Here is a 57,671-nt window from a genome sequence, read left to right on the forward strand (position 1 = left end):
CATCGGCTATTTTATCGTAGGAGGATCGATGTGTAATCATTAAAATAAGTTTTTTTGTCTTTAGCTCGGATAAAAGAGAGCTTAATGCAAGGCTTGTTTCCGAATCGAGGGCATTTTCCACCTCATCAAATAAAATAACTTCGCCGGTTTGCAAGAGGCAGCGGCTTAAGGCAAGACGCTGAATTTGCCCTTGCGAAAGAATGTGCTCTTTTCCACCTAATTGCGTATCAAGCCCCTTTTCCAAAGAATCTATAACCTTATCAAGTTTTGTTTCTGTCAAAATATCATTTATTGTAACCTCATCTACTTCTTTACCGAATAATAGATTTTCTTTTATCGACCCTGAAAAAATAAAAGGATTTTGACTTATATACGAAAGTCTTGCCGCAAGATTTAAAAAAATGATTTTACCTTCTAATACCGATTCACCTTTAAGACTAATATTCCCGGAAATAATATTAAAAAGGCTTGTTTTACCGGAACCGTTCTCTCCTTTGACAAGATAAAGACCGGGGAATGTACATTCAACATTTAATTTTTCAAAAAGAAAATTGTTTTTTTTATAAGCAAAACTTAGATTTTCTATTTTGATTTTTTTTATGTTTGAAATATCTTTTTCTTCTTTTATAAGTGAAAAACGGTTTTGCCTTTCATCAAAAATAGTTTTTAAACGTTCCACGGAAACAAAGGAGACTATAATTCCCTTATAAGTTTCGGCACAGGAAGAAACAAGGCTTCTAAACTTTTGAGAATACATGAGGGCGGCGGTAATAGTGCCGACGGTGTTTTTCCCTTCAAGGACGGTTAACCCGATAATGGCAAATAAAGAAATATTTATGGTAAAGTTAGTAAAAAAAGAAGCTGTAGATGACTGCATTCCGATAATCGTAGATTCTTTTACGTGTATAAAAATATACTTTAAAATATTTTTAAACTTATAAATAAAAAACTTTTGTGAAGAATGGTTTTTTATTTCCTGTAAACCCCTTATTGTTTCATTTATATATGCAGTATATTCATCCTGCCTTTTACGCTGAACTTCATTTACGGCAGCCTGTTTTGTTCCGAAATATTTTGCCAAAAAAACGGGAACAACCGAAACTATGAGCGTAAGACAAAAAATAAAAATATCTATTTTAAAAAGTCTAAAACCTATTATACCCATCATAATAAGCGAAGTTATTATAGAAGGAATTTGAGAAGTATAGATACCCGTCATCACTCCTAAATCGGATAAAAAAAGATTTAAAAGTTTACCCGAATCTTGCTCGGAACTTCCCTTAGGCGGTAAATGTAAGAGGTTTAAATAAAGGCGGCTTTCGGTGTAAACGGTCATTTTACGCTGGAGTAAAAACTGCAACCAAGAACTTAAAAGCGAAAAGCCAAGACCTGCAATTTGAAAAAGAATAATGATTTTTAAAAAGGCAAAAAAAGCCGTCCTATCCTTTAAGGTCAACGCATCGATTATTTTACCCGTAAACAGAGGTTCAAATGTAGATGCGTAATTACCTAAAAGAGAAAAACAAAGAAGAAAAAACAAAACCGGAAAAAACGGCTTTAAAACTGAGGCAGCCCAGCGGTTTAATTTTTTTTTATTTAACATATAAGCACTCCTTATGAATTTACGGAAAAGGAATATAGGTGCATCGTCTATCCAAAGTTTTACCTGTAACCGATTCTATAAAATCATAAGTTTTTTTATCAAAAGTCTTAGGTAAAAGCGACGGAAACCAATTTAAATCAAAAATTTTACACACCTTAATATTGTTTATTTTTGTTTCATTAAGAGGCAAAAAAGAAACAAGAGGATTCATTTTGTATTTTTGATTTAATATTTTTACCTCATTATTTATAGAAACATATTTTTTTTCAATACGGTTGCTATAAGCTTCGGCATTTTCATTTATAAACTCAAAAGCTTTTTTTATTCTTTCAGGTGCTATTGATAAATAGGTTTCGGAATAATCCTTGGGTTTACTATCATCTATTTTTATGCCGTTGAGGAGACTTAAATACATTTGATGTAATTCATTTAAGGCTGAAATAATCGCTGCGTTTAGATTTTTACCTGAACCTAAAGAAACCGCTATTTTACCTTTTAATTCTCCTATAAAAAAGACAACATAACATGATTCCGATAAACTTATTTCATAACATTCAAAATTGTTAAAATAAATATTATAGCTATTATATTTGTACAAAATATTTTTATCTATCTTATAACTTTTACCTTTTGAAAGATACAAAAAAATAAAACTTTGCCTTTCCAAAAACTCAAAAAAAGCATTTTCAAGACAACTATTTGAATTTACATGAGCTGCACATCCGCAAGAATCAAAAAAAATATTCTTTTGTTTTAGCTCATCAAGTGAAAAAATATGAATAGTATTATCAAGCAAGGAAAAAGAATAAATATTCTTATTTGAAATATTATTATATTCTATTAGCCCGTTTCTTTCATAGGCTTCGCCTATTGCACAAAGCGCAGCTTCATATTTAGCATTTCTTACGGCACCGCCTCCGGCAGCTGCATAATCAAGGTTTTTATAACAAGTTATATTTTTTAAATCATTTTTAAATGCTGTTGCACCTATATTAAATGAAAAGCCGTACATATTGAACTCCCTATATTACAGCACATTCTACGGCATTTTTTAACTCTTTTTCAATACCGTAAAGAACGGAAATAACTCTTGTTTTATTTTTCCTTATATTTGAAATTGTAGGAATACAATTAAACATAGTTTTTGATATAGCTTTTATGGTAATTTCTCTTCTACAACCTGCAATATTTAATAAACCTATTTCAATATCATCAAAAGGAGGATTTATGATTATTTTTTGTACAGACTTTAAATTCTCAATACTTATTTGTTTTACATTACAAAGAGTAAAAAAATAATCGTCAAATTTTTTATTATTTTTAAGATACATAGACTTAGGCGAAAGCTCGTCCATCCATTTTTGCATTAAAGCTTCTTCAATGGCAGAAACAAGGGTGTGCATAACATCTTTATCGCCTGAAATACCCGAACCGATTATCTGTAAATTATCATTTAAAATAAAAACAATTATAGTATGAATATTGCTTATATTTTGAGCATAAAATATTTTTATATTTTTTTCATTGATTCCGTATTGCAGTAAAACGGCTTTTACGGCAGGAGTAATTTTTACAAGGCTGCATAATTTTTTATACCACATAAGCATGAGTTCATTTTTTTCTAAGAGTTCGCAAATTGCTTTTTCTATTAAGATATTGGAATTCAAACCCGATGCTGTTCCTGTGGTATCCTTATGACCGTATTTTAAATCATAACCGTAAGTAAGTGCATTCCGTTTTACAAGAGTTTTCTTTAATCCGTTAATTAAAACAATTTCAGTTTTTTTATTACTCCTATAATTATTTACCATTTTAAAGCGTTCTAAAAATTCATTATGCAGTTTTCCGAAAATTTCGATTTTATTTTTACCCGATGAGGTGTTAGAATATGGGAAAATTTTCTTTTTATTTTTTGTTTTTTCAACTTTAAAAACGCCTAAACCAATTATAGGATCATCATTAAAAACCGTTTTATTCATAAAAAAAGATTTTTGATAATAATCAAACATAGGGCATACCCTTTATATTGATTGTGGTAATATAAAGCTGTTTTAATGAATCAATATTAAGATCAAAAGAAGTTTTATTAAAATTCTCTATATTCTCCGTGAATACAAAATCATATTTGCTGCAAAATGATTTTATCTTTCCGGCTGCTTCACCTATTGAAAGGATAGATTTTATAAAAGATGAAGCTCCGTATTTATATAAGGAGTTATACAAAGAAGCAAAAAACGAAACGGATATTTGGTATTCGGCATTAAGATTTTTTATTTCGGAATATTTTATAAACTTTTTAACACTACTGTCATAAGCATAATTTCCCGCTTCTACAAAATCGGTATTATAAAAAGAAACAACGGGGAAATATGAACAATCTTTATTTTGCATATTATTTATAAGGGAGTCTAATTCAATAATTAGTTTAGGTAATTTTTCAATGGAATACTCTTTTAAATTAATTTTAGAATAATTTTCGGAATTATTTTTTAATAAATTTACATCAATCGTCCTATCGGCTGATAAGGGTTTTAAAGGATTACTTAATTGATAAAATTTTAATATGGAATTTAATATAAAATTATTATTCATGGCAAGGACAAACCTCCCAAGGAATTGCAATATCATAATCGGTTTTGCCTGTTTTCATATTCAGTTGTTTTATAAGTTTTACGGTATAATCATTTAAATCCGTTATATCGTCTATAATCTCATTTATCAGCCGGATAATTTTAAAATTATCGAGAATACTTTCGGTATTAAAATATACAGTTTTTGTGTATATGAGGTCGATAATTGTTTGAAATGAAACATTGCCCGTAAGTTTTGATTGGGAGCGTAAAGAGCCTTCCAAATGACTGAAATAACACAAGGGACAAGGGTTATGCCAATCGGCTTTATGATAATTTGTAAAATAAAAGCTATAATTATAATAAAAAGCTAATTTGTGGATAACATTATTTTCTTTTAAGCAGTTTGCAAGTTCTGTATATAGTTTATAATTAAAGGGATTTAAAACAATATAATATACGGCATCCTTATCAAGGTTTAAAAATAATTCGGCACTTACCAGATTTATATCGAAGGTGATAACATCATAGGGAATATTTAATCCCGATAAATTGAATTTTAATGAAGAAGCAATTTCTTTTGAATTGGTAAAAAAATAAAGCCGATTTATCGGATGAGACGTAAATTCATCTTTAATCGCCAATAAATTTTTTAATAAAAAATCCAAACAGAACTCACCTTCTTCGCCGTATCGTTCTTTAAGGTCTTCAAGGGTAAAGGTAAGATTATAATCATCGTCATTACTTGTAAAAAAATCAATTAAATTTGTATCGGTTATAATGCAGGTAGTTTTTTCATTTTGAATGACGGTAATCTCATCATTCTTGTACATGAGGTAAGGTATCAGTTTATACTTCACTTAAAATTTGTCTCCTTTTTAAGTATTTTTTTATTTCTTGTATAGCTATTATTATACCAATAATAAAAATTATAAAATAAATAATTATTAAAAAATAAAAATATACATAGTTAAATAAAAATATAAAAAAATTATTAATTGAATGAACAAGAATAGGAACATAAATATTATTGGTTTTTTCATAACAATAAGTCAATAAAATTCCTGCTAGAAATAAAAAAAACATATTTATTCCAAAACCGTATTTTGGTATGTGTAAAAGAGCAAAAAGTATTGAAGAAATAAGTACACCAATAAAGGCATTACTTATTTCTTTTAATTTATTATACATAAGCCCTCTATATAGTATTTCTTCAAAAATAGGACCAAAAATTACTGAACCTATAAGCATAAAAGGTTCAAAACGAGGTTTTAGAGATTTTTCTAAAATCAAAATATCATATATAGTAATATTCTTTTTACCCGTTAAAACATCATTAAAATATTTAAAAAAATTAAAAAGAAAAGCATTATCAAAGATAAAGTATATTATGTAATAGATCATTCTGGTTGATAATATATAAATCAAAATTTTTACAATAAAAGAAAAATTTATTTTTTTATAAGTAAATATTATCTTTAGATCTTTTAAATAAAATAAATAGAAAATAATTATAAATAGTAAAAATAATAAAATGCCAAAAATTCCATTATATTTAACAAATAAAATATAATAGTAATTATAAAAATTTTTAAAAAGGAATTTACCGACATAAGAAAGCATAAAAAAAACAAGAATATACAATATAAAAAGAAACCACAGTTCTTTTATTATTTTTTTATTCATAATCCATACCCTATAATAAGAACATCGAAGAAAAAATATTATCGTTATAAAATAATTTCCTTAAGTTTATATTTCCCTTCGATGTCTAACTTAAGACTATCATATAAAATTTCACCAGTCAAGCATAAATTTACGAAATTTATAAAAATTTCAATTTTATTTAACAAATTTCAATTTGTTCACGTTTAAATATGCCGGTTGCATTATTTTTCACTCTCCGGTAGAGAAGCCTATTGTACAAGATTAAAAGTTTTTTGCACTTTTAGGTATTTTTTTATTTCTTGTATAGCTATTATTATACCGATAATAAAAATTATAAAATAAATAACTATTAAAAAATAAAAATATACATACTTAAATAAAAATATAAAAAAATTATTAATTGAATGAACAAGAATAGGAACATAAATATTATCTGTTTTTTCATAACAATAAGCCAATAAAATTCCTACTAAAAATAAAAAGAATGTATTTATTCCAAAACCGTACTTTGGTATGTGTAAAAGAGCAAAAAGTATTGAAGAAATAAGTATAGCAATAGAGGCATTACTTATTTCTTTTAATTTATTATACATAAGCCCTCTATATAGTATTTCTTCAAAAATAGGACTGATAATTACTGAACCTATAAGCATAAAAGGTTCAAAACAAGGCCTTAGCGATTTTTCTAAAATCAGAATATCATATATAGTAATATTTTTTTTGCCACTTAAAATATCATTAAAGTATTTAAAAAAATTAAAAAGAAAAGCATTATCAAAGATAAAGTATATTATATAATATATCATTCCAATTGATAATATATAAATCAAACTTTTTACAATAAAAAAGAAATTTAATTTTTTATAAGTAAATATTATCTTCATTTCTTTTAGATACAATAAATATAAAACAATTATAAATAGTAAAGATATTAGAAGGTCAACAATTTTATTATATTTACCGAATAAAGCATAATAGCAATTATAAAAATTATTTAATAAAAACTTATGAATATACGAATTTATATAAAAAACAAGAATATACAATATAAAAAGAATGCACAGATCTTTTATTACTTTTTTATTCATAATCCATACCCTATAATAAGAACATCGAAGGAAAAATAATATCGCTACAAAATAATTTCCTTTTCTGTAATTATATTTCCTGAACCTCCGCCTGCACAGCAACCAGGGCCATGATCACCACCACGCCATCTAGGGTCTCTTCTTTCCATAACACCTCCCATAGGCTTAATACCATCATCCCAAGCTTTTTCATCGTTCAATGAATCACTTATTCCATCAAGAATAAGACCGTCATTTAAAATAATACCGTCATCTTTTGTTATACCTTTCATTTTAAGTAATGGTGTGTTTTTCATATAAATCCTCCATAAGTTTATATTTTCCTTCGATGTCTAACTTAAGCCTATCATATAAAATTTCACCCGTCAAGCGTAAATTTACGAAATTTATAAAAATTTCAATTTTATTTAACAAATTTTAATGTTTTTTGAATTTAAATTTGCCGATTACATTATTTTTCACTCTCCGATAGAGAAGCCGATTGTACAAGATTAAAAGTTTTCCGCGCTTTTAAATGTTTTTTTATTTCTTGTATAGCTATCATTATACCGGCAATAAAAATTATAAAATAAATAACTATTAAAAAATAAAAATATACATACTTAAATAAAAATATAAAAAAATTATTAATTGAATGAACAAGAATAGGAACATAAATATTATCGGTTTTTTCATAACAATAAGTCAATAAAATTCCGTCAAGCACAAGAGAAAACATTTTTATATTAAATCCGTAACCGGGGATATGTAAAAAAGCAAAAAGTATTGAAGAAATAAATACAGCAATAAATACATTGCTTATTTCTTTTAATTTATTATATAGAAGTCCTCTATATAGTATTTCTTCAAAAATAGGACTGATAATTACTGTAGCTATAAGCATAAAAGGTTCAAATCGAGGTCTTTGCAATTTTTCTAAAATCAAAATGTCATATATAGTAATATTCTTTTTATCCGTTAAAACATCATTAAAATATTTAAAAAAATTAAAAAGAAAAGCATTATCAAAGATAAAGTATATTATATAATATATCATCATAATTGATGACAAATAAATCAACCCTTTTACAACAAAAGAAAAATTTAATTTTTTATAAGTAAATATTATCTTTAAATCTTTTGAATAAAATAAATAGAAAATGATTATAAACAGTAAAAATAATAAAATACCAAAAATTCCATTATATTTAACAAATAAAATATAATAGTAATTATAAAAATTTTTAAAAAGGAATTTACCGACATAAGAAAGCATAAAAAAAACAAGAATATACAATATAAAAAGAATACATAGATCTTTTATTATTTTTTTATTCATAATCCATACCCTATAATAAGAACATCGAAGGAAAAATATTATCGTTATAAAATAATTTCCTTTTCTGTAATTATGCTTCCTGAACCTCCTCCGCCGCAACCGCAACCTCCAGGACCAGGGCCAAAATCATGATTGCGCCTAGGATCTCCTTCCATAACACCTCCCATAGGCATCATACCATCATCCCAAGCTTTTTCATCGTTCAATGAATCACTTATTCCATCAAGAAAAAGACCATCATTTAAAATAATACCGTCATCTTTTGTTATACCTTTCATTTTAAGTAATGGTGTGTTTTTCATATAAATCCTCCATAAGTTTATATTTTCCTTCGATGTCTAACTTAAGCCTATCATATAAAATTTCACCCGTCAAGCGTAAATTTACGAAATTTATAAAAATTTCAATTTTATTTAACAAATTTTAATGTTTTTTGAATTTAAATTTGCCGATTACATTATTTTTCACTCTCCGATAGAGAAGCCGATTGTACAAGATTAAAAGTTTTTCGCACTTTTAGGTGTTTTTTTATTTCTTGTATAGCTATCATTATACCGGCAATAAAAATTATAAAATAAATAATTAAAGCAATATATTCATGGAAATATTTATTAATAGGTTTTAATACCAATTCAATAAAAGCATTATAGCACATATGCACAATAATGGGCATCCAAATAGTTTTTGACATTTCATAGCTATAAACAAGCAAGATGCCTATTATAAATATAGTAAAAATATCAATATTTAGCCCATAGAACGGCACATGAAAAAACGCAAATAAAAGAGATGAAATAAGAGCAGCAAAAATTATCGAACTTATGTATTTTAGTCTATTATAAATCACTCCCCTAAAAATAATTTCTTCTGCTATCGGTCCAATCAATATCATTCTAGTTAAAACAATCCGGTCTAGTTTAAAAGGTAAAAGATTTCTACTATCAAAAATTTTATTATATGAAAAGTTAATTCCTCCGATTAGAAGTTTAATAAAATCTTTTAACATTTTTAGAATATATACATAATTTAAAAGTAAAATTACGGCAGAACTTATAGATAACATTATAAAAATTATTTTTATAAACTCTATCATATTAAATGCTTTAAATTTAAATAGAGTAATAATTTTATAGGGATAAAAAAACAAAGAAAAAAAGCTAAGAATAATATAGATAAAAGATTGCAACAATACGGCCTTGTGCCGCAAAACCAATATAGAATAAATCTTGTTATAATAACGGCATAAAAACGCCGAAATATTTTTAAAACCGATAGTCATAGATATCATTACCAGAGTATACAATACACCTAATATAAATATTTCTTTTATTATTTGCTTATATGCTTTATTCATAAATTATCCTTATATAAATTAAAGCAATACGGACAAGGTTTTAAAATTATCCGTATTGCTTATACCGCCAAGCACATCACCGGCATTGTCAAAATCTTTATTAGGCATTGAAGCCTTTCCATAGCTATTACCCATTAGTTTAATCCTACATAAAATTTTAGAATTTATGTTCCTTAGGTATCTAAAGTAATTATAATATACAAAATTTCACCCGTCAAGCGTAAATTTATAAAAATTTCAATTTTATTTAACAAATTTTAATTTTTTTCACGTTTAAATTTGCCGATTACATTATTTTTCACTTTCCGATAGAGAAGCCGATTGTACAAGATTAAAACTTTTCCGCGCTTTTACATATTTGATAACATCAATTGTAATGATTATGAGAGCAGTAACAAAAAAAGTTAAATAAATTAATATACGTAAATCTAGTTTAGTTATAGGTATGAATGTAACATAAGCATTATATGCAGAATGAATAATTATTGATGTCCAGACCGTATTTGTTTTTTCATAGCAATAGGTAGTTAAAAGACCAAGAAAAAGTAAACTTAATATATTTATTTTTAGTTCATAATAAGGCATATGCCCGCAAAAAAACAATAATCCGGTTATCATGGCAGCAATTCTGAAAGATGTAACAGTTTTTAGTTTATCATAAATAACATGCTTATAGAATATTTCTTCGACTATAGGTCCAACAATAATAATATACATAAGCATAAAAGAATTTAAATCAATTTGCGATTTAAATAGCGTTTGATATATTACAAGTCTTTTACCCTGTAATGCTTCAAACCAAAATTTAATACTGTTAAAAATTAAACTTATATCTTTTGAAGAATTAATATTCAATATAAAAGGCATTGACAGTTGAATAAAAACTAATCTTATAACAAAACCAAAATTAAATTTAGAAAATTTTATAATATCTTTTAGTTTTAACTTATAAAGATATAAAATAAAAAGCAACATAAAACACAAAGATACACTCATAATAAGGTATGCATAAGATTTATATGTTTCACTACGGTTTGATGGATCCGCAAAAACATAATAAGCAATATAAGAAGCATATTTGCCCATAAAATATATAAAAAACATAACTACAGTGTACAAACATGCAATCTCAAAAATAGCTTTTATCTTCTTTTTGTCCATAAATAATCTCCTTTTTAAGAATATACTACCTGAGGAATTCTTTATCTTATAAAACTATCTCCGATTCTTCAATAATGGAACCGGAACCGCCTCCGCTGCAACATCCAGGAGCAGGTCGATCATCAATAGGATAACCAATAGGCCAACCACCAGGATGGTTTATATCATCCTCCAAATTAAATACTGAAGCATCACCTGCATTCCAACTATTTTCATCTCTTAAACTATCACTAATACCTTTTATCGGATTATCAAGTGAAAAAGTACCACTATCTTCATTAGAATCTTTGTTTCTCATATTTACCCTCCATAATATTTATCCCTCAGGTAGTATATACTATGAGTAACATACAAAATACGATTTGTCAAGTGTAAATTTATGAATTCTCAATTTTTTTAATAAATTTTAATGTTTTTCGCATTTAAATTTGGCGATTACATTATTTTTCACTTTCCGATAGAGAAGCCGATTGTACAAGATTAAAACTTTTCCGCGCTTTTAGATGTTTTTATCATTATTATACATCCTATAATAACAATTAAAATTGAAATAGAAATATCCGCATATTTATGAAAGTATTTACCTATCGGCGTAAAAAACAAGTTTACAAAACAATTATAAATAAAATGTAGGAATATAGGGCACCAAAGAGTCTGTGTTTTTTCATAGCTGTATGCATAAAAAATTCCATGTATCATTATATTTACAACGGTTATATTTAGGCCATATTTAGGCACATGAAAAAATGCAAATAAAAGGGAAGAAATTATAATAGAAGCAAAAACTGATGTAACTATTTTTAATCTATTATATACAACTCCTCTAAATACAATTTCCTCAACTATTGGAGCAAGCATTAAACTTATCACTAAGCTAAATACATTTATCTTAAAAGGTAAAAGATTTTTACTTTCAAAAATAGCGGTATATGAAAATTTTATGTTTCCATTTAAAAGGCTAATAAAATCTTTTACCATGCTGATTATATTTGATATCTCTGTAAAGATATAAAGAGCCGAAGATATGGCAATAATGCAAAAAATCATACCTATTAGCAGTTTAATATTTATTTTGTGATATTTAAATAAGATAGTTATTTTATAAGGAGAAAATGGTAAAAATATAAGAATATTTATAATAAATATAAAAATATAGATTAAGGAACCTTGATATTTATATAATAATATATAATATAATTTATTATGATAACGGCGAAGAAAAGGTATAATAAGACGATTAAGTCCTATATGAATAAATAAAAACATAATTACAAGAAGAGTACAAATGATAAGAAGTTCTTTTATTACCCGCTTATATGCTTTATTCATAAATTATCCTTAGGTATCTAAAGTAATTATAATATATAAAATTTCACCCATCAAACGTAAATTTATGAAGATTTCAATTTTTTTAATAAATTTTAATGTTTTTCGCATTTAAATTTGGCGATTACCAGGTTTCAGTTACCTATCTTCGATTTTAAATTTTCAAGTTCTTTTTCTTTTGTCTGAGTTTCGGCATCAAGGGTTTTATTGCTATCTTCAAGTTCTAAGCGTTTTGTTTGGATTTCTTTTAATTCGGTTTCGATATACTCTTCCAATGACATAGTATCTCCGCCAAGGCCGGAATCGAACCTGATTTCTTTTTTTAGAGGGCTTAAAATAAGTTTTATAAAATTTTCGGCCAGTTTTAAAACGGCATCATTCATAAAATTTGTTTCAATGCCCTGACTTAAACGGGTTTGATATTCTTGTTCACATAGATCTGCATATTGATTTGCCTTTTTTACCTCGGATTGGCCGTTTAAAATATTATATGTTTTAATATTATTTTTTATATCGACCCGCCTTATTTCGGCAACTTCTTTTATGTGCTTGTTTTTACTTGCTCCTAAAAATTTAGGCTGAATATCCTTTATCCAAAGAATATTCGGAAAATCCTTTGATACGGTAATTTTAATCTTTTTTAAATCGACGCCGAATTTTGCATCGATATCGTGGGTTAAAATAACAAGTCCTTCATCATAGTATTGATCGGCCTTTAAACCCATTCCTGTTGAAATACCGCTTAACTGTTTTCGATACAAGGTAGTCTGTTTTAAATTCGCTTCCAGTAATCCGAGCTCCAATATTTCCTTAAAGCTCTGCATATTCAATTGAGTATTTTGTAAAACCCTTAAACTGTCTTCTAAACCGCTTATTTCGATTGATTGCTTTTGCATGTTTATTTTATTGTCAAGAATTTCTTTTTCCTTTTCTTTTAATTCTTGATTTGCTGCAAGAAGTTTTATTTGAGCTTTGCGCGCCTCAATTTCGGCAAGTTGACTGTCAGTTACCTCGTTAACTACCTTTTTATTTACAAAAGAATTAAATGCCGTCATCAGCGGAATCATTAGAATACAGGATAAGGCAGTTGACAATACTATTGCAAGCACAGCATTTATTTTTCTTAATTTTGTACTTGCAAAAAAGAGCACAAGAACAATGCCGATGATACATGCCGCCATGACAAAAAAAGACATAGTCATGCTGACCTTATCCTGCACCCTATAAAAAAACATCGATACACTCATTAAAAAGTTTTCCATAAAGGTTACCCTTTTCTAAACAGTCTATAAAATAAGAGCAAAATATTATACCAAATATAACCGAAAAAAGTAAATATTCTAAAAGGATTTTTAAGCACGGGAATTATAAAATCCCACCCGGAATTAAAAAGTTTTTCGGAGGGGCGTTTTTTAAATTTGGAAAAAATATCGATTAGGTTTGCATAGCGGATAAAGATTCCGGAATTAAAATGCTCCTTGTTGCGGTAAATCCATTTTCTTCCGCCGGGGACACCCTTTCCTATAATGACTACGGAAGGGGCTGCCTTTGAAATAGCTGAAATAATGTGGGGTTCCATCGATTTATGATAGTAACCAGCAAAGCGGCCAACCAAGCGCAGCCCGGGAAATGTGCTTCTAACGTTTTTTTCGGCGATAAGAAGACTTTCCTGCCGGCCTCCGAAAAGATAGAGAGTTTTATAATGAGAATCTATTACATTTAGAAAATCTATAACTACCGAAAACTGCTGCCTTCTTACAGGGACATCTTTTTTTAAAAAGCGGGCTCCGCGTATCAAACTTTTTGAAACCGGCAAACAAAGAGCCGCTTTCTCAACCATGTTCCTAAACTCTCCGTTGTGACGAGCTCTAAGAACATCCCACAAAGTCATAAAGATAATCTGCTGCGGTCCTTCTTTATTTAAAAGAGACATCACGGTTTCTTCCATATCTTCTTCATGCAAAACATCAAGCGGAACATTTAAAAAATTAATTCTTTTTACAGCCACCTTTTTCCTCCATTATAACCTGAGCAGCCGCAATCGAATAAATTGCAGCCGTTTCGGCACGAAGCACATTTGTATTAAAATGCACTTCTTCAAATTTATGTTCTTTTAAAAATTCAATTTCTTTAGAACCGATACCGCCCTCACAGCCTATAGCAAGCACTACCGCCTCGGTCTCGGCCGATAAGCAGTCAAAAAAGCTATACAAGCCTATTTTTTTTTCGCTCAGCATTATAAAAGCGGTTTTTCTGTTTGCCGTATACTCCAAAACCGAATCCAAAGCCGCCTTCAATTCTTGGGCAGGAAGAATCTTGGTATTTATAAGGGAACCTGACTGTTGCCTTGCCTCCCTGATAATACGCTCGCGCCTTTCTGTTTGATTTATATTTTCTTTTTTTATAACAGAAAATTCTCCCAAAACAGGAACAATGAGCGAACAGCCGGCTTCTGCAGCCTGCCTCACTGCAATATCCATGTGATTCCCCTTTATAAGCCATTGCATTAAAATAATTTCTGCACGGGGTTTATAAGGTTCGGCATCTAAGTCAACTTCTTCCTTTAAAGGCTTAAGCTCTATATATTTTTTTTCGGTATTAATTTTAAAAACTTCAGCCGAGGCAGGCTTAACTCCATTTAAAGAAACTTTTAAGACCTGCCCTTCTTTAACTCTCCGCACGGAAACAAGATAGTTATAATCTTTTTTATCGAGCCGGATTATATCCTTATCCGGCCCTGCGGAAACAATCAGCTGCTTCATTATTTTTTATCTTCGGTTTTTGCCTTTTCTTCAGTTTGAGCTTTTTCTTCTTCCTGCATCTCAAAAAGAGTTTTTGTAGTTTTACAAAGAGCATTTACGTCCTTTGTTTTTAAAAGTTCTATTGCAGCTTGCAGCTGTTCATCATCTTCATTTATTACAGGACTTTCGTGAGAGCGGTAGTATTCAACCTTTACAAGACTTAAAATCAGCTCATGTCTTACATTGTATTCTTTACCGAGCTTTTTGGAAAAATCTATCATCTCATTTTTTGAAAGAGAAGGCTTGCTCCGTGTAAAGTTTGCAATCTTAGAAGTCTTTAAAAGTTCAAGGACGCTTTTTTCTTCATCGGGCGTAAAACTAGGCCTTGTAACTTCCAAGTCGGGAAGGATTCCCTGCTTATTTATATTTGCCCCGCTCGGAGAATAGTATCTTGCTATAGTAAGCTTCACAAGCTCCTTTTCACTAAGCTGAACTACACTTTGCACCAAGCCCTTGCCGTAAGAGCGGGTTCCTACAAGATAGGCTCTCTTATGGTCCTTTAAAGCACCTGCCACAATTTCGGAAGCGCTTGCAGAGCCTTCATTTATGAGAACAACTACGGGCATATCTTTAGGTAATCTTTTTGCAAATCGGCGGACATTATAAGTTTCGTTTGTGTTGCGGGCTCTTCCTTTTGTCGAAACCACAACTCCCGATTCTAAAAAGATACTCGCTACATCAATAGAGCTTGTAATCAAACCTCCCGGATTATTCTTTAAATCAAAAATCAACTTTGTACAGCCTTCTTTTTGTAATTTTTCTATAGCCTCGGTTATTCGCTTTGCCGAATTAGGGTTAAATTCTATCAAACGTATATAGGCAATATCCTTTCCGATTTTTGTATACTTTATGGTAGGAACTTCGATTATGGCACGAGTCAGAGTAAGATCAAACTTTAGATTTTTTCCTCTAAGAATTTTTATCGTTACCTGAGTACCTTCTTTTCCCCGAAGCATATTTAAAACTTCATCTTGGGTAATCTCTTCGGTTTTTACTCCGTCAATTTCGATAATATAGTCCCCCGGTTGAAGTCCGGCCTTCCAACCCGGAGTTCCTTCTATAGGGCTTGCAACCTCGACATAGGCAGGCCTCTCAGGAGTAGATACGTTCGGTTTTGTAATATGAACACCTATACCCCCGAAAACACCGGTTGTAGTATCCTCCAAATCATGGCCGGCCGTTGTATCCTTAAAAATATAAGAGGTATAAGGGTCTTCAAGAGAATTAAGCATTCCTTCCATAGCTCCCTTATATAAAACGGCGGGGTCTATCTCATCTACATAATTTTCTTGAAGAAGTTTGTACACGGACTCAAGATATCTTAAATTTACATCGGCATTACCTGCATCTGATTCGGAATTCGATGTTGCAGGAGCCCTTTGAGGCATAAAAAAAATAGCCGCTAACAGAAGAGTTAAAAAGATAATAGTATTTATCCAAGTTATTCTTTTATTCATCTTTCTATTTTGAACTATATTGTAAATTTGTCAATAGGGTAAAGAATTTTAACCTTCGATCAGTTCTATCAGCTCGTCCCAATCATTTATTTTGGTAAATTCAAAATCGGGGGAAATACGGCTTTCGTTGTCATAGGGACAGGCAAAACTGCTTGTATATAAGACAGGTTTTATTCCGAGAGCGGCGGAGCCTATAACATCGGCCCGCGGGTTGTCTCCGCAATACCAAACCTCATCGGCGGAAAGGCAGGCTTTTTTTAAGGCAGCTTCAAAAAGAAGGCAATCGGGCTTTCTAAACCCGTACTCACTCGAAGCTATTATAAATTCGAATTTGTTTTGCGGAAGATATTTATTTATTCTTGCAGTCAATGCTTTTTCCGAAAAAGCAATATTGCTTATGACGGCAGTTCTGATATTTTTGCCTTCCAAAAAGAGCAGAAGTTTTTCGATATTAGGCATCGCCCTGCACGGTGCCAGAGCTTCCCAAAAAAGAAGTTCCAGCTCCGTGTAGGATAGGTTAAATTCTACATTAAGGATTTGAAAAAGACAATTATAAAAATTATGAGTGTGTATTTCTACATCGTTTTGTAAAGCCCGCGATTTTACCTTCTCAAAAATAGCCATTCCCTTTTTATAAAAGGTAATAAAATCTATTTTTTCGGGATTTTTATAAATTTGAGCATAAAGGGCCTTATAGGCTCTTTCCAAATCAAGCTCTTTTTCATAAATAAGAGTATTCCCATAATCGAAGATAATCATCGCAGGGCTTTTCATAGGGTTAAGCCGGCTACCTTTCAAGTTTTCTGTAGACGCCTCTGTGTGGAGTATCGGCATCCTTACCGTACTTTTCGCGTCTCCATTCGGCATATTCCGTCCAGTTGCCGTCAAACCAGACAACTTCGCCGTCAGCTTCAAAGGCCAAGATGTGGGAGCAAACCCTGTCCAAGAACCAGCGGTCATGGCTTATGACGAGGACTGAACCTGCAAAACTTTCAAGGGCTTCTTCCAAAGCTCGAAGAGTGGTAACATCCAAATCGTTTGTAGGCTCGTCGAGCATTAAAACATTTCCGCCTTCTTTTAGCATCATAGCCAAATTAAGCCTGTTCCTCTCTCCGCCTGAAAGCACGCCTACCTTGCGGGACTGGTCTTGCCCCGAAAAGTTAAACCAAGAACAATAAGCCCTTGAGTTTACCTCGCGTACACCGGAAGAACCGTCTGAGGCTCCCAGCTTTATAATATCAAGCCCGTCTGAAAGCTGCTCCCAAACGGTCTTGTTAGGATCAAGTTTTTCTCTTGTTTGATCTACATAACAAAGTTTTACCGAGTCCCCTATTTTGATTTCACCCTCATCGGGTTTTACGATCTGCCTTTTTTGATCGGCTCCTTCAGGAGTTTCAAAACCAGCAGCCCCGACTATCATCTTAAAGAGGGTTGTCTTACCGGCACCGTTCGGACCTATAATACCTACTATGGCTCCCGCAGGAACCGAAAAATTAAGTTTATCGAAGAGAATTCTGTCGCCGTAATGCTTTGCGGCGTTTTTAACATCTATAACCAAGTTCCCCAGTCTCGGTCCCGGCGGAATGGTAATCTGAGAATCCTTTATTTTTTCTTTTGAGCCTTGGGCTAAAAGTTTTTCGTACTCGTTGATACGGGCCTTGCTCTTGGCATGTCTTCCCTTGGGGCTCATACCAATCCATTCAAGCTCCCGTTTTAAAGCCTTTTGGCGTTCCGTTTCTCCCTTTTCTTCAAGGGCAAGTCTTTTTTGTTTTTGATCGAGCCAACTTGAATAATTGCCCTTCCACGGAATGCCCTCTCCGCGGTCAAGCTCCAATATCCAGCCTGCAACATTATCTAAAAAATAGCGGTCGTGGGTTACGCAGATAATTGTTCCTGCATATTGATGAAGATGCCTCTCAAGCCATGCTACCGTTTCTGCATCCAAGTGGTTGGTAGGTTCGTCCAATAAAAGAATATCGGGCTTTTGAAGAAGGAGCCTGCAAAGAGCAACCCGTCTTTTTTCTCCCCCTGAAAGCACATCGATTACCTGATCGGCGGGCGGACATCGCAAGGCTTCCATAGCAAGGTCGAGGCGGCTGTCCAAATTCCAAGCATCTGTTGCATCCAGCTTTTCTTGCACCTTAGCCTGTTTTTCCATCAGTTTATCCATATCGGCATCGGGATCGCCGAATGCCTCGTTTATCTTGTCGAATTCTGCAAGAAGGTCTACCAATTCCTGAACCCCCTCCGAAACAACCTCGCGAACGGTCTTGCCGCTTTGAAGCTGGGGTTCCTGTTCAAGATAACCTATAGTATAGCCGGGCGCCGAAGAAACTTCGCCCGTATAATCCCCGTCAATCCCTGCCATAATACGCAAGAGACTTGACTTACCGGATCCGTTAGAACCTATAACGCCTATTTTTGCACCGTAAAAATAAGAAAGGCTTATATCCTTTAAAACCTGTTTTGTCCCATGGGTTCTTGAAACCCTATCCATTGTGTAAATAATCTTTTTATCGTCTACTGTCTTTGCCATGCGGTAAGTCTATCAAAGAAGCGTTAAAAAAGCAAGGGGACGCACCAAAAGAAAAAAAACAGCTTGCTATTATCAGCTTAGAGTGTATTAAATTTTTACTACTCCGATGGAGGATTACACACCTTGCAAGGTGTCAGGCCTTTATCTCTTGCCGTCTTTATAGTTACCTCTTGAATTTTTTTTGACTTTTTTAAAGTACGGCAATCTTTATAGTGGTACTTTTTTCCGCTTGAAGTTATATAGACCTTTGTATCCGCGGCCTTACCTGCTGCGAAAATTACCGTTAGAGCTGTAAATAAAAATGTAAATATTATTGCTTTCCGTTTATTCATAATAGTTTACCTCATTGCTATGGCGTTATCAATATATAAAATAGGCAGCCGCTAAATCCTTCTTTACCCCTTCTCTATCAGCTTTGCCAAGTTTTCTGACGTAAAGCCTAGGTGTTCTGCAACCTTGGCTCCGGGGGCTGAGGTGCCGAAGCGCTCAATCGAAAAATTATCACACTTGCAGCCTGTCCAGCCTTCCCAGCCTTGGGCGACTCCGGCCTCTGCGGTAATAACACGGATATGCTTTTTACATCCGCCCAAAACTCCATGTTTAAAATCCTTTGGCGAGTTTTCAAATCTTTCTTTCGACATAACGGAGACAACTCTGACCTTTTTATCCTTTACAAGACTTGCAGCCTTTACTACCATACTTACCTCGGAGCCCGTAGCCAAGACCGTTACGTCAGGAGTTCTATCCTGCTTGCCTACCGTACAGCCTGAGGCCGAAGCCTCTACATCCTTTACAATGTATGCACCGTTTTTAATCGATTCCCTCCAAAAAAGATCGCTCTTTTCCAAGACAGGTAAATTTTGGCGGCTCAAGATTAAACATACGGGGCCGTCCTTGTGTAAGAGAGCCTGCTTCCACGCCTCCCCTGTTTCCTCCGCATCGGCAGGGCGTAAAACAAGCACATTCGGAATTGCCCGCAATGAGGCTAAAAGTTCTATGGGCTGATGGGTGGGGCCGTCTTCCCCTACAAAGATTGAATCATGGGTAAAAACATAGATTGAAGGAAGCTTCATCAGAGCTGCAAGGCGGAGAGCCGGGCGTAAATAATCGGCAAAGACCAAGAAGGTTGCACAAAATGCCCTAAAACCTCCGTGAAGCTGAATACCGTTTGTGATTGTCCCCATTGCAAATTCCCTGATACCGAAATAAATATATCTTCCCGAAGGATTTTGATGAGAAAAGGCTGGAATTCCGTCCAAGCCTACGGCATTGGGGCCTTCCAGGTCGGCAGAACCGCCTACAAGATTGGGAAGAACTTTTGCAAATTCGTTTAAGGCCTTTTTTGAGGCGGCACGGGTTGCAAGACTTTCATCCTTTTTGAATTCGGGCAGCTTTACCGATTTTACAAGGGCTTCATCAACTCCGCCTTTGGCAAAGGAAAGATCCCACTCTTTTCTTTTTTCGGGATTGGCCTTTGACCAGACTTCAAAGGTTTTATTCCATTCGGCTTCGGCAAGAGCGAGTTCTTCTTTCCTCTTTTTAAAGAAAGCATAAGCCTCTTCTGCAACATAAAAATCGCCTTTTCCTTCGAGTAAAAGATTTTTCTTGGCTTCGGCAATGCCGTCTTTTCCTAAGGGTGCGCCGTGTGCCTTGTTTTTGCCTGCAACTGTCGGAGCCCCCTGCCCTATAACGGACTTTAAGATAATAAGAGTAGGCCTTTCATCTTTTTTAGATTCAAGAGTCAGGCGTTCAATATCTTCAAAAGAGTACATTGAACCGCGCAATACCTGCCAGCCGTATGCCTTGTACCTTTCTTCGATGTTTTCGGTAAATGTTAAGTCGGTTGAACCGTCGATAGTAATCTTATTTTCATCATAATAAACTATGAGCTTTCCTAATTTTAAGTGGCCTGCCAAACTGGAGCTTTCGGAGGAAACGCCCTCCATCAAACAGCCCTCCCCTACAAGGGCATAAGTATAGTGGTCTACTATTTTATGCTCGGCTGTGTTAAAGCGGGCTTCAAGCATTTTTTCGGCAATAGCCATACCTACGGCTGTAGAAATTCCCTGACCCAAGGGCCCTGTGGTAGTTTCAACACCCGGGGTGTCGCCGTATTCGGGATGCCCCGGACATTTGGAGCCAAGCTGCCTAAAACTTTTTATATCTTCTATTGAAACATCGTAGCCTGAAATATGCAAGGCGGAATACAAAAGCATCGAACCGTGGCCTGCAGAAAGCACAAAGCGGTCCCTGTCTTTCCAATCCGGATTTTTAGGATTGTGTTTTAAGATTTTAGCATACAGGGCAGCACCCAATTCGGCTGCTCCCAAAGGGAGCCCCGGATGCCCTGAATTGGCTTTTTCGATTGCGTCCATCGAAAGACTTCTGATTGAAAGAGCAATAGCTTCCAGTTCGTTTTTCATAAAAAACCTCCAAGATTATTTTTAGGTGAGAGCCGATATTTTATTTCTGATTTCGACCTTCAAATCCGTATATACATAGTATAAATTGTCAAGCGACATAGACATTACTTCAATAAAATTAGAATCTTCCGGAGACATAGAAGCAACAAATTCACTCCATTGGAATATCTTATCAAAAATTTGATAAATCATTAAGGCTGATTGACCATCAAAGTCCGATGTTTTTAATTTACGCTCATCAAGCTCATTAAAAAATAAAACAAGATTTTTATAAAAGTCTACCAAGTCTGCGCGTAAATCTTTTGAACCATCGTCCTTAAATGGATTATATAGGTTAACCCAATAATCGTAATGCATCTCTAAATAAGTTTTACACTTTGAAGATACGGTTTTATAGTTATTTATAAACTCCGGAATAAAGAAATCTAAAGATTCTTTTATAAAAAGCCCTTTTACCTCATCATCAAAGCGGGCCGCATAATGTGAAGATAAAAAATCCAAAACAAAGCAGTCTATAACGGCTTCCGTAACAGGCCTATTTATAGAATTAAAAAAATGACCTTCTTTACTTTCATCATAAGGATAATAAAACCAGCTGTCGGGACAGGCTATCGGTTCATCTAACACTCCAAATTTTTCCTCGATTCCGTAAGGCATAACACCGAATACATCCTTACGTTCAAAAAACAATTCCATCGGTGCTGCATTTTCATTAAAAAGAGCATCTTCAGCCAAAAAGAAAGCAAAGGAAAGAATCTCTTGAGTTGTCGAGTCCATAGGTAATATCTTTAAGGAGGAGCGGACAGCCGTTTCAAAGAGACTAAACCAATTCGAAATATCATCTTCCAAAAGTTCATGGCTTTCTTTTAAGATTTCAAATTCCGCATTTGCCCAGTCCTTGATATGCACAAAAAAACGCATAGGATAATCGAAATTACATTCATCAAAAACGGCCGAAAAATCCCAAGCAGTTACGGCAAAACGGGCTTCGGGATTAAAACTATCATGTAAACGGGAAAAGGTCTCTACATTTTCTTCATAGTCTTCACATAAAATATTGGAAAGATCGCTTTCGGTATATAAAAAATAAAAGGAAAAAATTCTATCAAAGCTCAAATACACCCTTCGTTTAGGGATTTCTTTTCCTTCATAAAAAAGCTTTGCCTCATGAGCATATTTATCTGCCGGCAAAAAGGGTAAAAACCGCGAGCCGGGGATAAAAATTTTCATTTTATTTTCCGTATCCGAAATTTGCACACAAAATTTTTTGCCGGTAAAAAATCCGTGCTTGCTAATCCATACACCGTCATCCGAATCGGGATCAGGAAAAAAATACGCGAGCGACAAGGAAATTAAAAAAACGCCCAAAGTATAATCATCAAAATTCTTTAGACCGATAAAATTTTTAAGATCTTCAAGAATAAAGGCCTCTCCAACATTTTTTAAAAATAAGTTAATTTTAGGCAATAAGGGTTCTAATCGGTCAAACATTGTCCGGCATTTTAACATATTAATCGTTTTTTTTCAAGATCGAGGAAAAAAGGTGTTGAAACTTGAATAAATGACAAAATATGGGAAAACTCGCAATAGCTAGGACACAAGACAAGAGTTAGGGCTATAAAACAAAGCAGAAATATAGTACAATACTATGGATATTGAGTAAGGCAAATTAGTATTATGGGAGATGGAAATGGATTTTATACATGATAGAAGCAGTAATATTCCTTTTAGCCTCCATGATAGCAAAATAAAAAAAATCATCTTTAATGACGACATATTGACATTAAAGATAGATAAATTATTTCGGTATACCAAAAATGGAGAAAAAATATATCCCGGAGATGTCGTATTTTATGGCAGCGACTTAGATGAATGTAGTGTTTGGATATTTGACAAAATTGTTTATGAGGGAGATTTTTCAGGGAAAGCCATCGGGTTAAAAGAATATATTGAAAAATTTTCCGGCATGGAGTTTGAAATTTTAACGGAAGGATACTTCGGATATACCGCAACATATACAGGATGGCTTTGGGAAGAAGGAAAAGAGCCTGTGTCAGCCGCTATGTATATTTGGAATACCGGCGATATGGTTTATAGGATTGATGAATAAAAAGGAGTTTGTAATGAATAATCAGATGGATTTTGTACTGCCCACTTTATATGATAAGTTTTTATCAGAAATGGGAGAGACAGGGGAATTTGTAATAGCCAATAGTGGCATAATTTTTTATTCGAGGGCGGATTTGGTGGAAAGGAACACCACCTACCAGATAGAAGAATGGGAGCCGGATTTTTTTATGATTGGGCAGGATGGTGACTCGGCTTTCTTTATAAAAAAGAATTCTGATGACACCATTTATATGAATGATTTAGGCGCCTTGGGTTCCATTGAAATGAACCGCATATCCTCAGATGTGTATGGATTTATTCAATATGCAGAAGAAAATTATGCGCAGTTAAATAGATAAAATTTGGAATTGATGATTAATAGATTAGAAAAGCTAATTAGTAGATGAAAAATACTATGGTTTTGAAGATGAAACAATCCGGTATGAGGATAGTCTTTGATAATAGATGAAAATGCTAATTTTCAAAAGGGAAAGGATAAAAGAGACAGGAGAAAATATGGAATTAGAATTTTTACAAGAGGAACCAAAACTTATCTTGACATATCCTCATAAGTCTAAATTTAATAGGATAGGCTGTTCATCCATGGTAGTATTATCTTTTATTGTTATGTGGATACTGAATCATCTTATGAGTGATCATACTGATTTTTCAGATAAAATGATTATGGCAATTGTGCTGATTGTCGCTCCGCTCCTTGTATGGTTTATGGGATATTATCTCTTCATAAATGGAGTGAAATTAGAAATTTATGAAAACAATGTTGTTAAATACTATACTTATGGAAGTAGAGGACGGAGTGTATTACATTTTAAATTTAAACTTGAAGATATAGAACAAATAAAAATGAAGAATTGTCCGTTTCATTGTCTGAAGATGACCATAAAAATTAGGAATCCCATTTTTTGTGGTTTACATGAGAAGAAACTAAATAAGCTTGTAAATGTAAGTATCATCATAGATAGAAAAAAAACGAATTTTTTTATGGAACAGATGCAATAATTACAAAGGAATTGATGAATAAATTATAATCTTTATCAATAACGGAGGATCGTAGACAAATATGTTATTTGAAAGAATTATTGCGGCGCATGGTGAAAACAAAATCATCAGCCTCTGCAAGAAATTAATCAAAAGCTCTTCATTTACAAGCAGTGCTGATGCTTCTAACTTATGTGAGTTGGCATATTGGCTATATGTTATAGGTGATAGAGAAAACTCTTTAAATGTTTGTGAACATACCAACATAGAAATCCCTAAGGAGATTAATTACAATGTATGGGACTTCATACTATGGATTTGGGGCTTAGAGGCATATATTTATAATGAAGAGGGGAGAAGTAATGATAAGGCTTTTAGAATAGAACAGATGAAAAGAGTCTGGTCAACTCCTAAAAACAGTAACGACACAGAAGAAAAAACTTGGTCATTTGTTCAGAAAATAATGAGCAGGCAAACTTTTGAAACTATATGTAAGCTAAAGAATATAGAAGAAGCTGAAAATTCCGGAAATAAGAAAACTGCAAATGATTATCGATTTATTGCTCTTTATAGTATGATAGGATATGGAGTCACTGCTTTCTATCCGGATTTAGAGAAAAATAAGTATGAGTTAAATGAGAAAATTAAAGAATATATTAAGTGTTTAAGACAAATTGAATAAATAGTAAAATTTTAAATATGATATCTATAACACGCTCCCTCCCTTGACTTTTTTTGATAATTAGCTAAAATAGTCTTATGAGTGAAATTAGATATTTTGAATGGGAAGACTCATTAAGCGTAGGGTATAATACAATAGATTTACATCATAAAAAACTTTTAACCATCATGGGACAGTTTAAAAATTTATTTGACTTACCTCAAGAAGAATACAAACTAAAAATAGGTAAAATACTAAAAAGTTTATCCGATTACACCTATTATCATTTTGAAGAAGAAGAAAAAATAATGAATGAATACGGTTATCCCGATTTAAAAAAACATGCAGAAATACATAAATCGTTTATAAAAAAGATAAGAGAAGCAATTATTCCTTTAGCTTCCGGAAATATCGAAACGGGTCTTAAATTTTACGATTTTTTGGGCAGGTGGCTTGTTGAACATATAGCCGGCGCCGATCACGAATGGTCGGAATATATCCATAAAGAACATCCCGAAGCCCAATTTTAAGCATTTACACTTCGTCATTTGTACTTTTTTACGCCTACTTGAAATTTGCTGCATTTTGGTTTATACTTTAAGATGTTGGAATTTAAGGAAAGTAAATGCTTGAAAATATATCGGTAAAAAACATAGCTTTAATAGACAACCTCTTTGTAGAATTCGAAAACGGTTTAAATGTTTTAAGCGGTGAAACAGGCGCCGGAAAGTCGATATTAATCGGCTCCTTAACTCTTTTACTTGGAGGAAAAACATCTACCGACCTTATACGCTCAGGTACTGATGAAGCCGTAGTATCGGGAAGCTTTTTTATCGGAACTGAACACAGCGAGGCCTTAAAATGGCTTGCAGAACATGGAATCGAACCTGAAGATAACCGCATTCTTCTCCGCCGCAATTTAAAACAAAACGGCCGATCCAATGCTTGGATACAGAGTACACCGGTAACAAGGAACGAACTTGAAGACTTCACCTCTCTTTTGGTGGATATCCACGGCCAGCACGATCATCAGTCTCTTTTTAGAATTGCAGAACACCGCCGTTTTTTGGACAGCTTTGCAGGCATAAACAACGAAGTGAAAATGTTTACCTCTCTTTATGCCGAACTTGCTGAAAAAAGAACAGAGCTTGAAAACTTAAACCTTTCCGAAAAAGAACTTGCCGAAAAACAAGAGCTTTTGCAGTTTGCCATCGATGAAATAACAAAGGCAAAATTGAAAGAAGACGAAAAAGAAGAACTTGAAGCTGAAGAAAAAAGATTAAACCAATTCGAAAAACTCTTTGAAGCCTTAAACACGGCTTCTCAGCTTTTTTCCGATGAATCGGGTATCATCAGCCTTACAAAAAAAGCAATGCATAACCTTGAAACTGCAAAAAATTGCGATGAAGAACTTGAAGACCTTTCAAAAAGGCTTGAAACCGGCTACTACGAATTGGACGATATAAGTTCTTCTATAGATTCCTATCTTTCAAAACTGACATTTAATCCTGAAAGGGTGGAACAAGTACAAGAAAGGCTTTCTTTAATATATAAGTTGACAAAAAAATACGGGGCAACAATACACGATGTCTTAAACTATGCCAAAAATGCCGAAGAACAGCTTGAAAGTCTTTCCAAACGGGAGGCCGGAAAATCGGAGCTCGAACAGAAAATAGGAATTTTGCAGTCAAAGCTTTTAAAACTGGGAAGAATCCTATCCGAAAAACGCAAGGAGGCATCTTCAAAACTTCAAAAGGAGGTTGAAGAAGTTCTTTCCAATTTAGGTATGCCCAAAACAAAATTCCAAGTGCGGGTTGACACTCGGCTCCCTGAAGGGAACAAGCTATCGGCAAATCCTTACGGTTTTGACGATATCGAGTTTATGATAAGCCCCAATGCGGGGGAACCTTTGCGGCCTCTTGCCAAAATTGCATCAGGGGGAGAGCTTTCTCGCGTTATGCTTGCCTTAAAAACGGTACTTGCGGAAGGAGATGAAGCGGACACCCTAATATTTGATGAAATCGATACCGGCATCGGCGGAGAAGTTGCGGTAAATGTAGCCTCCCATATGAAAAAGCTGTCGAAAAAAAAGCAAATTCTTTGTATTACTCACCTTGCGGTAATCGCATCTCATGCCGATAATCACATTAAGATAGAAAAGAATACGATAGGGCAAACTACCAAAACCTCGGCAGCAGCTGTTTCAGGCAAGGCAAGGCTTGAAGAAATAGCAAGAATGCTGGCGGGCGACGAATTAAGTGAGGCATCTCTCAGACATGCTGAAGAGCTTCTGTTAAAATATGTCCGATAGAGGAGATTATTGTGGACGGGGAAAAAAGCGGAAACAGAGAACTTTATACAAAACGGGTTTATGAATATGATCAGGTAATAAACCAAGTTTTAAAACATGAAGAAAATATTCTTTCGCTTATAAAAAAAGACACATTCGGTGCCGCTTATAAAAAGCTTGTACTTGCCGATGAGATGATTTACTTGGCAACCCTTTATCTGGCCAAATTCAGGCTATCGGTAGCCCTCCTCGGCGGGAAAAACGAAAACATTCTAAATGAAGCGCGAAAAACCCTGTATAAGCCCATAATCTACCTTGAGGAAATTGTAACCGACCTTATAGATGCTCCTTTTTCGGAATATGAAGAAAGCGTCGGCCGGATTTCAAAGATTACCGAAAAACAAAGATATTATCTTATACGAAAACTGGGCCTGGTGATAAACCTGGTAATAGATGCATACGGGGAAAATACCAAATGGCGTTGGTCCTTTATCGACATAGAAGCCCGTTTTGCAGTAGTTGCAAAAAACATAATGGACCTAAAAGAAATAAGCCAAACAGGCTTAAACCCTCATGCTGAAGATTATGATACGGTCATCTATCACCTCCGCCTTGTAAAAAAGCTTTTTACAAAGGCAGCCGACAAATACCGCGAAAAATATGAAATTGTTACAAACAACATAAGCGACTTCCGCACTGCAATCCTCTTTTTGGAAGGCTTAAGAAGGGTGCACATGGTTTTAAATGAGCACAGGGAAGTTGAAGAAATTAAACGTAAAATCGAAATCTGGAAAGATAAAATGGAAAAAGATCTAAAACAAAAGGATAAACCTAAAAAATGATTTTTACGACAAAAACCGTTTTAAAATTATTTGAGGCTTTCTCAATCCAGCGTTGGAACGATCTTATCCGGCCCTTTGAAATAGTCGAAATGGATAAAACAGCCGAAAAGACCTTTTTAGCCTATATAATCGGAAAATATGAAGAAAAAAAAGGTAAAAAAATCGATTGGGATAAGATAATCGACGGTTCCGTTTTTGATATTTTAAGAAAAATAGCCCTTTGCGATATAAAGGCGCCGGTGCAAAGAAAAATCCGAAAAGAATACCCTGAAGAATATAAAAAAATTAACGAATGGATATTCGAAAAATATAATGATATTTTTCCCGACGGAGAATTTAAGGCTAAATTTCATTCATATCTTTTTGAAGAACCCGATAAAGATGATATAACATGGAAGGTTTCACGGGCCGCACATAAATATTCTACAATAAGAGAATTTGAAATGCTTAAACCGGTAAACGAAGCATTCCGTTTAACCGAAATTGACGGCTTTTTAAAGGAAGAAATCTGCGAGTTTATGGATTTAACCGGCATTCAGCTTCTCCTTGCAAACCAAAACCCTCATAAACTTATAACCGAAATAGAAAAATTAAGATTTCAAGTAAGATGGAACCAGACGCCGCGTGTTCCTCCGACAACGGTATTGGGGCACTCCTTTTATGTTGCAGCCCTAACCCTTTTAATGTGTTACGATTTAAACATTAATAAGGAAAGAAGATATAACAATTTTTTTTCGGCCCTATTTCATGATCTTCCTGAAGCGGTTACAAGGGATATTATTTCGCCCGTAAAACAGGCAACGGATCACTTGCCCGCCGTAGTAAAAGAAATTGAAGAGCGCATAGTAAAGGACGAGCTTTTACCCTTGATGGACGAATCTTTTATAGATGAGGTTATGTATTATATATCCGATGAATTTGAAAACAGGGTTATTGTAAACAAACAGGTAAAAATTGTAAGTTTTGAAGAGTTATCGCAAAAATATGCCGATAAGGAATTTAAGGGTACGGATGGACGCTTGGTAAGGGTTGCCGACCAGATAGCAGCCTTTGTTGAGGCCGAAAGCTCAATCAAATACGGAATTACATCCAAGCATTTGGAAGAAGGCCGCAAAAACATACTGGGAGCTTATCCCGTAGGAACAAAGATAAATAATTTAAGCACGGATGTATTTTTTAATGCATACCGATAATTGGGAGTAGACATGAACAAGGTAGAAATGGATAGAGACATTTTTTTTCAAGAAGTAAAACAAACAGCTATTTTTTCGTGCATTGAAGATGCGGATTTAATGCAGATAATAGATTTTTCTGAAATTCTTTCCTATGAACGAGGCGAAAGTATTATTACCGAAGGTACCGAAAACAATGGCTTTTTTGTATTATTAAGCGGAAAACTTGAAATAGTAAAAAGCGGAAAATGGGGAGATGTAAAAATAGGTATTTTACAAAACAATGCAAGCTTTGGTGAAACTTCTCTCTTTAAAGATCAGCCTGCAACGGCCACCGTAAACGCCTTGGATCCTTCGACAATCCTCCTAATATCTAAAGAGCAATTTACGGCATATATAAAAGCTCACCCAAAAGCAGGAAATGTTATCCTAACCTATATAGTTTTTAGTCTGCTGCAAAAACTCAATACCACGAATGAAGAAAGGGTACAGGAAAAAAACATTGAATTCTCTCCGGAAGATTTAGCCTTTATGGTTGATATGTTTACCACTCAGGACTCGCAATCCTAAGGAATTTCCCTAGATAATCAAAGGGTCTAAAGAGGCTTAATGTATAAAAAAAACATTTTAAGGCTTTTATTTTTTGTTCTGTTCTCATTTGCCGGATTTGCGGAAGATGTTATCCACATAATCGAAAAAGGAGACACCCTCTATTCTATCAGTAAAAAATATAACACGCCTGTAGATTCTATTCTCAAAAAAAATAATTTAAGCGATCCTTCAAAAATAAAAATAGGACAAAAACTCATAATTCCCGTAGCAAGTTCTGCAAAAAATGATAAAAAAACTAATGTCAAGACCGGTTCGGAGGAACTTACTCATGTGATACAAAAAGGAGACACCCTTTATGCCTTGGCAAAAAAATTCGGTGTCAAATTTTCCGATATTCTTAAACTAAACGGCCTTAGCGAAAAAACACCCCTAAAAATAGGCCAAATTTTAAAAATCCCTAAAGGTAAATCCCAAGGCTCGGCCAAAGAGCAGAAGAGCAATTCAGCCCAAACCGATAAGCAAGACAAGACCTCAATTACAAAGGCGGGCTCCGATAAGGAAACACAATCCGTAAAACCAAGCACTTCTACAAAGCAGGCCGATTCCAAGCTACTTTGGCCCGTTCCGGCCTCAAAGGTTTCTTATCTTTCAGGGAAAATTACAGGAGTCGTTATAGACTCGGTAAAAGGACAGTCCGTAAAGGCTGTAAGCTCGGGGAAGGTCGTATCTACAGGCCCGCACCGTGGCTTCGGGCAGGTCGTATTTGTTCAATCTAAGACAAAACACATCTATGTTTACGGCGGAATGGAGAAAATCGTCGTAAAAAAAGGCGATACAATCGCCGTAGGTCAAAAGCTGGGAGAGCTGGGAGTAGAATTACTTACCGGTAAGGCAAGACTTTACTTTATGGTTTACGATAAAAATAAGCCCATCGACCCTGCAAAGGCCCCAAGAGGCCTATAGTTTTTACTAAAAGCCTATTTTCCTCTCAATTTCATTTTTTTACCATTTATTTGTATTTTACGCTCGACTTTTCGGTAAAAGTGTAGTATGCTATAAGTACAATGAAATTGTGTGGAGGAAATTATGAACATTAACATTCAAGCAGTAAAATTTACGATGGACGAGGATCAGAAAAAATATCTCGATCAAAAGTTTAAAAGAATTGAATATGCGGATAATCTTATTACCGATATTCAGTGCTTTATCAAACTGGATAAAAAGTTTATCTACGACACAACAATTAACTTCAGGTGGGGGGGCACGGCCCATGTTTCAACCGAAAACTATGAGTTTGAGGCCGGCGTCAATAAAATGATGGATATAGCCGACCAAAAAGTCAAAAAAGAGAAGGACAAAATTCAAGAAAAGAAATAAACTTAACTTAAGTTTTTAATTTTAAGGGAGCTCGAAAAAAGCTCCCTTTTTTCATTTTAAACCGGTAAATTTTAAATTATGAAAACAACCGAAAATCAGGCAAAGTCTGTTTACAAAAAGACCTTAAATGTGTATAGTAAAGACATGGCTAACATAAGCTTTTCGGTGCTCAACCTTTTGGAATTAGACCTTAAAAAACATGACTCCCTTGAATTAACCTGTGTATCGGGGAGAATGGGGCTTTCCAATAAGATTCTGGAACCTAATATCAACCGTCCGGGACTTGCCCTTTCAGGCTTTTTCGATTCATTTGCAAATGAAAGAGTGCAGCTTTTCGGCCGAGGAGAATATGCCTATCTTGCCACCCTTACGGAAAAAAAAGACCTGTCCACAATCGAAAAAATGTTTTCTTTTAAAATTCCGTGCTGTTTATTTTCAAACGATTTAAAACCTCCAAAAGAATTTTTAGAAATAAGCGATAAGCATAATTGCCCTATTTTGACTTCAACTCTTTCTTCAAATGAACTGGCCTTACGCCTCTTAAGAATCCTATCGAATACCTTTGCACCTAAAATTTCTTTACATGGAGTCTTGGTTGAAGTTTTCGGCCTAGGCATTCTCATAATGGGCAGCTCAGGAGTCGGAAAAAGCGAAACAGCCCTTGAGCTCATCGAAAGAGGACACCGCCTCGTAGCCGACGATGTGGTCGAAATCTCCTGCATAAACGGAAATACCCTTGTAGGACGGGGAGCCAATAAGATTATAGGACACCACATGGAAATAAGAGGTTTGGGTATAATAAACATACGACAGCTTTACGGTATAGGAGCTATACGGGAAGTAAAGCAGATTCAGCTGGTTGCAAAACTTGAAGAATGGGATGCCGAAAAGGTTTATGATAGATTGGGAACTGAAGAACTTACAACGGAAATTCTTGATGTTAAAATTCCTCTGTTGGAAATACCGGTTAAACCCGGAAGGAATGTGCCGATTATTTTAGAAACGGCAGCTAAAAATGAAAGACTAAAGAGTATGGGGTATTTTTCTGCAAGAGAATTCAGCAGAAATGTTCTTAGATGGATCGAAACCGATTCTGCAAGGACACCCTACTACACTGATGACGACACATATTAAAAGGATTAAATTATGATTTCAAAAACTATTAAGGTTCAAAATCGGGCCGGAATACATGCCCGTCCGGCAGCTCTTATTGCACAAAAATCGAATAATTTTTCTTCGGAGATTTTTTTATGCAAGGAAGATGCAAAAATCAATGCCAAATCGGTAATAGGAATTATAACTATGGCCGCAGCCTACGGCACGGAGCTCACTCTTACCTGCGATGGGCCTGATGAAAAGGAAGCATGCGAAGCAATCGAAACTATTTTTAACAATAAATTTGAAGAAGAATAAAATTTTTCGGAAATTAATATTTCCTACAAAAACTTTTTATGGAGGTATGTCATGAGATTTGATGATTTAAAGAGCCATGCGAGGCTTTTTTCGGAGTACACCGAACTTAGGGTTCAAGAAAATACGGCTATGTCGGTTGCAGCCCTAAACGGTGATCTTGTAAACAATGTTCAAGCCCGAAAAGCCGGAGTTTGTGCCCGCTCTTTTAAGGACGGGGTATGGGGCTTTGCCTCATCACCCGAACAAACGGACGAGGCCATAGCCTCATCTATAAAATCGGCAAGCGAAAACGTTAAGTTTTTAGCTAAAAAAACGGGAAGCGGTCAAGCAGAACTTCCTGCCTTTACGGGACAGGGCACCTACGGAAAATACGATCCTTCCAAGGATGCCGATCAAAAGGAAGCTATAGACTTTATAAAAGACCTTGAAAACTACACGGCAAAAAAATATCCCGAACTTCAATCAAGAATTTTTAGAATCTCGGCCAATGGAACCGAAAGGCATCTTATTACCTCGGACAAGGCTGATGCCCATACCTATATTTCAAGGGCAAATTTAATGGTGAGCTTTAAGCTCCTTTCGGAAGGCCAACCCATAGGCCTCTACGATGTATTCGGAGGCTACGGTCAATTTAAAAACCTCTTCGATAAGCCTAATCTTTACTATTCTAAAATAGACGAAATGGTTGAAAACCTAAAACAAAAGGCGGCCGGAGTCTATGCTAAGCCCGGTATTCACGATGTTGTACTCGGCCCCGACCTTGCAGGTATCCTTGCCCATGAAGCAATAGGACATACCACAGAATCGGACTTCGTAATGTCCGGTTCCATTGCAGCAGACTTTATGAATAAGGAAGTTGCGACTCCATTGGTAACACTCGTAGACTTTGCCTACGAGTGTAACGGTAAAATATGCCCAGTTCCGATTTGGATAGACGATGAGGGAGTTGCTGCAAAGGATGCCGTTATAATAAAGGACGGAATCTTACGATCCTATATGCATAACAAACAGTCGGCAGCCATCTTCAAGGTAGATCCTACAGGAAACGCCCGTGCAAACGAGTTTTCGGATGAGCCTTTGGTGCGTATGCGGAACACCGCCATTCTCCCCGGAAAGGATAAGCTCAAGGACATGATAGCGAGCATCGATAACGGCTACTATTTTGTACGCTCATCGAATGGGCAGGCCGACTCTACAAGCGAATTTATGTTCGGCGTAGTGCTCGGTTATGAAATTAAAAACGGAAAAATCGGCAGGGCCGTAAAGGATTGCACTATAGCGGGAGTAGCCTTCGACATGCTTAAAACCGTAACAATGGTAAGCGACGATATGAGTTGGAGCAATGCCGGCATGTGCGGAAAAAAGCAGCTCATCAATGTAGGAATGGGCGGGCCTGCAATCAAGTGTAAAATCGGAGTAGGAGGACGGGAATAATGAGCGGATTTGACGGAATAAAACATACGGAATTTATCTTGGATGCCCTTAAAAAAGAGGGAGCCGATAAGGCTACGGCAAGGGTTTCAAAAAGCGTAAAAAGTGAAATGAATATTGATGCAGGCCGTTTAAGCCTTTACAGGAGCACGACGGATATTTCAGTTTCGATGACCTCCCTTGTAGAAAGCAAAAAGGGCTATATTGCAGGAAACGATTTAAGCGAAAAGGTCTTAAAAGAAAATGCAGCAAAGGCTGTTTCCCTTTCTCGTTCTTCCGAAAAAGATGACGGGAACGATATTTCACCTATGCAAAAGGGAGAAACTCTTTCCTACGGCGATACGGAACCCAATAACGAAAAAATGTATGAGAGGCTAAAAGAATTTTTAGATTATACAAAATCGGCCTACCCTAGCCTGCAATTAAACCAATGTGTTTTGGACTTTACACGAAGCGAACAAAACTTTGCAAACTCAAACGGAGTGCGCTTTACACAAAGCTCAAGCATATACAATTTTGCTGCAATGTTCTTTGCAAAAGACGGCAAGGGTACGAGCAGCTTTAACTATAGCGAAGCCGCTCACCTTAACTTGGATAAGCCCTTAAAGGACTGGGGAAACCTCGATGAGATAATGAGGGAAAACTGCGGGCAAACGGTTACAGCCCCTCTTTCAGGTTCCTTTACAGGGGATATAGTTATAACTCCTATGAGTATGATAGATTTTGTAGGTACTATGCTGGGGCTTTTTATGGGAGATATGCCCCTCATTACAGGCACATCTATTTGGAAGGATAAATTAAACCAAAAAGTACTATCGGATTTATTTACCCTCCATTCGTTTCCCCGAAAACCGGCGGGCACTGAACTTGAAAGCCTTTACACCGGAGACGGCTTTAAAACCGAAAACAAAACACTTATCGAAAAGGGCGTTTTAAAAGACTTTGTTTTAGGGCTTTACGGTTCTAAAAAAACAGGACTACCGCGCTGTGTTTCGGGAGGAGAAGGCTTAATCATCGAAAGCGGAAATACGGCAAAGGCCGATATGATTAAGAATGTCAAAAAAGGAATTTTACTCGGCCGTTTTTCAGGCGGAAACCCTGCCGCAAACGGAGACTTTTCGGGCGTTGCAAAAAACTCCTACCTCATCGAAAACGGCGAAATTACAAAACCTCTTTCCGAAACGATGATAGCAGGAAACATCGTAAAGATGTTCAACGATATAATTTCCGTTTCAAAAGAAAAAGTAGACTACGGAAACGCAATAGTTCCGTGGATGCATTCTACAGGCATTACAATTTCCGGAAAGTAAACTCTTAAATTTTTAATAAAACCGCCTTAATGTGCCGAGCTTACAAGTTCTATAAAAAGCTAGGGCTTGAGCACCGGGCGGTTTTTTTGAGGAAAAAATGTTACCTTCTAAAGAAGAAGCAGAAAGATTACTTGAAGAATCCTATTTAAAAAATCCCGGTCCTTGGAGGGAACACTCCATTGTTGCAGCCAAGTGTGCGCAAAAAATCGCTTCCGCATGCAAGGACTTGAACCCTGACAAGGCTTATATTTTGGGACTCCTCCACGATATAGGACGGAGGGAAGGCGTAACAGCCCTTGCCCATGTAATAGACGGTTATGAGTATCTTATGAAATTAGGCTATGATGAGGCTGCCCGAGTATGTATAACTCATTCTTTTTCTATAAAAAAAATAGAAACCTATATCGGCAAAAACGATGTCAGCCCTGAAGCGTATAAAAAAATAAAAAAGCTTATCGACGAATACGAATATGACGATTACGACAGGCTCATTCAGCTATGCGACAGCATTGCTCTCCCTCAAGGTTCTGCAAAAATCGAAGAGAGAATGAGCGATGTAAAAAAACGCCACGGCTATTATCCCCAAGACAAATGGAACAAACATATCGAACTAAAAAAATACTTTGAACAAAAATCCGGCTTGGATATAGATAACCTAGGAATCAGGGTGTAGAGATCGTTTTAATATGTTCTTATTTATACAAGTCCTTTACTGCTTCAATAACGCTTTTAAGATGATGCCGCTTTATTTGTGCATCGGAAGCGTTACCTTCATTCATTTGGTTAATAGAATGTTGGTTAAACGGATAGCCTAAATGTTCTTTTGCATATTCAATATTATCCTCGTTAATAAAATCTTTAATCGGTGTTACTCCTTCATATTCGGTAAAAGGGCCTTGGCAAATATAACCGTCACAAAAATTCTTTAACATAAAAGGTTCATAACCGTATTTATAATAACTTGTTTGCGACTTCAGTAAACCGAAAAGTGAAGAAGCCATATCTACACCGAAGTGACGGTTTTCTTTAGGAAGGAGTGCCATAGCATAATCAATTACGCCGTCAACCGGCAAAACGTAGGGAGCATCATAGCCTTGTACAGATACCCAGGGACAATGCAGCGAAATAGTAAATACCTTATCTTTAATTTTTTCATATAAAGCATTTCCAAATCTAAGATCACCAAAGCGAATAAACTTACCTGTTTTTACATCTGCAATAGGCTGACGGTATTTGGAAAAAGCATGGTGCATACCGCAATAACAAAGCACCTTTTCTCCCCTATCGAGCACTTCGGTTTTTACTCTATCCGCCCAATTTTTTTCAGAAAAATTACGGAAAATTTTTTTACGTATTTCAGGATTATTCCTATCAGCTTCCGTTTTTTGAAGAGACCAATCGAGAACATCGTTTATTCCGAGTATGCGCATTTTTTTTGAATCGGGAGGAAGTGAGGCATTTAATTTCCATGCAGCTTTAAAAATATCGCAGTATTCATGATAACCTCCAAGCCCTATACTCACATATGCATTTAAATTTATCTTTTGAGCCAGTTTTTCATCATATTGCGGTGCAGTAACAAGGACATCGATAAGAGGCTGATCTTCATATAAGGCAAATTCAATTGCTACAGTGTAAATTCCGTTTTCATACAACAAGGGAATTAGTTTTTGTACAAGAAGCGGATCATGTTTTATTCTATGGTATTCACCTAAAATAACGGCATCATGATCTTTAAATTTTTCTATAACATAGGATTCAGGTGTCATATAGTTTTGTAAAACATAATCAGCACAATCCTTAGCCTCTTTCGGAAATTCTTGTTTTGTATTATCCGAAAAACAAGAAATAAATAAACACACACATATTGCCGCTATTCCGAATAAATAGATTTTCTTTTGTAAGTTTTTCATATTTTCCTCCAAAAATGTTTATATAAAATTCACAAGATATATAATAGCATATAAATTTTAATCTGTAAAGGGTAAAAAAATATTGTAAAAAAATATTGTAAAAAAATATTGTAAAAAAATATTGACAAAAAAATATTGACAAAAAAATATTCGATTTTTATCTTACTAAAGAAAACAAAATAGAATCTTCTAAATTTTCACTATAAAATGTAAGGACATTATATATGTTTTCGATTTCAAGTAAACTGTTATCTAAAAAAGCAAAACTATAGGGTAAAAAACGCTTTATTACATCCCCCTCTTTTATTTTAGGTTCAGGTTCGGATATGGTAATTTTAAAGCCGTTATAATCGATCTCACCCATACAAGGTAAAAATTCAACAGCTTCATTGGTCAAAGGATCTTTTTTGCAAGAAACAGATTCTTTGTTATTGCAACTTTGTATAATAGAATCTAGCATTTCTAAAAAAAGCGTGTCTGTCGGTGTACCAAAAGCATATCCAATTGCTTCCCATCCTGTATATTCAGAGTTAATTAATTCTTTTAAAAAGCTTATACCGCCCTTATCAATTAGGTTTACTTTATTATCGACATCCCAATCCATTCCGCCTTTTTTCCAAAAACACCATGATAAAAAAAGAGTCATCGCTCCCCGCTGCCCAGCGGAATCGCTTAAACCGGCTGCACTATTTTTACAGAAAGAATAAGCTGTCGTGTCTTTTAAGAATTTATTAAAAAATTTTATATTTCCTCCGCTAAACCCGTATCCAATTAAATTTTCAGATAAATGACTTAATCCTTCATCTAGAAACACATCCATTCGGCCAGCTTCTAAATTTCCTTCGATTATGCGAGAATATGTTTTTGCCGTAAAACTAACAGCATGAGTAAGTTCATGTCCGATTGTTGCTGCTATGGCTTTATAATAATAATTATCAGAAGGATTTCCAGAAGGAATTGCTGCATATATAATATCCGCCTCATTACTTGACGGATTATATAAAACAGAATTTTTATCCTTGTTATTTTTAAAGAAATCTGCAGGATTAAAAAAACCTAAAGCTTTTTTTTCATCATTTATAGTTTGAGTAAAAATAATAGTTATCTTGCCGTTTTTATCAATATCGGCGGCTTTTCCAAAAATTTTTAAAACTCGATCCAAAATAATATTTTCAACCTCATTGATACAAAGATCTAAAAAAACTGTATCGATTAAAGTTTTTTTTGGAATCCAAACATCAATATTATCTGAACTATAATATTTTTTAAAGGAAATATAATGAGGTTCCGCAATCTGATTTTTTGTATTAACAATATAAAATTTTTTTTCACTTTTATTTTCAATTGTATTTTTAAAATATCTAAGAATAGGAACATCCGGTATAGGAGAGACTGAGTTAATATTATCATAACATCTAAATAGTTTTAAACCATCCTCATCTTCCAAATTTGTATCTTTGCAGTTCAAATAATTTAAGTTTTTCTTTTTGATAAAAAAATTATCAGCACTACCGTTTAATGAAGCAATATAGGCTTTATATTTTTGATTTTTAAATATACAATCAAATGGTGTTTGAAGAATACGGAATTTTGACTTCATCAAGTTTTTATTAAAGCGTTCTAATACGGTTATGGAAATTACTTTTTCACACCCCATAGCTATTACTTTTATTTTGTGCTTTCCCGGTAAAAGGTTAACAGAAATCTGAGAACCTTTACCTAAATCACCGTTAATAGAGGATGTCCAATAAACGGAGTCAATATCCTTATTAATAGACAATACAACAGGTAAATCATCATAGTATACATTGCTTTCTATAGGAGAAATAATATGAAAGATAAAATCATTTGTACTGTATTTATTTTTACATGAAATCAATAAAATACAAAAAAGAAAAAATAAAGATTTATTCCGTAACAAAATTAATACCCCCTGTCTGTATCGATGAAACAGAACAATAATTATATTTTTCAAATAAAGGGTCTCCAAAATATTTTTGAGCAGTTACAACCAATCGATAATTATTATTTTTTTTAAGTGTATTAGCAGGAATTATAATATTACACGCATTACTCGCATAGCTATAAACAGTATCAAAGGTATTTTTTACTTCTACTGTATAAATACAATTTTTGCCGCACGACTTCCAAGCAATTTGTATATTATCGGTATTTGAAACAGATTCACCTTTTAAAATAGACTTACCCGAACTATCTTGAAAAACAATTAATTGAGCCGGTTCTAATATTTTTTCATGCGGAATAGTTAATTTTTTTTCTTGAGTCGCAGCATTGGTTTTAATATATATTATAATATTTCCGGAAGCAGGAAGATAAGTTTTTTTCCAATAGTAATATTTTGAAGAATCAAATTCCAAAAACTCTGCACGATTAGATTTATCGATACAAATAATACGGGCAGCAGTTACGGCATTACCGTTTTTATCTTCCAAAAAAACTTTTACCGTACTTTCATCGGATTTATCGGATTCAATTAAAACTCTTATACCTATTTCATTGGATTTGTCTTGAAATTGCTTACATCCTAATATAATCAACATAAAAACACACACTATAGACAGTTTTTTCATAAGTTTTTCTCCTATCTTCTTAAACTCTTATTGCACAAAGTTTAGCCCTATTTGTATCAAAGTCGGTATTAAAAAAGATATAGTAATTTTTATATAAAAAAGTTACTTCATCGCCCCAGCCCAAGACTGTTTTATCTACACCTATAAGTTGTCCGGTTTTTATGTCAAAAACACGCAATCCGTCTAAATGGGTTACAATATATGCCCTGTCATTTGCAATAATAGGAAAAGTACTGCTCGTTCCTCCCACAGGATGAAAACCCCATTCCAATCTAAAATCTTCCGCATTTACACAGACAAGTGAATATACATGCTCTTTTGCTATGTTTATCTGTAAATGAGCATCCCTTGATGCAACAGTAGTATAATAAAATTTCCCTTCATGATACTGAATACCGCATATATACTCTGAAGGTGTTATTAGGGGCTTTGTAAAAACAGGGCCTTCTTCTTCATCATACCTAAAAATTATCTCTCCCGTATTTTTGTTTACTTTTAAAAGGCTGCTGTCCAAAACATATAAAATATCGTCATGCACATACAGGGAATTGGCAACCGAACCGCAAAGTTTTTCAATCTCCGTTTCCCATAACACGGTCTTTGTAGTTAAATCTATAGCTACAAGAATACACTTTCCTTTATCTATGGGCGTATATGTATTCATTGTTATAAAATATAAAATACGGTTTTCGATTATCGGAGCTGTCAAAACAGTACATTCTTTATAATTTTCTCTTACATATATTGATTCGGGAATAATCGTTTGTATTTCACTGCTATGAGTATAATCTATTTTTGAAACCTCTAATTTAACAAATGGTCTAAACATAAGGTCGCTGTTACCTCTGGTTGACCAATAAATGTCTATACCATCGGTAACTATATCATAAAGACAGCTATTAAAAATAGCTTCTTTTTCGGTTTTGCCTATTCGTACAGCAGCCAGCACATCTCCCGTTAAATCCGAATGGCAATAGACTATACCGTAGGGCGACATATAATATAATCTGTCTTCTATCTTGACAATATTCGAAAAAGAAAAATTTAAAGATGTGTCAGCAAAAACCTTTGAAGACTTCCACACATAAGTGCCGCTTTCCATATCTATCTTAACAAGTCTTATTTTTTCCAATCTTGAACCGTTATTATCTACATCCGTAATAAATTCCAATAAATAAAAATATTTAGCCTCGGTATAAGCCTGAGAGCGCAACTGCATGCCATCCAGCTGTAATTGCCATGCATAATCGGGCTTATATACAGGTTCGTTGTTTTCTTCTATGGGCTTTCTTTTACCACCGAACAATAAATCGCAGGAGGTAAAAATTACCGTAATAAACACCAATACACACACTATAGACAGTTTTTTCATAAGTTTTTCTCCTATCTTCTTAAACTCTTATTGCACAAAGTTTAGCCCTATTTGTATCAAAGTCGGTATTAAAAAAGATATAGTAATTTTTATATAAAAAAGTTACTTCATCGCCCCAGCCCAAGACTGTTTTATCTACACCTATAAGTTGTCCGGTTTTTATGTCAAAAACACGCAATCCGTCTAAATGGGTTACAATATAGGCCCTGTCATTTGCAATAATAGGAAAAGTACTGCTCGTTCCTCCCACAGGATGAAAACCCCATTCCAATCTAAAATCTTCCGCATTTACACAGACAAGTGAATATACATGCTCTTTTGCTATGTTTATCTGTAAATGAGCATCCCTTGATGCAACAGTAGTATAATAAAATTTCCCTTCATGATACTGAATACCGCATACATACCCTGAAGGTGTTATTAGGGGCTTTGTAAAAACAGGTCCCTCTTCCTCATCATATCTGAAAAGTATCTTTCCCGTCTTTTTGTTTACTTTTAAAAGACTGCTGTCCAAAACATATAAAATATCGTCATGCACATACAGGGAATTGGCAACCGAACCGCAAAGTTTTTCAATCTCTGTTTCCCATAACACGGTCTTTGTAGTTAAATCTATAGCTACAAGAATACATTTTCCTTTATCTATGGGCGTATATGTATTCATTGTTATAAAGTACAAAATACGGTCTTTGATTATCGGAGCTGTCCAAACAGTACATTCTTTATAATTTTCTCTTACATATATTGATTCGGGTATAATCGTTTGTATTTCACTGCTATGAGTATAATCGATTTTTGAAAGGTCCAATTTGAAAAAAGGAGTTGCTATAGGATCACTATTACCATAACTACCCCAATAAATGTCCATTCCATCGGTAACTATATCATAAGCACAACTATTAAAAATAGCTTCTTTTTCGGTTTTGCCTATTCGTACAGCAGCCTGCACATCTCCCGTTAAATCCGAATGACAATAGACTATACCGTAGGGCGACATATAATATAATCTGTCTTTTATCTTGACAATATTCGAAAAAGAAAAATTTACATATTTATCCCTAAATACTTTTGAAGACTTCCACACATAAGTGCCGCTTTCCATATCTATCTTAACAAGTCTTATCTTTTCTTGTATTCTTTTCCCTTCACTATTTACTTCGACAATAAATTCCAATAAATAAAAGTACTTACCATCTGCATAAGCTTGAGAACTAAGCTGTTTACCGTCCAGCTGTAATTGCCATGCATAATCGGGATTATATACAGGTTCGTTGTTTTCTTGTATGGGCTTTTTTTTACCGCCGAACAATAAATCGCAGGATGTAAAAATTATCGTAATAAACACCAAAATACACACTATAGACAGTTTTTTCATAAGTTTTTCTCCTTAAAATTTATGGCGAGTTTAAAATAAAAGCCCACCATAAATTTTTTATTATCTTTGTTTTGTACCTGTTTTAATCATTCTCTCTATCATTCTTTTAACCTTATCAGGAGGATTTCCCGAATCTTTATAAAAAATTTCACCATGGTTATACTCAAAGGTAACATAGGGTTTCCCTTCAATATCGATAGATTTTGGATGGATACTTTTAGGTATAAATTGGCTTTCTTTTGCCACCAAACAGTCATGTTCATCAGAGCCTAGGAGGTCATTTATATTACTATCGATGTTATAGCAGTAGTCTCGGGCAGCCGCACACTGGCGGGCATATCTGGGGCTTCCGGTTATTAATCCCCATAAACAACAGCTTCTTATAATGTGCAGTTTGCTCGCAATATTCATACCAATTCTGAATACTTTAATTTTTTTTCGTATATTTGCAGAGTCGGGCAGCATATCAAGGGTATTATTTTTTAATCCTACAATATAGCCCACAGGCATTTCATTAGGAAGTTTTGAAATATGATTATATGCTGTATACCAACTATAAACAGGGGTGTAATGCCAACGCAAGGCCCAATATCTCCATCCCCAACGGCTAGTTACCCTGGTCCATCTAAGATGTCTTTCAGTTCCTGTTTGAACTTTGTATGTATAAGCATTACTCTCTAAAACATATTGCCGTATAAAGTTGCTTTGCGGAATCATATCTCGAATTTCACCCATACCGCTTAATATTTCATCTGATACTGCCGGTGAAACAGCCTTTAAGCAGGGTTTAAGCCAAGCCATAATACCGTCATTCGGTAATATTTTATCGTTGACAAAATTCCAAATTCTATTGAGGATATTTCCTTCAGTTAAAAATTCGAAAACTTCGCCTAAATCAAGAATAATACGGGCACGAGGTATTATCTTTATGGCACCTATACAGCCGTCATAGAGGATACCTATATCTCGCCGTATTTTAACATTTACGGCAGGCAATCCCCCTTCAAGGGCTTTTAAACCTCGATCTACCCCGGATACGGTAATAACCGCATTCAATCGATTAAACATCTGGGGATCATTATCTTTAAGATAACCGGCAAATCCCAGAACCCGCAAACCACCTTGACTGTGACCTACAATTGCAAATTTCTCATTATTACTATTTTCTTTGATGAAGCCGTATTCATCATTGATAATATCTTGGAGCCCATCCGAAGAAGGCTGATAGTTCAAAAATTGAAAGCCTTCAAATTTGTAGGTTTTTATACCGCTGTCAAGATTATTAAATTCACTTGCCTTTGATTTTGACTCACTTTCTTCCGAAAAAGCAGCTAAAATACAAAAGCTAAAAAACAAAGCTATTATTATTTTCTTCATTGTATTTCTCCTCACATTAATTTTACAATAAGAGTTTAAATAATGAGTCATCTGCCTCATTTATTTTAATATCTTCATATAATTCTATAACCGTTTCCTTATAGCTTAAATCTCCCGGATCACCAAAAATCATGTCTTTTTTTTCAATTACCTCTCCGTTTTGCTGCAATTCGGCAAGTTTTTCGGCAGTAATTTCAGGTACATCATCCGCACTATCATAAATAACGGTACCTTCTGAGACAACTTCTATTTTATTAGGATTTTGAACATCTATTTCGGTAAAACTTCCTACTTTTACCGGAACACCGTCTTTTTCCTCGTATACAATATTTGTCTTGCTTGTTATTTTAGTTCCATCCTCCTGAATATATACATTTTCCACTTCTTGAAGAATTTCGTTATTCATATCAAAACAAATACGGGATGATAGCAGCTTTTCATAATTATTTTTCGATAAAAGAGCGGGAGGTAAATTTAAAACAAATAAGCCGGTTTCCGTATCTTCTTGCATATCCAATGCCAAACGGGAAGCTTCAGAACGGATAAATTTTAAATTTACCCTGCTCAAAACTGTTTCCGGTTTTAAAAACTGCAGACTTGAATCTACATCATCATTTAACATTAACCTTTTTTCGATAACTTCAGTATTCGGATCAAAAACTATCGCTTCTTTTCCGTCGGTAATTATTGATCTAGCCGAGATATCGTATTTTTCCTCTGCCGGAAAATCAATCCGTGTAAGAATTCTCTCCCCAATTGTTTTGATCGATAAATGATAAGTTTCTTGAAGCTTTGCATGTGTATCTGTACGGTTATTCATAGTATGAATCTGTACATTTGCCTGAAAACTATCAATTGAGGAACCTTTTTTAGAATTCCATCTGATAGTTACAGGGTTCTCATCAAACAAAGCGCGTTTGCCGGGATTATTCACCTCATTCCTACATGCCGCAATTAGACCAACAATCAAAATAAAAAAGTAAAAATATCTCTTTTTCATATAAAAATCTCCATACTAAAAACAGTATGTGAGATTTTTTTTTATCTGTCAATGGAAAAATAGCAAAGAACCAAAGTTCCATAAAAAAGAACTTAGGTTCCGATAAAGCTCTTATTTGTTACTCAACTATTTCGTGTTTTTCTATAAAAATAAGGAATTCGGCATAGTTGTTTATATTAAGCACCTGATATATTCTGGTCATTTCTTTTTTTATAACGGATTCAGAAATACAGAGTCGTTCAGCAATTTCTTTAAATGATAAATGCATGGAGGCTAATAAAAAACAATCACTCTGCCGGACTGTTAAATCCAGCTTAGAAATATTAAAAACTTTTTTTTTGGTATAATATTTTCTTAAATCATGAGCAAAAAAAACTAAACCACCGGCCAGGAGTATTAAAGCAATAACAATGTTAAAAAGGCTCAGTTTTAGTAACTCTAATCCCCATTTCACATATTGACACACAAAAGCAAAAATAAAAAAAGATAAAACAAAAGTTAATTTAAAAACAGTATGATTTTTAAAAAAATTACACCGCCATAAAATTAATAGGCTTACACAATAAAAAAGTAACCCCAGAACATTTCCTCCAACAAATATATTGACAAAAAAAGCAATACAGCCAATCAATGGCCATAATAGACTGTATTTTGGTCTAAGCATTAAAATCAAAAATATAAAAAAAATAAGTATATTTGATATAAATATCATCCTATCGCTTGGAAGTATTTTAAAATACATCAATAAAATGATGTTTAACATAATAAAGCAAAAAATAAAAGCCAAATATCTTGATTTTTTTATCAGGTCTTGGGAGTAAATAAATTCTTTAAAAGATGCCCAAATTTTCTTCACCATAATTTATAGTATCATATTTGTTTAAATTTTGCAAGAAAAATTCCTACAGAAAAATTCCTACATCAAGCTGCCGAGTTTTTCGCGGATGAATTCGCTTTTTTCTTTTAAGCCGATTTTGCCGGTTTGGAGGATGAGGACATTCGGGGCTTTAGGGTCAAGGCTTACACGGCCTGCGGATTCTTTTATCATACGCAAAAGTTTATCTACAGAGATTTTTGATACACGGGCAAACTCGATGCGGACGGCAGCCTTTCTTTCTTTTAGGCTTGCAATCGAAAGATGATTGCAAATAATTTTTATTTCGGAAAGAGCCAAAAGACTTTCCACTTCGGAGGGGGCCGGACCGAAGCGGTCAAGAATTTCGGAGTAGACTCTGTCGAGGTCTCCCTGCACCTTAACGGCTGCAATTTTTTTATAAACTTCCATTTTGGTTTCGGGACTTGAAATATAGGAATCGGGAATAAAACCCGAATACTCAAGCTCGATAACGGATTCTTGAACAGGTTCATAATCTTGGTTTTGAAGTTTTTGAACAGCCTCGTCCAAAAGACGCAAATATAAATCAAAGCCTACGGAATAAATATCTCCCGATTGTTCCCTGCCCAAAAGATTTCCGGCTCCTCTTATTTCCATATCCTTCATCGCAATCTTAAAACCGGAACCGAGCTCGGTAAAGTCTGAAATAACTTGCAATCTTTTCATAGCAATTTCGGAAAGAGCCTTATCGTCAGGATATAAAAGATAGGCATAGGCCTTTTTGTCGGAGCGGCCTACCCTTCCCCTCAACTGATAAAGCTGGGAAACGCCGTACATGTCGGCTCGGTCTATAATGATGGTATTGGCATTCGGAATGTCGATGCCGTTTTCGATAATGGTGGTCGCAATTAAAACTTGAAAACCGCCCAAACTAAAGCGCTCAAAAATTTCTTCCAGTTGATTTGGAGGCATTTGGCCGTGTGCCGTTTCAATCATAATTTCAGGCAAAAGAGATTGAAGCATAAAAAGAGTTTCATCCAAACTTTCAACCCTGTTATGAAGATAAAAAACCTGCCCGCCTCTCTCCGATTCCCGTCTTATAACTTCGGCAACTTTTTCCGCATTGAACTCAGCGATAACCGTTTCAACAGGTTTTCTGTTTTGAGGAGGAGTTGCAATTACACTCATGTCCCTTATTTTTAAAAGCGACATGTGAAGGGTTCGCGGAATAGGAGTTGCAGAAAGGGAAAGACAGTCCACATTGTGCTTCATCTGTTTTAATCTTTCCTTATCCTTAACACCGAAGCGTTGTTCTTCATCAACAATCATCAAACCCAAATCCTTAAAGACAACATCTTTTTGAATTATGCGGTGAGTTCCTATTAAAATATCCACTTCGCCTTTTTTTAATTTTTCCAAAACTTTTTTTTGTTCCCCCTTTGGAACAAAGCGGGAAAGACGGGCTAACTTTACGGGGAAGTTTTTAAACCTCTTGTCCAAGGTTTCAAAATGCTGTTCGGTCAAAATAGTTGTAGGCGATAAAAAGGCAACCTGCTTGCCGCTCATAACGGCCTTAAAGGCGGCCCGCATTGCAACTTCGGTTTTACCGTAACCTACATCTCCGCAGATAAGCCTATCCATAGGAACAGGCTTTTCCATGTCCTCTTTTACCTCAGCGATGCAGGTAAGCTGGTCATCGGTTTCTTCATAAGGAAAAGCCGCTTCAAAGGCTGTCTGCCATTCATCATCTTTTTGAAAAGCAAAGCCCGTACTCGCCTTTCTTTTAGAATAAAGGTCAATGAGTTTTGCGGCTATATCTTCAACCGATTTTTTGACCTTGTTCTTTCTATTCTCCCAAGACTTTGAGCCGAGGATATCGAGATGAGGAGCCTCTCCTTCATTTCCTATATAACGCTGAACAAGGTCGGCCTGCTCAATCGGAATAAAAACGGTTTCATCATTTGCATATAAAAGATTTATATAGTCCCTTTCCGTATCTAAAATTTTAACGCGTTCGATACCGCGGAATTTTCCTATGCCGTAATTTACATGAACAACATAGTCTCCCGGATTTAATTCGATAAATGTATCGATAACCGAACTCTTTGCAGTCTTTACAGATTTTGGAATTCTTCGGCGGCGGCCGAAAATTTCGTTTTCGTGGATTACCAAAATTTTTAGATCAGGAATACCGAAACCGCCTGAAAGGTTATAAGGTAAAATTTTTATTCTGTCTTCGTGCAAAATCTCTTCGATACGGAGAGCTTGATTATAGCTTTCGGCAAATACGAAGATAGACCAATCATCATTTAAAAGACTATTTAATTCTTCGCGTAAATAAACTATGTTCCCGAAAAAACTGCGGGGCGGATCGGTTTTAAATTTAAGAGTTTTATTTTTATCTTCTTGCTCGGCTAAGGTTCTAAAATAAATAGACTTATTATATTTTTGTACATTGCTTTCAAATTGAAGTAAGATGCGTTGAGGTTCGGGATATTCAGAAATAAGGGCTTTTCGTTTTTCATTTTCGTCAAATTGAGTTTTTGTTTTTTTATAAAGCCCCATATATTCTCTAAGTAAAATTTCCGAAGAATTTTTTTGCCTGTCATAGTCCGAATAAAAAACAGGAATCTTATTTAATTCCGCATATTCTAAAACGGAAGAAGATTTTTGAAATGCAAGAGGATAAAAAATTTCTTCTCCTTCAAAGGTTTTATATTCTTTTAAGGCATCAATAATTTTTAAAATACTTTCAGAAAATTCCGAATAGGTTTTTAAATTTTTTTCCAAGCAGTCAATACGCTCATCATTCCAAATTACTTCTTTTACGGGATAGAAGTTAATTTTTTTATATTCTTCTAAAGAACCTTGGCTTGCTATATCAAAGCTCTTTATTTTTTCTACCTTATCAAAATCAAATTGAATTCGGTAAGCCGTTTTTTCAGAGCCCGAATTGGAAGCTAGGCAGATATCCAAGACCTCTCCCCTCAGAGCAAATTCACCTCTCACGCTTACACGCGGAACTCTTATATAACCCCAAAGAGTTAAAAGCTCTGCAAGGCTTAAAATATCAAGGCTTGAACCTGCAGCAATTCCTACCTTATTTTGTTTTAAATAATCGGCCGGAGGAACCGGAGTTAAAAAGGAACGCTGGCAAGTGATAAAAACCGGAGGTTTGTTTTTTGTATAGGATTCATTCCCGGATTCAAGCAATCGGATCAGCACTTCGGCTCGTTCGGAAAACACAGGTGCCGTCGGCGAAATAGGCCTATAGGCAAGAGAGCCCCACCAAGGCAATACAAAATTTTCTATTCCGGAAAAATCCAAGTCGGCTCTTACAGCCTCCGCTTCCTTTTCGGTCGGAACTACCACGAGGACAGGTTTACGGATTTTGTACAAATATTCCGTTAAAAAAAATCCGAATAGACCTCCGGAAATTCCTGTAATGTTGTAGGGATAAGAATTTTCATCTATCTCATCGAAGGCATTTTTCATGTCCTTCCATGAGCGGATAGAATTTTGTAAGGAATCTATTAGAGGCTGAGGCATTTAAATCTTTACACGTTTGAGGGCTTCGGCTGCTTCCTTAAACTCGGGGCGGAGTTTTACTGCCGTTTGATAGGCTGCAATCGCACCTTCTTTTTCTCCGGCCGCTTCACGGACAATTCCCAGCCTATACCACCAAAGAGAATTGGAAGGCTCCAAGTGCACTGAAATGGAATAAGCAATATCGGCTTTGTGATATTTTTTTGTATTTCGGTAAATCTCTCCGACAAAAAAGTGGGCAACGCTTATACGCTCGCCATTGGGAGCCATCTCGATATACATTTCCATATTCCGCAACGCATCTTTATAATTCCCAAGGAAAAACTGAGCCTCTGCCAAGGTTTCGATAATTCTGGCATCCCTCCCGATTTTTAAGGCATCACTACATACCAGTTCGGTGTCCTTATATCGGCCCAATCGAAAAAGGCACCATGTATATACGGCATAAGAATCCATATTCTTAGAATTTACCTTTAATTCGTTACGGCAAATTTCTATGGCGGATAGATAAGCGGCTCTTGCATCTTCACGCCTTCCTATGGAATCAAGGCTTCGGCCCTGCCTGTAAAGCTTTAGAGCATCAGGTTTATCTTGTGCAAAAAGAATACCGGCCTGTGTAAAAAAAAGGCCTGCAGCAAAAATAAAAGTCAATAGAATAAATTTAAAACGTTTTCCGGTTATCATAATTTTCTCCATCCATTATTTTACATAAATTTTTATTTTATTCAATCGGGGGAATCGAACAGAACCTAATACACAAACTTATCGTCTTCATCTTTTACTATAATAACTCTTCCCCGCTCTGCTTCATTTTTCACTCGGGCTAAAAAGTGGTCAACGGTATTATTTAGATCACGCTTTAGAACAGGTCCCATGTACTGCTCTTCATCGAGAACCAAGGCAGCACGGCTTTTAGACATATTCGCCAAGATTACCTTTCTAAATTCTTCACTTTGATTATGTATCAAAAGAGCCAATTCTTTATCGGTCATAGGAGAAATTAGATATTGAATGTGCTTTGGATTCATATTTATAACATCATCAAGGGTAACAAGTTTTCGTTTTATAGTTTCGGTTAAATTTTCATCCTCAAGATCAAGAGAATCCAAAATACTCGAGCCGGTCTCATAATCCAGTTTACGCAAAATATCGGCCAATACGGAAACACCGTCAACCGAGCTTGTGCGGTTTAAATTTACATCGGCAAGTTTCTTTTTTAAGGCCTCACTTACCTGAGTAAGAACTTCAGCATCTATCTTTTTAAGTTTTGCAAGGCGTAAGATGATGTCTTTTTTTTCGTCTTCATCTTCGATGGAGCTTATATAGGCTGCAGCCTGCTTAGGTTCCAATTGAGAAAGAACTATGGCCTTTGTAGCCGGAAGCTCGCCTTGTAATATTCGGCTCAGGCGATCCTTATCCATACCTTCAAGATACTCAAAAGGTTTAGGCATTTTAGGAGGCACGGCAGTTTCAAGAATCTCTTCTGCCCTGGCCTCGCCGAAGGCTTCGGTTAAAATAGTCTTAGCCGTATCGACACCGCCTAAAAGATTTTTGTTTTTATTGTAGATATCGTTAAATTCATTTAGAATATCATAGGCTTCTTTTTTATCTATCGATTGAACCGTAACAAGCTCTGCTACAACCTTGTCTATCTGCTCCTTGGTTAGCTGCCTTAAAACATCGGCAGCCTGCTCCGCCCCGATTATAAAAAGGAATTTGGCAACTCTCTTATAAGGACTCTCTTTTCCGGCACTTTTTTCATCTATAGGAACCTTTATAAGACCATTCTTTAACATTTGACTTTCGATATCACTCATAAAAACCTCAAGAGCTATTATAGCACGGATTAGCCTAAAAAGGCAAGAGTAAAAGAGCGATGTAAATTTTTCAAGCTGCCCTATACTTTAAATTTATTAACCTCAAATGCCAGATTTTCAATGCTGATTTTATTTTTTTGTGTAATTTCATTGACTTCCTTCATGGCATTACTTATCTGAACGGCACTGCAAGCCATCTCATTCATGCTCAATGTAATTTTCCGGGTTAAGCCGTCTAATTTAGTCATCTCTTCAGCAACCTGTTCTCCGCCCCTTAACATTTCAGCCGAACCGTTACTTACTTCAAAAGTTACGGAATTAATATTTTTTATAGCATTTAAAATTTCTACACCGGCATTTTCCTGCTCACGCATGGACTGGGTTAAAAATTCACTCATAGATTTTACTTGTTCGGAAAAACTAAAAATTAAACTGAATTTTTCTTCAGCCGTTTTAGAAGATACTGACAAGGAATCGATTTCGCCGCTTAAGGCTTTAAGCGTTGCTGTAATTGTTTTTCCCTGTGCACTTGACTCTTCAGCTAATTTTCTGATTTCGTCGGCAACTACGGCAAATCCTTTTCCGGCTTCTCCTGCATGAGCTGCTTCAATGGCCGCATTCATAGCCAAAAGATTTGTTTGACTTGCAATATGCTCAATAACACTGCTTGCCTCTAAAAGACCGCCAGATTCTTCCGCAATTTTTTGAGTTACTCTATTTGATTTGGAAACAATTTCTTTTCCGTCCTCAGTCGATTCGGCAAGTGTCTTAATAAGATTATCGGTCTTTTCCAAGGTTTGAGTTATGGAAGCAATATTGGCAGTCATCTGTTCTATTGAAGCCGATGAGCGTGAAACGCTTTCAGATTGATTTTCAATTGAAGCATTTAGCTGTTTAATATTTTTGATTATCTGTTCAATTGTTGCAGCCGTTTCCGTAACACTTGTAGCCTGCGTTAAAGCCTGCTGTTTTACGCCGTTAATATTTTCAGTAATTTCATGAACGGAATCTGCTGTCCGGTTCATATTTAGAGCTAGGTCCGATCCGATTTCAGCCATTGAGCGGCTGTTAACTCCTACGGACTGCATTGAACTTCCTATCTTTTCAATTGTTCTATTAAAATATTCAGACAGCTCGGTAATTTCATTATTACCGATTAAAGGCAGTCTTACAGTTAAATCGCCCTCGCCTTGCGAAATATTTTTAAGAACTTCAATTACTTTATTAATCGGTTTAACAATATTGTTTGCAGTAAAAAATCCTATAAGTACCGCAATAACAATACCGCACAAAACAACAACGAGAAAAATATTTAAGAGGTTAGATACATTCTCTGAAATAAATTCGGAAGCAGGAGCCGTTATCAATAATTTCCATCCCGAATATCTCATTGTAGACAGAGCTGAGATATGTTTTACTCCGTTTATTTTAGAAACTTGTACAGCCGATTTTTTTGACTCGAGGGCATCTTTTAAAAATATTGAAAAATCCGTTTTCTCCGAATTTAATATTTCGGAAAAAAAATTTTTATATAAAATTTCCGGCCTACGGCTTCCCAAAATAATTCCTGAAGGGCTGATAAGATAAGCCTGTCCCGTTTCACCGACAATTATATCACTGATTAAATTCGATAAGGAATCGCCTAAAATTGAAGCATTAATAGTTCCCACAATTTTACCCTGTAAATCGCGTAATGGAATTGCAACTATAGAAACATACTTTCTTTTTGTTAAAGACATTTCAGGTTCCGTAATTACATATTTTCCCTTTATGACAGATTTAAACCACTCGGTATTGTTTATCTTTTCAGTTTTACCGTCCGTATTATACAAGACGCCGTCAAGACCGCTTATTCCGAAACTAATCCATCCGCTTTGTTTTAGCATTTGAATTTCATTTTTAAATAAATTAATTTTCTCAGAATAAGGAACAGAGTCATCTTGAATAATCGGCATATTTGAAAATGTATCCAGTTTTTTAAATATTGAATCAGCCCTCTCATTTAAAACTTTAGAAGAACCTTCAGCCAATTCTTTGATAAAATATTCGGTATTACGCATAAGAAAAAAAGAAGCAAGGTATACCGATATTATACACATCACTGTCAAAAGAGATACGGCAAAAAATATAAAAACCGATACCATCTTATTTTTTATTGAAAATAATTTAAATCGTTTATCGATATTTTTGTTTTCTTGTTTCATAATTTTTTATTCTCCCAATGTGCGGTCTGCGTCTTTTACAAAAGAGTTAAGAACATTTTGTATATCTTTACCCGATGAAGCTTCTTTTAATGCCTTATTCCAATACTCACGCATTTTAGAAAATCCGGTTATATTATTATAATATTGGCCGAAAAATTTTTGAAGAACGGAATTATATAATATTTCGTCATCGGAAGTTTCAATTTGAATTTTAGATGTAGCCGGAAATCCTCCCGTAGCCTTTACAAGTTTATAGGCCCAAACCTCATCAGTTGCGGCAAATTTTAAAAACAGTTTTGCCGCTTCTATTTTCTGTTTATCGGAACTTTTAAACACACATGCTCCGCCTGCTAAAAATTCCAGTAAAGGTGCAGAAGAATCATTTGGGAAAGGCATATAAATCGGAGTAAAATCTTTACCCTTATAGTTTCGTTTTCCGTCATACATTTTATTAAGCTGCGGTGAATATAAAATAGTGTGAGCTGCCTTTGATTCGGCAAACATAGAAATTGCATCATTGGAAGTAAGCTCTGCACCATCAAGCAAAAGGCCTTCTCTCATTGCATTAATAGTCCACTTCAAATTTTTTACGGCTTGAGAAGAATTAAAAATATATTTTGAATAGTCTTCATTTAAAAGATTGGCATCTCCGAAAAGGTTTACCAAAAAAGCTCTTGTTCCTTGATCACCGCCCATAGTCTTATAATAGAAGACTCCAGGGGTTTTCCCTTTGGGAAGTTTTTCTTTTAAAGATTTAAGAAGGGTCTCATATTCGGCTACGGTCCAGCACCGATCTAAGCGTTTGTAGGGTAAAAGATCTATGAGCCCCAAATCTTCAAGCATCTCTTTATTAAAAGCCATAGAAAAAGGGCCTCCGTACATGGGATACATGTACGAACGCCTGTCTTTACCGGCTGAAATTTCCAAAAGCCCTGTGGTAATATAGGGCTTTTCGGTTGCAAGAACATCATCTAACGGTTCCAATAAACCTCTGTCCGCCCAAGCAAGAATACGGCCGGGTGCGTCATAAATGACATCCGGAGCCTTGCCTTCAGCTATGGCAGCTTCGATTTTTGCCTCACCATCTGCAAAGCTTATAAGCGTAAAATTAACCTTAATGCCGGGATATTCTTTTTGAAATGCCTCTATAAGACTTTTTTCAAAACCGCCGCCTTCTCCTGTTTCAGACGTAAAATTGGGAAAGCTCCAAAATTCGATTTCGGCAGTAACCTGCTTTCTTCCTTTGTTTGTACATCCTGCAAGAATTAAAAAAGACATACACAAAAATAAAATTTTCACTGCAAAAGATTTTTTCATATATTTATATACCGGATTCTCCTTAATAGTCATATTCTATACATATATCTTAATTATGGTCAAGTAGGCCTTCACAGAACATGATATTTTCGGAAATTTTTCTATATTATTAAGCTGGCTTTATGGCTTTATCGAAAGCCATTCTATCTTATATTTTTTTATATAGTTTTTTTCGGATAGGCCTATTTTTTTATCCGTAATAATATAATGAAAATCTTTTAAATCACAAATTTTGTATAATTTTGATTTTTTGAATTTACTGCTATCTGCCAATAAAAATCTTTGTTGCGATTTTTCTATATATGTTCTTTTTAACTCAACCTTCGCTATATTTGGAGTCCGAATCTCAAATTTATCGCTAATAGATTGGGTTCCTACAAAGCAGGCATCTATTTCAAAATCTTTAAGCATAGAAACAGCCATAGATCCACAGGTCAAAATATTTTCATTTTCAATAATACCGCCTAGCACTACAATCTGAAAGAATTGTTTTTCTGCTAAAACACAAGCTATCTTTAAATCATTAGTTATAATAACTAAATCTTTAAGTGAACTTTCTACTAAAAATTTAGCAAGTTCATAATTTGTAGTGCCTGCATCAAGAAGGATTGTCATTCCATTTTTAATAAATAACAAAGCCTCTGCCGCAATCTTTTTTTTTACCGGCAAATTTTCCTTTTTTCTTGTCGAATATAATTTATCATGTGACAAAGATTCTTTTGAAAGTGCCCCGCCGTAACTTTTTAAGAGTAATCCCTTTTCTTCAAGAATACTCAAATCTCTTCTAATAGTCATAGGCGTTACTTTAAATTTTTCTGAAAGGTCCTTTACATTTAATTTTCCATATCTGTTTAAATCTTTTAAAATTAATTCTAATCTTTCTTCGACATACATAAATAATTCCTGTTTACCATTTTTATAATTATAGCATATTTTTTCTTGTTATAGAATATAATTATGTACAATAAACAACACTTAAATGCAATAACCTAGTCAAAATATTAAAAATTTACCTTAAAATATGAAAATATTAAGTATTTAAAAAAGTCTTATGTTTAAAAAGTCGATGCTAATCTAAGAACTCCAAACTCCTTATGTTTCAAAGCTTCAGCTTTCGTTATTTTTCCATTACACACATGTAAAATTTCTTCAAATAATCTTTCTCCGGCATCATGGATAGATTCTTTACCAAGAATAATATCGGAAACATCAAAATCTATATTATCCTGCATCGCTTCAAAAGTATTCTTATTACCGGTAAGCTTAATTACCGGAGCAATAGGATTCCCTGTCGGACTGCCTCGGCCTGTAGTAAAAATAATAACTTGAGCCCCTCCAGCTACCATACCTGTAATCGATTCAATATCCTGTCCAGGTGTATCCATTATAAATAAGCCATGAGAGTCCGGAATATCGGCATAATCCAACACGCCTTGAAATTCTTTAGTTCCTGATTTATGAATACAACCTAAAGATTTTTCCTCTATAGTAGTAAGTCCTCCAACAATATTTCCGGGTGTAGGCTGACTGCCGCGAATATCAACCCCAAGACTCATTGCCTTCTTTTCACAGTTACATACCAATTCCAAAATTTTCTTCGATATTTCTTCCGTTTTTCCTCTTTTGGCAACAACATGCTCTGCTCCAATAAATTCAGTCGTTTCAGATAATATACTTGTTCCGCCCAGTTCCACCATTTTATCGGAGCAAATGCCGCAAGTGGGATTAGACGCAAGTCCCGATGTCGTATCGGAACCGCCGCATTCCATACCTAAAATAATCTCGGAGATATCACAGAATTCTTTTTGAATAGAGGAAATTTCTTGAACAAATTTTCTGGCAATAGATACACCCTTTGCATAAGCGTTCAATGTTCCTTTTTCTCCCTGAATTGTCAACATTTCTACAGGTTTTCCGGATTCCTTAATACTTTCATAAATGTCTAAAGGTTCAAGACCTTCACAACCTAAGCCGACTACCAATACAGCTCCGACATTGGGGTGTAAACATGTATTGACAATCGTTTTTCTTGTCAAAGTAAAATCAACACCTAATTGACAGCATCCATATGTATTATTGATGAATGTGGTTCCTTCAACAGCTCTTGAAATATCTTCAGCAACCTTATTTGAACATACGCTAGTTGCCAAAACCAGTACATGATTTCTAATACCTACCTTACCGTCTTTTCTTCTATAACCCATGAATTTCATTTTAAATCTCCTCTTCCTCTTTTACTTTCCAAATTTTGAATATGAACATGTTGACCGATTAAAATATCTTTAGTAGCTCTGCCGATACTTTCCCCATATTTAATTACATCATTTTTACACGCAATATCTCTTACAGCAGCTTTATGCCCGAAAGGGATGGCATCTTTTAAAACAAATTCCTTTAAAAGTTTTTTCCCCGATAAATATCTTACCGTTTCTCCCTTTTTTAGATCAGTTATAGCCGTAACAACATCATCTTTATCGGTAATAATAATTGCATTTATGATTTTATTTTCTTCCATATTGTTTACTCCTGTTTTATTATATAAATTTCTTTCCGGCTCTCAAGGCATAGAATAAATCCTCTTCGTTTGCGATTCCTTTCCCTGCAATATCAAATGCAGTTCCGTGATCAACGGATGTTCTAACAATCGGCAGACCTAAAGTAATATTTACTCCATTACCAAAAGCCAATAGTTTTAATGGAATATGCCCCTGATCATGATACATTGCAACTACAATATCATAATCACCGTTATAAGCTTTTAAAAATACAACATCAGGTGAAATAGGACCATCTACATTCCAGCCTTTTTTTTTCGCCTTATCTATTGCGGGAATAATTTGTTCTATTTCTTCACGCCCGAAAA

General features: G+C 34.7%; 55 protein-coding genes (2 of these 55 running past the window's edge). 16 read left to right on the forward strand and 39 right to left on the reverse strand.

The genetic code is table 11. The annotated features are described in order from the left end of the window. The 22 genes from E4N80_RS06200 to E4N80_RS06305 form a co-directional block, all read right to left on the reverse strand. Positions 1-1,603, reverse strand: partial view of an ABC transporter transmembrane domain-containing protein gene (locus tag E4N80_RS06200; protein ID WP_253700992.1) — the 5' portion only. 35 nt of this gene lie to the left of the window's left edge; 1,603 of the gene's 1,638 nt are visible here — the first part of the coding sequence; the start codon lies at positions 1,601-1,603; its stop codon lies beyond the left edge, outside the window. Positions 1,604-1,622: 19 nt separating this feature from the next. Next, positions 1,623-2,615 carry a YcaO-like family protein gene (locus E4N80_RS06205; protein WP_253700993.1) on the reverse strand — a complete coding sequence of 331 codons (993 nt, stop codon included), beginning with the start codon at positions 2,613-2,615 and terminating at the stop codon, positions 1,623-1,625. A gap of 10 nt (positions 2,616-2,625) precedes the next feature. Next, positions 2,626-3,612: a hypothetical protein gene (locus E4N80_RS06210; protein WP_253700994.1), complete on the reverse strand. Its 987-nt coding sequence runs from the start codon at positions 3,610-3,612 to the stop codon at positions 2,626-2,628. Continuing rightward, the gene (locus tag E4N80_RS06215; RefSeq protein ID WP_253700995.1) at positions 3,605-4,195 is read right to left on the reverse strand and encodes a hypothetical protein; all 591 of its coding nucleotides are present in this window, start codon (positions 4,193-4,195) and stop codon (positions 3,605-3,607) included. Before E4N80_RS06215 ends, E4N80_RS06210 begins: the two co-directional genes overlap by 8 nt. Continuing rightward, the gene (locus tag E4N80_RS06220) at positions 4,188-5,033 is read right to left on the reverse strand and encodes an McbB family protein (protein ID WP_002675246.1); all 846 of its coding nucleotides are present in this window, start codon (positions 5,031-5,033) and stop codon (positions 4,188-4,190) included. Before E4N80_RS06220 ends, E4N80_RS06215 begins: the two co-directional genes overlap by 8 nt. Then, entirely contained in the window at positions 5,023-5,859 is an 837-nt protein-coding gene (locus tag E4N80_RS06225; RefSeq protein ID WP_253700996.1) for a CPBP family intramembrane glutamic endopeptidase, read from the reverse strand. The genes E4N80_RS06220 and E4N80_RS06225 overlap by 11 nt, the downstream gene beginning before the upstream one ends. A gap of 230 nt (positions 5,860-6,089) precedes the next feature. Further along, positions 6,090-6,929 (reverse strand): CPBP family intramembrane glutamic endopeptidase, encoded by an 840-nt coding sequence (locus E4N80_RS06230; RefSeq protein ID WP_253700997.1) that lies wholly within the window; start codon positions 6,927-6,929, stop codon positions 6,090-6,092. A 44-nt stretch (positions 6,930-6,973) separates the two neighbouring features. Continuing rightward, entirely contained in the window at positions 6,974-7,225 is a 252-nt protein-coding gene (locus E4N80_RS06235) for a hypothetical protein (protein WP_253681870.1), read from the reverse strand. Positions 7,226-7,380: 155 nt separating this feature from the next. After that, positions 7,381-8,247 (reverse strand): CPBP family intramembrane glutamic endopeptidase, encoded by an 867-nt coding sequence (locus E4N80_RS06240; RefSeq protein WP_253700998.1) that lies wholly within the window; start codon positions 8,245-8,247, stop codon positions 7,381-7,383. A gap of 44 nt (positions 8,248-8,291) precedes the next feature. Next, entirely contained in the window at positions 8,292-8,549 is a 258-nt protein-coding gene (locus E4N80_RS06245) for a hypothetical protein (RefSeq protein WP_253700999.1), read from the reverse strand. Positions 8,550-8,704: 155 nt separating this feature from the next. Continuing rightward, positions 8,705-9,253, reverse strand: coding sequence for a CPBP family intramembrane glutamic endopeptidase (locus E4N80_RS06250; protein WP_253701000.1), 549 nt, complete (start codon positions 9,251-9,253; stop codon positions 8,705-8,707). Between the two features lie 639 nt (positions 9,254-9,892). Beyond that, positions 9,893-10,762, reverse strand: a complete 870-nt coding sequence (locus tag E4N80_RS06255) for a CPBP family intramembrane glutamic endopeptidase (RefSeq protein ID WP_253701001.1) — start codon at positions 10,760-10,762, stop codon at positions 9,893-9,895. A gap of 46 nt (positions 10,763-10,808) precedes the next feature. Next, positions 10,809-11,060, reverse strand: coding sequence for a hypothetical protein (locus tag E4N80_RS06260; protein ID WP_253701002.1), 252 nt, complete (start codon positions 11,058-11,060; stop codon positions 10,809-10,811). A gap of 182 nt (positions 11,061-11,242) precedes the next feature. Then, positions 11,243-12,091: a CPBP family intramembrane glutamic endopeptidase gene (locus E4N80_RS06265; protein ID WP_253701003.1), complete on the reverse strand. Its 849-nt coding sequence runs from the start codon at positions 12,089-12,091 to the stop codon at positions 11,243-11,245. Between the two features lie 131 nt (positions 12,092-12,222). Continuing rightward, complete coding sequence (locus E4N80_RS06270; RefSeq protein WP_253701004.1) at positions 12,223-13,350, reverse strand: hypothetical protein; 1,128 nt, start codon at positions 13,348-13,350, stop codon at positions 12,223-12,225. Between the two features lie 5 nt (positions 13,351-13,355). Next, entirely contained in the window at positions 13,356-14,096 is a 741-nt protein-coding gene (locus E4N80_RS06275) for a WecB/TagA/CpsF family glycosyltransferase (RefSeq protein WP_253701005.1), read from the reverse strand. Then, entirely contained in the window at positions 14,077-14,850 is a 774-nt protein-coding gene (locus E4N80_RS06280; protein WP_253701006.1) for a 16S rRNA (uracil(1498)-N(3))-methyltransferase, read from the reverse strand. Before E4N80_RS06280 ends, E4N80_RS06275 begins: the two co-directional genes overlap by 20 nt. Further along, positions 14,850-16,346, reverse strand: a complete 1,497-nt coding sequence (locus tag E4N80_RS06285; RefSeq protein WP_253701007.1) for a S41 family peptidase — start codon at positions 16,344-16,346, stop codon at positions 14,850-14,852. The genes E4N80_RS06280 and E4N80_RS06285 overlap by 1 nt, the downstream gene beginning before the upstream one ends. A gap of 48 nt (positions 16,347-16,394) precedes the next feature. After that, on the reverse strand, positions 16,395-17,120 hold the full coding sequence (locus E4N80_RS06290) for an HAD family hydrolase (RefSeq protein WP_253701008.1): 726 nt from the start codon (positions 17,118-17,120) through the stop codon (positions 16,395-16,397). 13 nt (positions 17,121-17,133) lie between these two features. Further along, positions 17,134-18,882: an energy-dependent translational throttle protein EttA gene (ettA, locus tag E4N80_RS06295; protein ID WP_002669676.1), complete on the reverse strand. Its 1,749-nt coding sequence runs from the start codon at positions 18,880-18,882 to the stop codon at positions 17,134-17,136. Between the two features lie 395 nt (positions 18,883-19,277). Continuing rightward, a complete protein-coding gene (gene tkt / locus E4N80_RS06300; RefSeq protein ID WP_253701009.1) occupies positions 19,278-21,305 on the reverse strand; it encodes a transketolase in 2,028 nt (675 codons plus the stop codon). Positions 21,306-21,326: 21 nt separating this feature from the next. Further along, positions 21,327-22,814 carry a hypothetical protein gene (locus tag E4N80_RS06305; RefSeq protein WP_366797270.1) on the reverse strand — a complete coding sequence of 496 codons (1,488 nt, stop codon included), beginning with the start codon at positions 22,812-22,814 and terminating at the stop codon, positions 21,327-21,329. Positions 22,815-22,995: 181 nt separating this feature from the next. On the opposite strand from E4N80_RS06305, the gene E4N80_RS06310 reads away from it, so the two are divergent. The 16 genes from E4N80_RS06310 to E4N80_RS06385 all read left to right on the forward strand — a co-directional run bounded on the left by E4N80_RS06310 (position 22,996) and on the right by E4N80_RS06385 (position 36,134). Then, positions 22,996-23,415: a hypothetical protein gene (locus E4N80_RS06310; RefSeq protein ID WP_253701011.1), complete on the forward strand. Its 420-nt coding sequence runs from the start codon at positions 22,996-22,998 to the stop codon at positions 23,413-23,415. A 13-nt stretch (positions 23,416-23,428) separates the two neighbouring features. Then, entirely contained in the window at positions 23,429-23,773 is a 345-nt protein-coding gene (locus tag E4N80_RS06315; RefSeq protein ID WP_253701012.1) for a hypothetical protein, read from the forward strand. Between the two features lie 157 nt (positions 23,774-23,930). Next, complete coding sequence (locus tag E4N80_RS06320) at positions 23,931-24,434, forward strand: hypothetical protein (protein ID WP_253701013.1); 504 nt, start codon at positions 23,931-23,933, stop codon at positions 24,432-24,434. Between the two features lie 61 nt (positions 24,435-24,495). Continuing rightward, positions 24,496-25,095 (forward strand): DUF6707 family protein, encoded by a 600-nt coding sequence (locus tag E4N80_RS06325; RefSeq protein ID WP_253701014.1) that lies wholly within the window; start codon positions 24,496-24,498, stop codon positions 25,093-25,095. 77 nt (positions 25,096-25,172) lie between these two features. Next, a complete protein-coding gene (locus E4N80_RS06330; protein ID WP_253701015.1) occupies positions 25,173-25,604 on the forward strand; it encodes a bacteriohemerythrin in 432 nt (143 codons plus the stop codon). Positions 25,605-25,699: 95 nt separating this feature from the next. Continuing rightward, a complete protein-coding gene (gene recN / locus E4N80_RS06335) occupies positions 25,700-27,385 on the forward strand; it encodes a DNA repair protein RecN (RefSeq protein WP_253701016.1) in 1,686 nt (561 codons plus the stop codon). Between the two features lie 11 nt (positions 27,386-27,396). Next, positions 27,397-28,206: a TP0443 family flagellar-associated protein gene (locus tag E4N80_RS06340; RefSeq protein ID WP_253701017.1), complete on the forward strand. Its 810-nt coding sequence runs from the start codon at positions 27,397-27,399 to the stop codon at positions 28,204-28,206. Continuing rightward, positions 28,203-29,399: an HD domain-containing protein gene (locus E4N80_RS06345; RefSeq protein ID WP_253701018.1), complete on the forward strand. Its 1,197-nt coding sequence runs from the start codon at positions 28,203-28,205 to the stop codon at positions 29,397-29,399. The genes E4N80_RS06340 and E4N80_RS06345 overlap by 4 nt, the downstream gene beginning before the upstream one ends. Positions 29,400-29,411: 12 nt before the next feature. Next, the gene (locus E4N80_RS06350) at positions 29,412-29,948 is read left to right on the forward strand and encodes a cyclic nucleotide-binding domain-containing protein (protein WP_253701019.1); all 537 of its coding nucleotides are present in this window, start codon (positions 29,412-29,414) and stop codon (positions 29,946-29,948) included. Between the two features lie 39 nt (positions 29,949-29,987). After that, on the forward strand, positions 29,988-30,893 hold the full coding sequence (locus E4N80_RS06355; RefSeq protein WP_253701020.1) for a M23 family metallopeptidase: 906 nt from the start codon (positions 29,988-29,990) through the stop codon (positions 30,891-30,893). A 123-nt stretch (positions 30,894-31,016) separates the two neighbouring features. Further along, positions 31,017-31,307, forward strand: a complete 291-nt coding sequence (locus tag E4N80_RS06360) for an HPF/RaiA family ribosome-associated protein (protein WP_253701021.1) — start codon at positions 31,017-31,019, stop codon at positions 31,305-31,307. Between the two features lie 78 nt (positions 31,308-31,385). Further along, positions 31,386-32,441 carry an HPr(Ser) kinase/phosphatase gene (gene hprK, locus E4N80_RS06365; protein ID WP_253701022.1) on the forward strand — a complete coding sequence of 352 codons (1,056 nt, stop codon included), beginning with the start codon at positions 31,386-31,388 and terminating at the stop codon, positions 32,439-32,441. A 12-nt stretch (positions 32,442-32,453) separates the two neighbouring features. Next, positions 32,454-32,720, forward strand: a complete 267-nt coding sequence (locus E4N80_RS06370) for an HPr family phosphocarrier protein (RefSeq protein ID WP_002677845.1) — start codon at positions 32,454-32,456, stop codon at positions 32,718-32,720. A 51-nt stretch (positions 32,721-32,771) separates the two neighbouring features. Then, positions 32,772-34,154 carry a TldD/PmbA family protein gene (locus E4N80_RS06375; RefSeq protein ID WP_253701023.1) on the forward strand — a complete coding sequence of 461 codons (1,383 nt, stop codon included), beginning with the start codon at positions 32,772-32,774 and terminating at the stop codon, positions 34,152-34,154. Next, on the forward strand, positions 34,154-35,461 hold the full coding sequence (locus E4N80_RS06380; protein WP_253701024.1) for a TldD/PmbA family protein: 1,308 nt from the start codon (positions 34,154-34,156) through the stop codon (positions 35,459-35,461). The genes E4N80_RS06375 and E4N80_RS06380 overlap by 1 nt, the downstream gene beginning before the upstream one ends. Before the next feature lie 97 nt (positions 35,462-35,558). After that, complete coding sequence (locus E4N80_RS06385) at positions 35,559-36,134, forward strand: HDOD domain-containing protein (RefSeq protein WP_253701025.1); 576 nt, start codon at positions 35,559-35,561, stop codon at positions 36,132-36,134. A 19-nt stretch (positions 36,135-36,153) separates the two neighbouring features. Here the strand turns inward: E4N80_RS06385 and E4N80_RS06390 are convergent, their stop codons facing one another. The 17 genes from E4N80_RS06390 to pdxA all read right to left on the reverse strand — a co-directional run. Continuing rightward, positions 36,154-37,374: a hypothetical protein gene (locus E4N80_RS06390; RefSeq protein ID WP_253701026.1), complete on the reverse strand. Its 1,221-nt coding sequence runs from the start codon at positions 37,372-37,374 to the stop codon at positions 36,154-36,156. A 157-nt stretch (positions 37,375-37,531) separates the two neighbouring features. Further along, positions 37,532-39,295 (reverse strand): hypothetical protein, encoded by a 1,764-nt coding sequence (locus E4N80_RS06395; RefSeq protein ID WP_253701027.1) that lies wholly within the window; start codon positions 39,293-39,295, stop codon positions 37,532-37,534. Continuing rightward, positions 39,282-39,965, reverse strand: a complete 684-nt coding sequence (locus tag E4N80_RS06400) for a hypothetical protein (RefSeq protein WP_253701028.1) — start codon at positions 39,963-39,965, stop codon at positions 39,282-39,284. The genes E4N80_RS06395 and E4N80_RS06400 overlap by 14 nt, the downstream gene beginning before the upstream one ends. Positions 39,966-39,984: 19 nt before the next feature. Further along, entirely contained in the window at positions 39,985-41,337 is a 1,353-nt protein-coding gene (locus tag E4N80_RS06405; RefSeq protein ID WP_253701029.1) for a PQQ-binding-like beta-propeller repeat protein, read from the reverse strand. Between the two features lie 19 nt (positions 41,338-41,356). Continuing rightward, a complete protein-coding gene (locus E4N80_RS06410; RefSeq protein ID WP_253701030.1) occupies positions 41,357-42,712 on the reverse strand; it encodes a PQQ-like beta-propeller repeat protein in 1,356 nt (451 codons plus the stop codon). 60 nt (positions 42,713-42,772) lie between these two features. Beyond that, positions 42,773-44,089, reverse strand: a complete 1,317-nt coding sequence (locus E4N80_RS06415) for a hypothetical protein (protein WP_253701031.1) — start codon at positions 44,087-44,089, stop codon at positions 42,773-42,775. 22 nt (positions 44,090-44,111) lie between these two features. Continuing rightward, a complete protein-coding gene (locus E4N80_RS06420) occupies positions 44,112-45,089 on the reverse strand; it encodes a hypothetical protein (RefSeq protein WP_253701032.1) in 978 nt (325 codons plus the stop codon). Between the two features lie 118 nt (positions 45,090-45,207). Next, positions 45,208-45,948 carry a response regulator transcription factor gene (locus E4N80_RS06425; protein ID WP_253701033.1) on the reverse strand — a complete coding sequence of 247 codons (741 nt, stop codon included), beginning with the start codon at positions 45,946-45,948 and terminating at the stop codon, positions 45,208-45,210. A gap of 57 nt (positions 45,949-46,005) precedes the next feature. Then, positions 46,006-49,473, reverse strand: coding sequence for a transcription-repair coupling factor (gene mfd, locus E4N80_RS06430; RefSeq protein ID WP_253701034.1), 3,468 nt, complete (start codon positions 49,471-49,473; stop codon positions 46,006-46,008). Then, positions 49,474-50,154, reverse strand: coding sequence for a tetratricopeptide repeat protein (locus tag E4N80_RS06435; protein ID WP_253701035.1), 681 nt, complete (start codon positions 50,152-50,154; stop codon positions 49,474-49,476). A 65-nt stretch (positions 50,155-50,219) separates the two neighbouring features. Continuing rightward, the gene (locus tag E4N80_RS06440) at positions 50,220-51,287 is read right to left on the reverse strand and encodes a flagellar motor switch protein FliG (RefSeq protein WP_253701036.1); all 1,068 of its coding nucleotides are present in this window, start codon (positions 51,285-51,287) and stop codon (positions 50,220-50,222) included. Between the two features lie 80 nt (positions 51,288-51,367). After that, positions 51,368-53,491, reverse strand: coding sequence for a methyl-accepting chemotaxis protein (locus E4N80_RS06445; RefSeq protein WP_253701037.1), 2,124 nt, complete (start codon positions 53,489-53,491; stop codon positions 51,368-51,370). 6 nt (positions 53,492-53,497) lie between these two features. Then, positions 53,498-54,808 (reverse strand): ABC transporter substrate-binding protein, encoded by a 1,311-nt coding sequence (locus E4N80_RS06450; RefSeq protein WP_253698345.1) that lies wholly within the window; start codon positions 54,806-54,808, stop codon positions 53,498-53,500. 120 nt (positions 54,809-54,928) lie between these two features. Continuing rightward, positions 54,929-55,702, reverse strand: coding sequence for a DeoR/GlpR family DNA-binding transcription regulator (locus E4N80_RS06455; protein ID WP_253698346.1), 774 nt, complete (start codon positions 55,700-55,702; stop codon positions 54,929-54,931). Positions 55,703-55,863: 161 nt separating this feature from the next. Next, positions 55,864-57,021 carry a UxaA family hydrolase gene (locus E4N80_RS06460; RefSeq protein ID WP_253698347.1) on the reverse strand — a complete coding sequence of 386 codons (1,158 nt, stop codon included), beginning with the start codon at positions 57,019-57,021 and terminating at the stop codon, positions 55,864-55,866. Next, complete coding sequence (locus E4N80_RS06465; RefSeq protein WP_253698348.1) at positions 57,018-57,323, reverse strand: UxaA family hydrolase; 306 nt, start codon at positions 57,321-57,323, stop codon at positions 57,018-57,020. The genes E4N80_RS06460 and E4N80_RS06465 overlap by 4 nt, the downstream gene beginning before the upstream one ends. Before the next feature lie 19 nt (positions 57,324-57,342). Beyond that, positions 57,343-57,671, reverse strand: partial view of a 4-hydroxythreonine-4-phosphate dehydrogenase PdxA gene (pdxA, locus tag E4N80_RS06470; RefSeq protein ID WP_253716067.1) — the final stretch only. Its footprint extends 640 nt past the window's final position; 329 of the gene's 969 nt are visible here — the last part of the coding sequence; the start codon falls outside the window, past its right edge — the gene reads right to left on this strand; its stop codon occupies positions 57,343-57,345.

This window comes from Treponema denticola, from assembly GCF_024181605.1.
GTDB classification, from domain to species: Bacteria; Spirochaetota; Spirochaetia; order Treponematales; family Treponemataceae; genus Treponema_B; species Treponema_B denticola_B.

Excerpts from the sequence above, each read along its gene's own strand:
- E4N80_RS06400 (WP_253701028.1), bottom strand. The coding sequence starts at position 39,965 with ATGAAAAAACTGTCTATAGTGTGTGTTTTTATGTTGATTATATTAGGA.
- E4N80_RS06345 (WP_253701018.1), top strand. The coding sequence starts at position 28,203 with ATGATTTTTACGACAAAAACCGTTTTAAAATTATTTGAGGCTTTCTCA.
- E4N80_RS06330 (WP_253701015.1), top strand. The coding sequence starts at position 25,173 with ATGAGTGAAATTAGATATTTTGAATGGGAAGACTCATTAAGCGTAGGG.
- E4N80_RS06450 (WP_253698345.1), bottom strand. The coding sequence starts at position 54,808 with ATGAAAAAATCTTTTGCAGTGAAAATTTTATTTTTGTGTATGTCTTTT.
- E4N80_RS06435 (WP_253701035.1), bottom strand. The coding sequence starts at position 50,154 with ATGATAACCGGAAAACGTTTTAAATTTATTCTATTGACTTTTATTTTT.
- E4N80_RS06420 (WP_253701032.1), bottom strand. The coding sequence starts at position 45,089 with ATGAAAAAGAGATATTTTTACTTTTTTATTTTGATTGTTGGTCTAATT.
- E4N80_RS06240 (WP_253700998.1), bottom strand. The coding sequence starts at position 8,247 with ATGAATAAAAAAATAATAAAAGATCTATGTATTCTTTTTATATTGTAT.
- mfd (WP_253701034.1), bottom strand. The coding sequence starts at position 49,473 with ATGCCTCAGCCTCTAATAGATTCCTTACAAAATTCTATCCGCTCATGG.
- E4N80_RS06370 (WP_002677845.1), top strand. The coding sequence starts at position 32,454 with ATGATTTCAAAAACTATTAAGGTTCAAAATCGGGCCGGAATACATGCC.
- E4N80_RS06460 (WP_253698347.1), bottom strand. The coding sequence starts at position 57,021 with ATGAAATTCATGGGTTATAGAAGAAAAGACGGTAAGGTAGGTATTAGA.
- E4N80_RS06230 (WP_253700997.1), bottom strand. The coding sequence starts at position 6,929 with ATGAATAAAAAAGTAATAAAAGATCTGTGCATTCTTTTTATATTGTAT.
- E4N80_RS06415 (WP_253701031.1), bottom strand. The coding sequence starts at position 44,089 with ATGAAGAAAATAATAATAGCTTTGTTTTTTAGCTTTTGTATTTTAGCT.
- E4N80_RS06455 (WP_253698346.1), bottom strand. The coding sequence starts at position 55,702 with ATGTATGTCGAAGAAAGATTAGAATTAATTTTAAAAGATTTAAACAGA.
- E4N80_RS06205 (WP_253700993.1), bottom strand. The coding sequence starts at position 2,615 with ATGTACGGCTTTTCATTTAATATAGGTGCAACAGCATTTAAAAATGAT.
- E4N80_RS06225 (WP_253700996.1), bottom strand. The coding sequence starts at position 5,859 with ATGAATAAAAAAATAATAAAAGAACTGTGGTTTCTTTTTATATTGTAT.
- E4N80_RS06380 (WP_253701024.1), top strand. The coding sequence starts at position 34,154 with ATGAGCGGATTTGACGGAATAAAACATACGGAATTTATCTTGGATGCC.
- E4N80_RS06305 (WP_366797270.1), bottom strand. The coding sequence starts at position 22,814 with ATGTTAAAATGCCGGACAATGTTTGACCGATTAGAACCCTTATTGCCT.
- recN (WP_253701016.1), top strand. The coding sequence starts at position 25,700 with ATGCTTGAAAATATATCGGTAAAAAACATAGCTTTAATAGACAACCTC.
- E4N80_RS06280 (WP_253701006.1), bottom strand. The coding sequence starts at position 14,850 with ATGAAGCAGCTGATTGTTTCCGCAGGGCCGGATAAGGATATAATCCGG.
- hprK (WP_253701022.1), top strand. The coding sequence starts at position 31,386 with ATGAAAACAACCGAAAATCAGGCAAAGTCTGTTTACAAAAAGACCTTA.
- E4N80_RS06405 (WP_253701029.1), bottom strand. The coding sequence starts at position 41,337 with ATGAAAAAACTGTCTATAGTGTGTGTATTGGTGTTTATTACGGTAATT.
- E4N80_RS06465 (WP_253698348.1), bottom strand. The coding sequence starts at position 57,323 with ATGGAAGAAAATAAAATCATAAATGCAATTATTATTACCGATAAAGAT.
- E4N80_RS06360 (WP_253701021.1), top strand. The coding sequence starts at position 31,017 with ATGAACATTAACATTCAAGCAGTAAAATTTACGATGGACGAGGATCAG.
- ettA (WP_002669676.1), bottom strand. The coding sequence starts at position 18,882 with ATGGCAAAGACAGTAGACGATAAAAAGATTATTTACACAATGGATAGG.
- E4N80_RS06375 (WP_253701023.1), top strand. The coding sequence starts at position 32,772 with ATGAGATTTGATGATTTAAAGAGCCATGCGAGGCTTTTTTCGGAGTAC.
- E4N80_RS06250 (WP_253701000.1), bottom strand. The coding sequence starts at position 9,253 with ATGTTAAAAGATTTTATTAAACTTCTAATCGGAGGAATTAACTTTTCA.
- E4N80_RS06310 (WP_253701011.1), top strand. The coding sequence starts at position 22,996 with ATGGATTTTATACATGATAGAAGCAGTAATATTCCTTTTAGCCTCCAT.
- E4N80_RS06255 (WP_253701001.1), bottom strand. The coding sequence starts at position 10,762 with ATGGACAAAAAGAAGATAAAAGCTATTTTTGAGATTGCATGTTTGTAC.
- E4N80_RS06385 (WP_253701025.1), top strand. The coding sequence starts at position 35,559 with ATGTTACCTTCTAAAGAAGAAGCAGAAAGATTACTTGAAGAATCCTAT.
- E4N80_RS06315 (WP_253701012.1), top strand. The coding sequence starts at position 23,429 with ATGAATAATCAGATGGATTTTGTACTGCCCACTTTATATGATAAGTTT.
- E4N80_RS06235 (WP_253681870.1), bottom strand. The coding sequence starts at position 7,225 with ATGAAAAACACACCATTACTTAAAATGAAAGGTATAACAAAAGATGAC.
- E4N80_RS06245 (WP_253700999.1), bottom strand. The coding sequence starts at position 8,549 with ATGAAAAACACACCATTACTTAAAATGAAAGGTATAACAAAAGATGAC.
- E4N80_RS06285 (WP_253701007.1), bottom strand. The coding sequence starts at position 16,346 with ATGAATAAAAGAATAACTTGGATAAATACTATTATCTTTTTAACTCTT.
- E4N80_RS06210 (WP_253700994.1), bottom strand. The coding sequence starts at position 3,612 with ATGTTTGATTATTATCAAAAATCTTTTTTTATGAATAAAACGGTTTTT.
- E4N80_RS06265 (WP_253701003.1), bottom strand. The coding sequence starts at position 12,091 with ATGAATAAAGCATATAAGCGGGTAATAAAAGAACTTCTTATCATTTGT.
- E4N80_RS06390 (WP_253701026.1), bottom strand. The coding sequence starts at position 37,374 with ATGAAAAACTTACAAAAGAAAATCTATTTATTCGGAATAGCGGCAATA.
- E4N80_RS06425 (WP_253701033.1), bottom strand. The coding sequence starts at position 45,948 with ATGGTGAAGAAAATTTGGGCATCTTTTAAAGAATTTATTTACTCCCAA.
- E4N80_RS06260 (WP_253701002.1), bottom strand. The coding sequence starts at position 11,060 with ATGAGAAACAAAGATTCTAATGAAGATAGTGGTACTTTTTCACTTGAT.
- E4N80_RS06320 (WP_253701013.1), top strand. The coding sequence starts at position 23,931 with ATGGAATTAGAATTTTTACAAGAGGAACCAAAACTTATCTTGACATAT.
- E4N80_RS06355 (WP_253701020.1), top strand. The coding sequence starts at position 29,988 with ATGTATAAAAAAAACATTTTAAGGCTTTTATTTTTTGTTCTGTTCTCA.
- E4N80_RS06325 (WP_253701014.1), top strand. The coding sequence starts at position 24,496 with ATGTTATTTGAAAGAATTATTGCGGCGCATGGTGAAAACAAAATCATC.
- E4N80_RS06410 (WP_253701030.1), bottom strand. The coding sequence starts at position 42,712 with ATGAAAAAACTGTCTATAGTGTGTATTTTGGTGTTTATTACGATAATT.
- E4N80_RS06350 (WP_253701019.1), top strand. The coding sequence starts at position 29,412 with ATGAACAAGGTAGAAATGGATAGAGACATTTTTTTTCAAGAAGTAAAA.
- E4N80_RS06290 (WP_253701008.1), bottom strand. The coding sequence starts at position 17,120 with ATGAAAAGCCCTGCGATGATTATCTTCGATTATGGGAATACTCTTATT.
- E4N80_RS06215 (WP_253700995.1), bottom strand. The coding sequence starts at position 4,195 with ATGAATAATAATTTTATATTAAATTCCATATTAAAATTTTATCAATTA.
- E4N80_RS06270 (WP_253701004.1), bottom strand. The coding sequence starts at position 13,350 with ATGGAAAACTTTTTAATGAGTGTATCGATGTTTTTTTATAGGGTGCAG.
- E4N80_RS06445 (WP_253701037.1), bottom strand. The coding sequence starts at position 53,491 with ATGAAACAAGAAAACAAAAATATCGATAAACGATTTAAATTATTTTCA.
- E4N80_RS06440 (WP_253701036.1), bottom strand. The coding sequence starts at position 51,287 with ATGAGTGATATCGAAAGTCAAATGTTAAAGAATGGTCTTATAAAGGTT.
- tkt (WP_253701009.1), bottom strand. The coding sequence starts at position 21,305 with ATGAAAAACGAACTGGAAGCTATTGCTCTTTCAATCAGAAGTCTTTCG.